62 protein-coding genes (2 of these 62 cut by a window edge) are annotated in these 57,238 nt (G+C 35.8%); 31 read left to right on the forward strand and 31 right to left on the reverse strand.

What is annotated here, in order from left to right; all coding sequences use genetic code 11:
- On the forward strand, positions 1-513 hold the 3' portion of the coding sequence (gene ggt / locus REB14_RS21830) for a gamma-glutamyltransferase (RefSeq protein ID WP_079241118.1). 1,176 nt of this gene lie to the left of the window's left edge; the window shows 513 of its 1,689 coding nt (coding positions 1,177-1,689); its start codon lies beyond the left edge, outside the window; its stop codon occupies positions 511-513.
- A 170-nt stretch (positions 514-683) separates the two neighbouring features.
- Positions 684-1,964, forward strand: a complete 1,281-nt coding sequence (locus tag REB14_RS21835) for a dicarboxylate/amino acid:cation symporter (RefSeq protein WP_309523285.1) — start codon at positions 684-686, stop codon at positions 1,962-1,964.
- 160 nt (positions 1,965-2,124) lie between these two features.
- Here REB14_RS21835 and REB14_RS21840 read toward each other — a convergent pair whose 3' ends face one another.
- The 6 genes from REB14_RS21840 to gyrB all read right to left on the reverse strand — a co-directional run bounded on the left by REB14_RS21840 (position 2,125) and on the right by gyrB (position 10,608).
- Positions 2,125-2,976, reverse strand: coding sequence for a diacylglycerol/lipid kinase family protein (locus REB14_RS21840; protein WP_079243883.1), 852 nt, complete (start codon positions 2,974-2,976; stop codon positions 2,125-2,127).
- 43 nt (positions 2,977-3,019) lie between these two features.
- The gene (locus tag REB14_RS21845) at positions 3,020-3,844 is read right to left on the reverse strand and encodes an RsiV family protein (protein WP_309523286.1); all 825 of its coding nucleotides are present in this window, start codon (positions 3,842-3,844) and stop codon (positions 3,020-3,022) included.
- 94 nt (positions 3,845-3,938) lie between these two features.
- Entirely contained in the window at positions 3,939-5,873 is a 1,935-nt protein-coding gene (locus REB14_RS21850; protein WP_309523287.1) for a transglutaminase-like domain-containing protein, read from the reverse strand.
- Positions 5,874-5,875: 2 nt separating this feature from the next.
- The gene (locus REB14_RS21855) at positions 5,876-7,768 is read right to left on the reverse strand and encodes a DUF3857 domain-containing protein (RefSeq protein ID WP_309523288.1); all 1,893 of its coding nucleotides are present in this window, start codon (positions 7,766-7,768) and stop codon (positions 5,876-5,878) included.
- Positions 7,769-8,169: 401 nt separating this feature from the next.
- On the reverse strand, positions 8,170-8,592 hold the full coding sequence (locus REB14_RS21860; RefSeq protein WP_034695994.1) for a DUF5684 domain-containing protein: 423 nt from the start codon (positions 8,590-8,592) through the stop codon (positions 8,170-8,172).
- Between the two features lie 81 nt (positions 8,593-8,673).
- Complete coding sequence (gene gyrB / locus REB14_RS21865; protein ID WP_079241114.1) at positions 8,674-10,608, reverse strand: DNA topoisomerase (ATP-hydrolyzing) subunit B; 1,935 nt, start codon at positions 10,606-10,608, stop codon at positions 8,674-8,676.
- Between the two features lie 234 nt (positions 10,609-10,842).
- On the opposite strand from gyrB, the gene REB14_RS21870 reads away from it, so the two are divergent.
- Genes REB14_RS21870 through REB14_RS21880 form a run of 3 tightly spaced genes read left to right on the forward strand, consistent with a single transcriptional unit; the run spans position 10,843 to position 13,710 of the window.
- A complete protein-coding gene (locus REB14_RS21870; protein WP_079241113.1) occupies positions 10,843-12,186 on the forward strand; it encodes a cytochrome ubiquinol oxidase subunit I in 1,344 nt (447 codons plus the stop codon).
- Complete coding sequence (locus REB14_RS21875; RefSeq protein ID WP_034695999.1) at positions 12,183-13,187, forward strand: cytochrome d ubiquinol oxidase subunit II; 1,005 nt, start codon at positions 12,183-12,185, stop codon at positions 13,185-13,187. Before REB14_RS21870 ends, REB14_RS21875 begins: the two co-directional genes overlap by 4 nt.
- 7 nt (positions 13,188-13,194) lie before the next feature.
- A complete protein-coding gene (locus REB14_RS21880) occupies positions 13,195-13,710 on the forward strand; it encodes a ClbS/DfsB family four-helix bundle protein (protein ID WP_309523289.1) in 516 nt (171 codons plus the stop codon).
- 20 nt (positions 13,711-13,730) lie between these two features.
- Here REB14_RS21880 and REB14_RS21885 read toward each other — a convergent pair whose 3' ends face one another.
- The 5 genes from REB14_RS21885 to REB14_RS21905 all read right to left on the reverse strand — a co-directional run bounded on the left by REB14_RS21885 (position 13,731) and on the right by REB14_RS21905 (position 18,116).
- Positions 13,731-14,474 (reverse strand): hypothetical protein, encoded by a 744-nt coding sequence (locus REB14_RS21885; protein WP_309523290.1) that lies wholly within the window; start codon positions 14,472-14,474, stop codon positions 13,731-13,733.
- Positions 14,475-14,601: 127 nt separating this feature from the next.
- Complete coding sequence (lysS, locus tag REB14_RS21890; RefSeq protein ID WP_079241110.1) at positions 14,602-16,299, reverse strand: lysine--tRNA ligase; 1,698 nt, start codon at positions 16,297-16,299, stop codon at positions 14,602-14,604.
- Between the two features lie 291 nt (positions 16,300-16,590).
- Positions 16,591-17,520 carry a 23S rRNA (adenine(1618)-N(6))-methyltransferase RlmF gene (gene rlmF, locus REB14_RS21895; RefSeq protein WP_309523291.1) on the reverse strand — a complete coding sequence of 310 codons (930 nt, stop codon included), beginning with the start codon at positions 17,518-17,520 and terminating at the stop codon, positions 16,591-16,593.
- 3 nt (positions 17,521-17,523) lie between these two features.
- The gene (locus REB14_RS21900; RefSeq protein WP_309523292.1) at positions 17,524-17,901 is read right to left on the reverse strand and encodes a c-type cytochrome; all 378 of its coding nucleotides are present in this window, start codon (positions 17,899-17,901) and stop codon (positions 17,524-17,526) included.
- Positions 17,901-18,116 carry a hypothetical protein gene (locus tag REB14_RS21905; protein WP_034696013.1) on the reverse strand — a complete coding sequence of 72 codons (216 nt, stop codon included), beginning with the start codon at positions 18,114-18,116 and terminating at the stop codon, positions 17,901-17,903. Before REB14_RS21905 ends, REB14_RS21900 begins: the two co-directional genes overlap by 1 nt.
- A 200-nt stretch (positions 18,117-18,316) precedes the next feature.
- On the opposite strand from REB14_RS21905, the gene REB14_RS21910 reads away from it, so the two are divergent.
- The 14 genes from REB14_RS21910 (at position 18,317) to REB14_RS21975 (ending at position 30,140) form a co-directional block, all read left to right on the forward strand.
- Positions 18,317-18,769 carry a cupin domain-containing protein gene (locus tag REB14_RS21910; protein ID WP_079243881.1) on the forward strand — a complete coding sequence of 151 codons (453 nt, stop codon included), beginning with the start codon at positions 18,317-18,319 and terminating at the stop codon, positions 18,767-18,769.
- Positions 18,770-18,952: 183 nt separating this feature from the next.
- The gene (locus REB14_RS21915) at positions 18,953-19,597 is read left to right on the forward strand and encodes a hypothetical protein (protein ID WP_079241107.1); all 645 of its coding nucleotides are present in this window, start codon (positions 18,953-18,955) and stop codon (positions 19,595-19,597) included.
- Positions 19,598-19,843: 246 nt separating this feature from the next.
- Entirely contained in the window at positions 19,844-21,268 is a 1,425-nt protein-coding gene (locus REB14_RS21920; RefSeq protein ID WP_079241106.1) for an anthranilate synthase component I family protein, read from the forward strand.
- A gap of 51 nt (positions 21,269-21,319) precedes the next feature.
- Positions 21,320-21,922: an anthranilate synthase component II gene (locus REB14_RS21925; RefSeq protein WP_079241105.1), complete on the forward strand. Its 603-nt coding sequence runs from the start codon at positions 21,320-21,322 to the stop codon at positions 21,920-21,922.
- A 41-nt stretch (positions 21,923-21,963) separates the two neighbouring features.
- Complete coding sequence (trpD, locus tag REB14_RS21930) at positions 21,964-22,950, forward strand: anthranilate phosphoribosyltransferase (RefSeq protein WP_309523338.1); 987 nt, start codon at positions 21,964-21,966, stop codon at positions 22,948-22,950.
- Positions 22,951-22,983: 33 nt separating this feature from the next.
- Entirely contained in the window at positions 22,984-23,757 is a 774-nt protein-coding gene (gene trpC, locus REB14_RS21935) for an indole-3-glycerol phosphate synthase TrpC (RefSeq protein ID WP_309523293.1), read from the forward strand.
- An 11-nt stretch (positions 23,758-23,768) separates the two neighbouring features.
- Positions 23,769-24,452 (forward strand): phosphoribosylanthranilate isomerase, encoded by a 684-nt coding sequence (locus REB14_RS21940; RefSeq protein ID WP_309523294.1) that lies wholly within the window; start codon positions 23,769-23,771, stop codon positions 24,450-24,452.
- Between the two features lie 19 nt (positions 24,453-24,471).
- Positions 24,472-24,981: a hypothetical protein gene (locus REB14_RS21945; protein WP_079241102.1), complete on the forward strand. Its 510-nt coding sequence runs from the start codon at positions 24,472-24,474 to the stop codon at positions 24,979-24,981.
- Positions 24,978-25,523, forward strand: coding sequence for a GNAT family N-acetyltransferase (locus REB14_RS21950; protein WP_079241101.1), 546 nt, complete (start codon positions 24,978-24,980; stop codon positions 25,521-25,523). Before REB14_RS21945 ends, REB14_RS21950 begins: the two co-directional genes overlap by 4 nt.
- A 4-nt stretch (positions 25,524-25,527) precedes the next feature.
- On the forward strand, positions 25,528-26,706 hold the full coding sequence (gene trpB, locus REB14_RS21955; RefSeq protein ID WP_309523295.1) for a tryptophan synthase subunit beta: 1,179 nt from the start codon (positions 25,528-25,530) through the stop codon (positions 26,704-26,706).
- A gap of 87 nt (positions 26,707-26,793) precedes the next feature.
- Positions 26,794-27,528: a tryptophan synthase subunit alpha gene (gene trpA / locus REB14_RS21960; RefSeq protein ID WP_309523296.1), complete on the forward strand. Its 735-nt coding sequence runs from the start codon at positions 26,794-26,796 to the stop codon at positions 27,526-27,528.
- 31 nt (positions 27,529-27,559) lie between these two features.
- Positions 27,560-28,288, forward strand: a complete 729-nt coding sequence (gene lipB, locus REB14_RS21965; protein WP_079241098.1) for a lipoyl(octanoyl) transferase LipB — start codon at positions 27,560-27,562, stop codon at positions 28,286-28,288.
- A gap of 511 nt (positions 28,289-28,799) precedes the next feature.
- Complete coding sequence (locus REB14_RS21970; protein ID WP_309523297.1) at positions 28,800-29,759, forward strand: protein-glutamine glutaminase; 960 nt, start codon at positions 28,800-28,802, stop codon at positions 29,757-29,759.
- A 69-nt stretch (positions 29,760-29,828) separates the two neighbouring features.
- Positions 29,829-30,140: a hypothetical protein gene (locus REB14_RS21975; RefSeq protein ID WP_145953223.1), complete on the forward strand. Its 312-nt coding sequence runs from the start codon at positions 29,829-29,831 to the stop codon at positions 30,138-30,140.
- 6 nt (positions 30,141-30,146) lie between these two features.
- Here the strand turns inward: REB14_RS21975 and REB14_RS21980 are convergent, their stop codons facing one another.
- The gene (locus REB14_RS21980; protein WP_309523298.1) at positions 30,147-30,899 is read right to left on the reverse strand and encodes an SDR family oxidoreductase; all 753 of its coding nucleotides are present in this window, start codon (positions 30,897-30,899) and stop codon (positions 30,147-30,149) included.
- A gap of 276 nt (positions 30,900-31,175) precedes the next feature.
- On the opposite strand from REB14_RS21980, the gene REB14_RS21985 reads away from it, so the two are divergent.
- The 4 genes from REB14_RS21985 to REB14_RS22000 all read left to right on the forward strand — a co-directional run bounded on the left by REB14_RS21985 (position 31,176) and on the right by REB14_RS22000 (position 33,289).
- The gene (locus REB14_RS21985) at positions 31,176-31,808 is read left to right on the forward strand and encodes an NAD(P)H-dependent oxidoreductase (protein ID WP_309523299.1); all 633 of its coding nucleotides are present in this window, start codon (positions 31,176-31,178) and stop codon (positions 31,806-31,808) included.
- Between the two features lie 32 nt (positions 31,809-31,840).
- Complete coding sequence (locus REB14_RS21990) at positions 31,841-32,275, forward strand: MarR family winged helix-turn-helix transcriptional regulator (protein WP_079241093.1); 435 nt, start codon at positions 31,841-31,843, stop codon at positions 32,273-32,275.
- Positions 32,276-32,701, forward strand: coding sequence for an organic hydroperoxide resistance protein (locus REB14_RS21995; protein ID WP_079241092.1), 426 nt, complete (start codon positions 32,276-32,278; stop codon positions 32,699-32,701). It begins immediately after the preceding gene.
- 153 nt (positions 32,702-32,854) lie between these two features.
- Positions 32,855-33,289, forward strand: a complete 435-nt coding sequence (locus REB14_RS22000; RefSeq protein ID WP_309523300.1) for a hypothetical protein — start codon at positions 32,855-32,857, stop codon at positions 33,287-33,289.
- Between the two features lie 61 nt (positions 33,290-33,350).
- On the opposite strand, the gene REB14_RS22005 is transcribed toward REB14_RS22000, so the two are convergent.
- The 9 genes from REB14_RS22005 to REB14_RS22045 all read right to left on the reverse strand — a co-directional run bounded on the left by REB14_RS22005 (position 33,351) and on the right by REB14_RS22045 (position 42,749).
- The gene (locus tag REB14_RS22005; protein ID WP_309523301.1) at positions 33,351-33,986 is read right to left on the reverse strand and encodes a peptide deformylase; all 636 of its coding nucleotides are present in this window, start codon (positions 33,984-33,986) and stop codon (positions 33,351-33,353) included.
- 150 nt (positions 33,987-34,136) lie between these two features.
- Positions 34,137-35,009, reverse strand: coding sequence for a ChaN family lipoprotein (locus REB14_RS22010; protein WP_309523302.1), 873 nt, complete (start codon positions 35,007-35,009; stop codon positions 34,137-34,139).
- A 118-nt stretch (positions 35,010-35,127) separates the two neighbouring features.
- On the reverse strand, positions 35,128-36,156 hold the full coding sequence (locus REB14_RS22015) for a hemin-degrading factor (RefSeq protein ID WP_079241088.1): 1,029 nt from the start codon (positions 36,154-36,156) through the stop codon (positions 35,128-35,130).
- A gap of 4 nt (positions 36,157-36,160) precedes the next feature.
- Positions 36,161-36,811 carry a class I SAM-dependent methyltransferase gene (locus tag REB14_RS22020; RefSeq protein ID WP_079241087.1) on the reverse strand — a complete coding sequence of 217 codons (651 nt, stop codon included), beginning with the start codon at positions 36,809-36,811 and terminating at the stop codon, positions 36,161-36,163.
- A gap of 2 nt (positions 36,812-36,813) precedes the next feature.
- Positions 36,814-37,587 (reverse strand): heme ABC transporter ATP-binding protein, encoded by a 774-nt coding sequence (locus REB14_RS22025; protein ID WP_309523303.1) that lies wholly within the window; start codon positions 37,585-37,587, stop codon positions 36,814-36,816.
- Positions 37,587-38,627 carry a FecCD family ABC transporter permease gene (locus tag REB14_RS22030; protein WP_079241085.1) on the reverse strand — a complete coding sequence of 347 codons (1,041 nt, stop codon included), beginning with the start codon at positions 38,625-38,627 and terminating at the stop codon, positions 37,587-37,589. Before REB14_RS22030 ends, REB14_RS22025 begins: the two co-directional genes overlap by 1 nt.
- The gene (locus REB14_RS22035; protein ID WP_079241084.1) at positions 38,611-39,489 is read right to left on the reverse strand and encodes a heme/hemin ABC transporter substrate-binding protein; all 879 of its coding nucleotides are present in this window, start codon (positions 39,487-39,489) and stop codon (positions 38,611-38,613) included. Before REB14_RS22035 ends, REB14_RS22030 begins: the two co-directional genes overlap by 17 nt.
- A 21-nt stretch (positions 39,490-39,510) precedes the next feature.
- A complete protein-coding gene (locus REB14_RS22040) occupies positions 39,511-40,626 on the reverse strand; it encodes an HmuY family protein (protein WP_238594385.1) in 1,116 nt (371 codons plus the stop codon).
- Positions 40,627-40,643: 17 nt separating this feature from the next.
- Positions 40,644-42,749, reverse strand: a complete 2,106-nt coding sequence (locus REB14_RS22045; RefSeq protein ID WP_079241082.1) for a TonB-dependent receptor plug domain-containing protein — start codon at positions 42,747-42,749, stop codon at positions 40,644-40,646.
- A 95-nt stretch (positions 42,750-42,844) separates the two neighbouring features.
- Here REB14_RS22045 and REB14_RS22050 point away from each other — a divergent pair, with 95 nt between their 5' ends.
- Entirely contained in the window at positions 42,845-43,651 is an 807-nt protein-coding gene (locus REB14_RS22050) for a T9SS-dependent choice-of-anchor J family protein (RefSeq protein WP_309523304.1), read from the forward strand.
- 195 nt (positions 43,652-43,846) lie between these two features.
- Positions 43,847-45,139, forward strand: coding sequence for a T9SS type A sorting domain-containing protein (locus tag REB14_RS22055; protein WP_079241080.1), 1,293 nt, complete (start codon positions 43,847-43,849; stop codon positions 45,137-45,139).
- A gap of 126 nt (positions 45,140-45,265) precedes the next feature.
- Here REB14_RS22055 and REB14_RS22060 read toward each other — a convergent pair whose 3' ends face one another.
- From REB14_RS22060 to REB14_RS22075, 4 genes are all read right to left on the reverse strand, one after another.
- Positions 45,266-45,556: a putative quinol monooxygenase gene (locus REB14_RS22060; RefSeq protein WP_047376912.1), complete on the reverse strand. Its 291-nt coding sequence runs from the start codon at positions 45,554-45,556 to the stop codon at positions 45,266-45,268.
- 88 nt (positions 45,557-45,644) lie between these two features.
- On the reverse strand, positions 45,645-46,532 hold the full coding sequence (locus REB14_RS22065; RefSeq protein WP_099049837.1) for a sulfite exporter TauE/SafE family protein: 888 nt from the start codon (positions 46,530-46,532) through the stop codon (positions 45,645-45,647).
- Complete coding sequence (locus REB14_RS22070; RefSeq protein WP_079241079.1) at positions 46,526-46,723, reverse strand: hypothetical protein; 198 nt, start codon at positions 46,721-46,723, stop codon at positions 46,526-46,528. Before REB14_RS22070 ends, REB14_RS22065 begins: the two co-directional genes overlap by 7 nt.
- Positions 46,724-46,811: 88 nt before the next feature.
- A complete protein-coding gene (locus REB14_RS22075) occupies positions 46,812-47,219 on the reverse strand; it encodes an RrF2 family transcriptional regulator (RefSeq protein WP_047432274.1) in 408 nt (135 codons plus the stop codon).
- Between the two features lie 152 nt (positions 47,220-47,371).
- Here REB14_RS22075 and REB14_RS22080 point away from each other — a divergent pair, with 152 nt between their 5' ends.
- The 5 genes from REB14_RS22080 to REB14_RS22100 all read left to right on the forward strand — a co-directional run bounded on the left by REB14_RS22080 (position 47,372) and on the right by REB14_RS22100 (position 50,698).
- Positions 47,372-47,800 carry a DUF4268 domain-containing protein gene (locus tag REB14_RS22080; protein ID WP_309523305.1) on the forward strand — a complete coding sequence of 143 codons (429 nt, stop codon included), beginning with the start codon at positions 47,372-47,374 and terminating at the stop codon, positions 47,798-47,800.
- A 111-nt stretch (positions 47,801-47,911) separates the two neighbouring features.
- Positions 47,912-48,550: a hypothetical protein gene (locus REB14_RS22085; RefSeq protein WP_309523306.1), complete on the forward strand. Its 639-nt coding sequence runs from the start codon at positions 47,912-47,914 to the stop codon at positions 48,548-48,550.
- A 36-nt stretch (positions 48,551-48,586) separates the two neighbouring features.
- Entirely contained in the window at positions 48,587-49,405 is an 819-nt protein-coding gene (locus REB14_RS22090; protein ID WP_309523307.1) for a DUF2314 domain-containing protein, read from the forward strand.
- Positions 49,406-49,655: 250 nt separating this feature from the next.
- On the forward strand, positions 49,656-50,024 hold the full coding sequence (locus REB14_RS22095) for a helix-turn-helix domain-containing protein (protein ID WP_309523308.1): 369 nt from the start codon (positions 49,656-49,658) through the stop codon (positions 50,022-50,024).
- 122 nt (positions 50,025-50,146) lie between these two features.
- The gene (locus tag REB14_RS22100) at positions 50,147-50,698 is read left to right on the forward strand and encodes a hypothetical protein (protein WP_309523309.1); all 552 of its coding nucleotides are present in this window, start codon (positions 50,147-50,149) and stop codon (positions 50,696-50,698) included.
- A gap of 97 nt (positions 50,699-50,795) precedes the next feature.
- Here REB14_RS22100 and gldG read toward each other — a convergent pair whose 3' ends face one another.
- The 5 genes from gldG to kbl form a co-directional block, all read right to left on the reverse strand.
- Positions 50,796-52,466, reverse strand: a complete 1,671-nt coding sequence (gene gldG / locus REB14_RS22105; protein ID WP_079241076.1) for a gliding motility-associated ABC transporter substrate-binding protein GldG — start codon at positions 52,464-52,466, stop codon at positions 50,796-50,798.
- A 4-nt stretch (positions 52,467-52,470) separates the two neighbouring features.
- On the reverse strand, positions 52,471-53,199 hold the full coding sequence (locus REB14_RS22110) for an ABC transporter permease (protein WP_309523310.1): 729 nt from the start codon (positions 53,197-53,199) through the stop codon (positions 52,471-52,473).
- Between the two features lie 59 nt (positions 53,200-53,258).
- Positions 53,259-53,810 (reverse strand): CopD family protein, encoded by a 552-nt coding sequence (locus tag REB14_RS22115; RefSeq protein WP_079241075.1) that lies wholly within the window; start codon positions 53,808-53,810, stop codon positions 53,259-53,261.
- Positions 53,811-54,025: 215 nt separating this feature from the next.
- Positions 54,026-54,553 carry a hypothetical protein gene (locus REB14_RS22120; RefSeq protein WP_309523311.1) on the reverse strand — a complete coding sequence of 176 codons (528 nt, stop codon included), beginning with the start codon at positions 54,551-54,553 and terminating at the stop codon, positions 54,026-54,028.
- Positions 54,554-54,797: 244 nt separating this feature from the next.
- Entirely contained in the window at positions 54,798-55,994 is a 1,197-nt protein-coding gene (gene kbl, locus REB14_RS22125; RefSeq protein ID WP_079241073.1) for a glycine C-acetyltransferase, read from the reverse strand.
- Between the two features lie 158 nt (positions 55,995-56,152).
- On the opposite strand from kbl, the gene REB14_RS22130 reads away from it, so the two are divergent.
- Positions 56,153-57,031 carry a cupin-like domain-containing protein gene (locus tag REB14_RS22130; RefSeq protein WP_309523312.1) on the forward strand — a complete coding sequence of 293 codons (879 nt, stop codon included), beginning with the start codon at positions 56,153-56,155 and terminating at the stop codon, positions 57,029-57,031.
- Between the two features lie 68 nt (positions 57,032-57,099).
- On the opposite strand, the gene REB14_RS22135 is transcribed toward REB14_RS22130, so the two are convergent.
- Positions 57,100-57,238, reverse strand: partial view of a M1 family metallopeptidase gene (locus tag REB14_RS22135; RefSeq protein WP_309523313.1) — the 3' portion only. It continues 1,793 nt past the right edge of the window; the window shows 139 of its 1,932 coding nt (coding positions 1,794-1,932); its start codon lies off the right edge, out of view; its stop codon occupies positions 57,100-57,102.

The raw sequence follows: 57,238 nt of genomic DNA on the forward strand, positions 1-57,238 counted from the left end.
CTTAATGGATACTATGGAAGTAAAGTCCTTGTTTCAGGTGCAGGATTCTTTTTAAATAATGAAATGGATGATTTCTCTATCAAACCAGGTGTACCGAATATGTTTGGAGCTGTAGGCGGAGAAGCTAATTCAATACAACCTAACAAGAGAATGCTCTCTTCTATGACCCCAACTATTATTCTTAAAAATGGAAAGCCTTATATGGTCGTGGGAACACCGGGAGGAACTACAATTCCGACTTCAGTGTATCAGTCTATCGTGAATGTGGTAGATTTTAAACTGAATGCCAATATTGCGGTGAATGCACCCAAATTCCACCATCAGTGGCTTCCGGAAACCATTACTGTTGAAAATAATTTTCCGGAAAGTACTATTTCTGAACTGAAAAGCAAGAATTACGTCATTGAAAAGACAAAATATATTGGTAAAACCGAAATGATTGTTCTTGATGAGAACGGAAATATTCACGCAGTAGCAGACGGTCGTGGAGATGATTCTGTTGCAGTGGAATAATATTTATATAACAAATCAAAAATACATCCTGGGCTTCATTCTTCGAATGAAGCCCAGGCTTTTTTTCATCTTCCTATATACCAAACGCCAGATCTTTTCAATGACTTTTGTCATGTTTTCAGATAAATTTTCTTAATTTTCGCCCTTAAAAAAACAAAAACGACTGTTCTTTGAAAGCAAAAAAAATACACAATCAGCTTTATTTCCAGGTGATTATCGCCATCATTGCAGGTATTCTTCTAGGAAAATTTTATCCTGAATTAGGAGAAAAGATGAAACCTTTGGGAGATGGATTCATCAAATTGGTAAAAATGATTATCGCTCCGGTAATCTTTATTACACTTACGTTAGGAATCGCCCACATGACCGATTTGAAAAAAGTAGGCAGAATTGCAATCAAAGCAATGATCTACTTTTTCACCTTTTCAACTCTGGCTCTCATCATCGGATTATTAGTGGGAAATATTCTACAGCCGGGACATGGTTTAAATATTGATCCTTCTACTCTTTCAGGGGATGTTTCACAATATCAGGCAAAAGCTCATGAATCAACGCTCACAGGGTTTATTATGAATATTATTCCGGAGACTTTATTCAGTCCGTTGGTGGGTGAAAATATTCTTCAGGTACTTTTGGTAGCAATTTTAATGGGAGTTGCTTTGGTTTTAACAAAAGAAAAGAGCCAGAAAGTAACTGATTTCCTACAAGATTTATCAACTCCGGTATTTAAAATTGTTCATATGCTGATGAAGCTGGCCCCAATAGGTGCTTTCGGAGCAATGGCTTTTACGATCGGTAAATATGGGCTTCACTCGGTCATAAATCTTATTTTTTTGGTGGGCACATTTTACATCACTTCTGCTCTTTTTGTGGTGTTGGTATTGGGAGCGGTAGCATGGTATAACGGATTCAATATTTTCAAACTTCTTTTCTATCTTAAAGAAGAGCTTCTTCTTGTTTTGGGTACAAGCTCATCAGAGTCTGCCCTGCCGGGAATTATGGAAAAACTTGAAAAAGCAGGCTGTTCACGCGCTATTGTAGGTCTTGTGGTTCCTACCGGATATTCTTTCAATCTTGACGGAACGAATATTTATATGACCCTGGCCTCTCTCTTTATTGCGCAGGCATTAAATATTCATCTTCCCATCGAAAAGCAACTGATGCTTCTTTTGGTGGCTATGCTAAGTTCAAAAGGTGCTGCAGGCGTTACCGGTGCCGGTTTTGTTACCCTTGCAGCAACACTGGCCGTAGTTCCTGAAATTCCAATTGCAGGAATGACTTTAATTCTTGGAATTGATAAGTTCATGAGCGAATGCAGAGCGCTTACCAATGTAATAGGAAATTCTGTTGCTACCGTAGTGGTTGCCAACTGGGAAAAACAACTTGATAAGAAGCAACTTCAATACTGCCTGGATCATCCGGCTGAAGTAGAAAAGAAACTGGAAGTGTAAATAGGTGGCAGGTTTTAGGTTGCCGGGATTAGGGAGAGAATCAAGGTTCAAGGTTCAAAGTTCAAGGTTTTAGGTTGTGTGTAAAACATAACTAGAAACCAAACAACCAGCAACTAGTAAACCCGAAACAAAATTAACCCGCACCTCGTACCCAAAAACTTTAAATCAAAATACTCAAACTTGCAGGTTGAACTTTAACATGAATCGGTGATTTGATCTTATTGAATTCACCATCCAGATGCCAGTTTTTGGTATTGACCTTAAATGATATTTCAGAGACCGGAAGATAAGTTACATATTCATCATCTTTCAGTCTTTTGGTAAACATTCGGAAAGCAAAGAGTGCAGAATACGTTAATGGAAACTTTTTTACCAAAACCATGTCAACCAGTCCATCACTTTTACTGGCTTTCGGAGCAATATAAGCATTGTTACCAAACTGGCGCGTATTGGCGATGTTCATCATCAGATACCTTCCATTGTATTGTTGATATTCTTCATCAAAAAATTTCACCTTGATGGGCTTGTAATTGAAAAAGGTTTTTAGGGAAACTTTGATATAGTTTTTGAATCCACGGCTTGTTTTTTCAAATTCTTTAACGACTTTACCGTCAAATCCCGTTCCCGAAACATTGATGGAAAGCCTGTCGTTTACCGTGAAAGTATCAATCTTTCTGGAGTTTTTGATTTTTATTTTTTCTAAAAGTTCATCAAGGTTTTTACTGAATTGTGTTTCATTGGAAAACCCATTTCCTGAACCTGCCGGAAAAATTGCCAGAATTTTTTCTGTATTAATAAGGCTTTTGGCCACTGTAGAAATAGTTCCATCACCTCCTATTGCCACGAAAACATCTACCTCTTCAAAATGGGACTGAATAAACTCTTCTGTTCCGGGAATAGATTCTGACACATAATACAATGGGTTATTAACCTTTGTTTTAAGTTCGTTTAAAAACGGCTGATAGTTTTTTTTGGCCGAAAAAGGATTGATAATAAAAGCTACTTTGTCCATTAGCACAAAATTAAAAAATGCTTCCAAAACTGGAAGCATTAATTTACTTAATTTTCATTCTTTCTTTAAATTCTGTATTTAATGTGCCTTTGAGGTCGTCCCACGAAACCGGAATTGTAATATCTCCGGCAGCAAAAGCAGCAATTTCATAGGGACTGTAGTGAAAATACAGGTTTTTATCATCAAAATAAAAGTTATCAGATGCCGGAATTTTATCCACTAAAAGCATTTCTGAGTTTTTCACTTCTCCGTCCCCATCCATCGTACCACTATTCATTTTATCAATATTTTTCATCAGAATGGCTTCAATTTTATTTTTAGGCATTGAAGTAATGTCTTTCAATTCTAATTTTTTGCTGTTTTTAAGATCAAAAACCCTTTCAGAAAACCCGTAGTTATCGTGCGCTCCGCCTTCATATCCGCTTCCCAAATATTGAATATGCATATAACCGTTGGTATTAGAAATAAGATTCATATGCGAGCTTGAATACCAGTTTTGAGCATAAGTGACATCTGAAACCCAGTCTTTATTATCATTTTTTACAGAATTGAAATAACTATTTTTTTCATTATCCAGATAAGCCTGAAGACCGGCTTTGGAAAAATCTTTAATCTTTTCATTCTGGAAATAGATGCTGTCTAACAGTTTTTTATCTTTTAAAGTAGGGAAAACCAAGAGCTTTGAAGTAAAGCTCACTTTTAAAGAATCAGTAATTTTTGTAGAGTCATTGACTTTCACAGAGTCTACTACAAATTCTTCAGCGGCTTTGTTTTCTGTTTTTTCTACTGATCCCGCCGTTTCATTTTTTTTACAGGCAGTCACTGCTAAGAAAGAAGATAATGCTATAACAGCAATCGTATTTTTCATAATTCTATTTTTTTTGGTATCAAATACAAAAACCATTCAAAAGATGAATGGTTTTTGAAAAAAAAATATTTTTTTATTTAAATCCTATTAACTATTACTTTTTTACAAGGCTGATTACCTGATTTTCAAATTTCGAAGCAACGCCCCAGATTTGTTTGAATGCAGGGTAATATTCTTTCGGATAATCTGAACTACCAATTTTTGTAGTCGTAGTCACCACCAATAAATTTCCTTTTTGTTCTACAGAATAGGTATAAGCTATCTCTTTATCTTCGGTAACAATTCTTTTTTCTTTAGGCATTTCCTCAATCACATATCCTTCCGGGATTTCAAGAGTGACCTTTTTGGTTCTGGTTATAGGCGATCCAAAATCGATAGGATATTTTCTGACTTCGGTTTGATCAAATTCATTAGAGTTTTTACTCAAAAACAACATCGGATTAATAATCATTTTCTTCCCTACTCTGTCAATAAGGTTGGATGAAGAAAATTTCATGCTGCTTTCAAAGTCTCCATTTTCCAGCACTTTTGAATTGATATCCGTGAAGTCCATTGAAAAGTTCTCCTTATACTGTTTTTTGTATTTTTCTGCATTATCATCGTAGTTGTCTTTAACATACATTGCGTATGCACCTGTATCTTTATCTGAATAGGTACCGGAAATACTTCCGTCATCATTTATCTTGGCATTTGCGGTAAGATAAGTATTACTGGATTTCAAATTGGTCATTTGAATCTGCAGAGCTTTATCTTTGGTCACCAGGATTCCTAGCTGATTCCAGTTTTTAAGAGGAATTTCATCCAGCGAAGACTGTTTAGAAGTAGCATCATAAATATGCAGCTGATTATCTATATTGATTGCACTCAACACGAAGTTCATATTGGATATATTGGGAGATACCATATTGATCAGCCCGTTTTCTACTGTAGAAATAACCAACGGATCGGCTTTAAGACCAGCTTCACGAAGCATCATAACCAGAAAAAGATTAATTTCTGCAGCATTTCCGGTTTTAGTTTCCAAAAGCTTTTTAATTCCATCTTCGGTGTAAACCCCTTTGTCTTTATTCCAGGTAAAGGTTTTCTGAACATATGAAAAAATGGCATTTGCTTTTTCAAGGTCAGTTTTCATTTCCGAAACTCCTGCCGGCATATTTTCTTTTGCCAGTTTTGTTCTTTTCAGCTCACCTCCAAAATCTTCACTTTCATAAAGTCTCTTAGAAATCTGATCCCATGAAGATGAATACAACTTAAGCTCACCGAAATTTGTAGAGTTTAGTTCCGCGCTGATTTTTGTTCTGAAATTTCTATCATTTCGCACAAATTTCTCAGTTTTAAAGCCATTCAAATTTTCATAAGCAAACCTAAAGGTTTTATATTGAGCACCATACAGATATCTTTCTTCCATTTCTCTATACTTAGGGCTGATTCCTCCCGTATAGTTTACATTATAAGACATATTGATGGGCGTATCAAAAACATATTCCGTATTCAGTGAAGGAGTATCGGATTCTATCAATACCTCAGGAATCATAAATCGGAACGGAGATATAATTTCATATTGATATTCTATAACTGATCCGTTTTTAACACTTGGAAAAGCAAATTTCGTTAAAGTAACATATTTATTCTCTTTACTTTTATATTGAGAACTTTTTTCCACTTTTACGGGAACCGTAGTTCCATTTTCAAGATTATAGGTAAAAGCTTTGAATTTCCCCAGCGATTCTCTGTTGGTTCCAACATTATAAATAGGAATTTCAAGATTCAACCAGTCTTCAGCTTTATCTTTATTATAAATCTTAACTCTGTAAAAATATCTTTTGTGCAGATTCCCTGTATTGGCATCTACCATAAAATAAGCAGATTTATACAAAATTTCGGCAGGAGCATTTTCATCTAATAATGATTTTACTTTAGATAAATCTGCATCATTAAATTTAGGAGGATTCAGAAATTCATATTTCTTCTGAGCATTGACCCATATTGTATTGGCAGAGCAAAGAAGCAATATTATAATTTTTTTCATGGTTATAGTTTTGTTATTAAAATTTTTGAGTTGTCCATATTCAGAATCTTTTTTCTGAAATTGATGTAATCATTGTATTTTTCTTTTGGATATAATCCTTTATTAATCTGCATTTTTCTGATCACCTTTACCTCGCCATCGGTTTTAACATAGCTTAGCTTATAAGATCCAAATTCTGAAGTGATGCTTGAATTATCTGGAGTTTCATCCACTTTATACCCCATAGGAAGAACAAAATCAATTTCATATTCATCTTCGTAAGACATATTTACTTCAAAAGGAAGTTCACGATTTTCATCCGTTTTAAAGATCAAATCTGAAAAAATAGGAACCGATCTGAAGAGAAGGCTGTTTCCTGCTTTTTTAGAGAAATTATTGGTTTTGAAATCCACGTCATAAGTAATAACAGCATTATCTCTGTCATTATTAAAGTTTTTCATTTCAACTTTTTCAAAGTTTAAAACATCAAAAGTTCCCTTCAGTGCATCATTTTTTTCCTTAGGATTAAGATTAGCAAATCTTAAATTATAATCATACTGATTTCCTGTATAGGAAAAGTTTCCTGTTCCGATAATACTATTATCTTCATTAAGGTTAACTCTCAATATTTGTTTTTCTTTGTTCTGTTCAGCTTTATAGACCGGTGTATTAATGAGTTCTATTCCTTTTGGGGTTACGGAAAGTACATTTCTGTCCGTAGTACTGTAACTTAAGTGGTTAAAAGCTATTTGCTGAGAAGTATTTTCAAGCCAGATATTTCCCTTTTCCGTTGGGACCATCAGAATAATATGATTCCCACCCATAGAAGGAAATTCCGGATCAAAGGAAACCTCTGAACGACCGGAATTGATAATACAATAATTGGAAGGGATTCCAGCTTCATTCAAAAGAATCTTCATATAATTGGTGAGCCCTTTACAGTCTCCATATCCTTTTTTCTGAACCTCATCCGGCAACATGGGCTGCCAGCCTCCTATTCCTAATGAAACAGCAATATATCGGGTTTTGTTCTGCATGTACTGATAAATTTTCTTTACTTTATCTTCTACTGATCCTTGTAATTGTAAAGAAGCTACTTCAGCTTTAATAGCAGGAGTAGATGCAGAAACAGGTACCAAAAGATCATTGTAAATCCAGGTTCCAAAGTCCGTCCAGGTATTTAAAGTTCCCTGCTTTCCTGCCAGATTAAATTTCGTAAGTGCGAAGTTGACTGCAGGTAAAATTTTAACAGGTTGTGGAACCATAAAAGCATCGTCAATGGCTGCTACATTTTTATATGAATATGTTTTATCATTTCCACTACCGCTTTCTATCACTGAGGTATAATTGTATTTTGAAGGGTAAATTTTAGATCTAAGTTCAATTCCCGAAGTGTTAATGATTTTAAACTGTGCTTCTTCCAAAGAGATTTTAGGAGAAATAAACGGTACAAAATCCGGGATAAAAACGGTATCTTCATCTTCCGCTTCATAAGAAAAGTCAATAGTGTAGGGATATTGAACTGGGGTATATGAATAAACCAATATCCTGCTATCAGAATAAAAAACTCCCTGAGGATTGTTGGCTACATCTTTAAAATCAGATTTTGAAACACTTTTAATTTTTTTCCCGACTTCATCATAAATCGTCACTTTGATGTTCGAAATACTTTTTGATTTATCATAAGAAATATAAGCTACTGCTTCATTATCCCCGTCTTTATTTAAAACTGTAGTGACCTTATTTTTCTGATATTTTATTTCATCAATTTTATTGATCTGAATTGTTGTAAAATCCTTTCGAATCACAACATCTGCATTTTTTTTTAAATTCTCCGGAATGGCAGAGGCAGGATAGCTCTGTGCGAAATATAAGGAGGCAACAGAGAGCGCCCCCAGAACTAGTATTTTCATCATAGTTATTAAAATTACACAAAAATAATAAAATCTTAATAACTGTTAAAAAAAATATAAAAGGCTTCAACATGTGAAGCCTTAACCTATTACTTAAAAAAGTACTGTATTAAATGTACCTATAAGAAAATGAACACATTATCAACTTTTCATCATTCAATTTTGAAAAGTTAAAAACAGAATATTTATACTCATTCTATATTGGGCGAAGGATGTATCTATTCTGTGGTATGAAGGGATAAACTTCATATTATCTGCATTTCAAATTTAAAATAAATTACAATTCAGGTAATTTTAATAATGTAGAATTAATAATAAGAAGAAGTACAATAAATTCTACAGCTGAAAAATTATTTATAAAAAAAGACCTCAAAGATGAAGTCTTTTAATTTTTTCTGTTTTTTTTAATCATTTGGGACCAGTTTACTATCAAACTGATCACTTCCAAGTCCCAATACAGGAATAAAAATAAATCCGAAAAGGAGAATCAGAATTGTGTAGAGAGGAGTTTCTTTGGCAAAACCTTTGGCTAATCTGTCATATACAACCCAGCATGCATAGATATTCACCAATGGAATAAAGAACAAAATGATCCACCAAATTGGTTTTTTCACAATTTCCAGCAATACGATAGTATTATAAATAGGAATAAAGGCAGCCCAGGCATCTTGTCTTCCTGCTTTTTGGAAGATTTTGTACATGCAATATCCATAGAAAATATAGCAAAGTAAGCCGAAGAACATTGTTCCGATCCCTAATCCTGCAGCTACTGCTCCGGAAGCTGCATCTGCCCCGTTATAAGGGTCTGTTTGTAAAAGAGTTAACATATTATTGTTTTTTTGGTTTATCCAAATATAAAAAAAGCTTCTAAATAATTAGAAGCTTTTTTATTATATTTTTAAAAACGTTTATGCATCAATTTTTGCATATTTCGCATTTTTCTCGATAAATTCTCTTCTTGGCGGAACTTCATCTCCCATCAACATTGAGAAAACACTATCAGCCTCTACAGCATTATCGATAGTTACCTGCTTCAGAATTCTGTGTTCAGGATTAAGGGTAGTTTCCCAAAGCTGCTCAGGGTTCATTTCTCCAAGACCTTTGTAACGTTGTACTTCTACTCCTTTTCCGTCCGGAGCCATTTCTAAAGTAAACTCTTCACGTTCTTTTTCGTTATAAGCATATACTTTTTTGTTCCCTTTCTTTAATAGATATAAAGGAGGTTGAGCAATATAGATATATCCGTTTTCAATAAGCTCCTTCATATATCTGAAGAAGAAAGTAAGGATCAGTGTCGAAATGTGAGATCCATCAATATCGGCATCGGTCATGATAACAATCTTGTGGTATCTTAGCTTAGCCATGTTCAACGCTTTGCTGTCTTCTTCAGTACCTACAGAAACCCCAAGAGCTGTATAGATATTTCTGATTTCCTCATTATCGTAAACTTTATGAAGCATAGATTTTTCTACGTTCAAGATTTTACCTCTTAAAGGAAGGATAGCCTGGAAGTGCCTGTCTCTTCCCTGCTTAGCTGTTCCACCTGCGGAATCTCCCTCTACAAGGAAGATTTCAGATTCTGCAGGATCTTTTGAAGAACAGTCAGATAGTTTTCCCGGAAGACCAGAACCTCCCATCGGAGATTTTCTCTGAACCATTTCACGGGCTTTTTTAGCAGCCTGTCTTGCTTTTGCAGCTAAAACAACCTTTTGAACGATCAGCTTAGCTTCATTAGGATTTTCTTCCAAGAAGTTAGTAAGCATTTCCCCTACAATTTTATCTACAGCCCCTGAAACTTCAGAGTTTCCTAATTTTGTTTTAGTCTGTCCTTCAAACTGAGGCTCCATTACTTTTACAGAAACTACAGCTGTTAACCCCTCACGGAAGTCATCTCCTGTAACTTCTACTTTCTCTTTCTGAGGAATACCAAGATCATCTGCATATTTCTTAAGGGTTCTCGTCAAAGCACGTCTGAAACCTGCCAGGTGAGTTCCTCCTTCATGTGTGTTGATATTGTTTACGTAAGAGTGAAGATTTTCGTTGAAAGAAGTATTGTAACGCATTGCTACTTCTACAGGAATATCATCTCTTTCCCCTTCCATGAAAATTACGTGTTCCATGATGGACTCACGGTTTCCGTCAATGTAAGCAACGAATTCTTTTAATCCACCTTCTGAATGAAAAATTTCTGAACGGAAAGATCCGTCTTCTAATTTCTCTCTTTCATCCGTTAATGTAATGGTAATTCCTTTATTAAGATAAGAAAGTTCTCTTAAACGGCTTGCTAATGTATCGTAATTATAAATTAATTCTGTAAAGATGGTATCATCCGGTTGGAAAAACTGTTTGGTACCTCTTCTTTCACTGTGACCAATTTCCTCTACACCTGTTTGTGCTTTTCCTCTTGAATAGATCTGCTGGTAAACGTTTCCGTCTCTGTAAACAGTAGTGATCATCTCGTTGGAAAGTGCATTCACACACGAAACCCCAACCCCGTGAAGACCTCCAGAAACCTTATAAGAGTCTTTGTCAAACTTACCTCCGGCTCCAATTTTCGTCATTACAACTTCAAGGGCAGATTTCTGTTCTTTTTCGTGGAAATCAACCGGGATACCTCTACCGTTATCACTTACCTCAATTCCGTTTCCTTCCTTGATGCTAACGAAGATCGTGTCGCAGTATCCTGCCAATGCCTCGTCAATAGAGTTATCTACTACTTCATAAACCAAGTGGTGAAGTCCTCTGACTCCTACATCACCAATGTACATTGAAGGACGCATACGAACGTGCTCCATTCCTTCCAATGCCTGAATACTACTAGCTGTATATTGTTTTTGACTCATATTAAATATTAAAAATCCTGCTATATGCAAAGACTTACAAATATCGTGATTTTTTTCGAGGTATGAAAGTTAAAAAGTGTCAAAAAAATGTAGAGTTTTCTTAGTAAAAACATAAGAAATAGAATGCCAATAAAAGATTCAAAATTAAAAGGTATTCGTGAAATACCAACTGTTGTAAATCATATTCAACATCAATAATTTATGCGTAAATTTATTTACTGAAAAGTTGATATTATGGATGATTTTATAGCAGCACGCGCTCAGATGGCACTCTCTCTGGGCTTTCATATCATATTCTCCTGTGTGGGTATGGTGATGCCTTTTCTGATGGCTTTTGCCCATTGGAAATACTTAAAAACCAATAACGAAGTATACAAAGGACTGACAAAAGCATGGAGCAAAGGGGTAGCCATCCTTTTTGCGACAGGTGCGGTTTCAGGAACAATGCTTTCCTTTGAACTTGGGCTTCTATGGCCTGGATTTATGAAGCATGCAGGTCCTATTTTCGGAATGCCGTTTTCATTGGAAGGAACAGCCTTTTTCATTGAGGCTATTGCTATCGGGTTCTTTTTATATGGATGGGAAAGGTTCAATAAATGGTTTCACTGGTTCTGCGGATTTCTTGTAGGAGTAAGCGGGCTTGCTTCCGGAATTCTGGTAGTAGCAGCCAACTCATGGATGAACTCTCCAACCGGTTTCGATTATATCAATGGACAGTATCTTAATATAGATCCTATCAAAGCGATGTTTAATGATGCATGGTTCCCTCAGGCTCTCCACATGACGGTTGCTGCATTTTGTGCAACAGGATTTGCTGTAGCTGGAGTACATGCTTTTATGATCATGCGAAAAAGAAATATTGAATTTCATACCAAAGCTTTCAGAATTGCTGTAGGTTTTGCATTGATCGGAGCATTTGGTGCACCGTTAAGTGGTGATGTTGCCGCTAAATCGGTAGCGGAAAGACAACCTATTAAGCTGGCAGCTATGGAAGCGCATTTTGAAACTGAAAAAGGGGCTTCATTTGTGATTGGAGGAATTCCTGATGAGGAAAAAGAAGAAGTGAAATATGCGGTGAAAATTCCGAAAGTTTTAAGTTTTCTAGTGAGCAATGATTTCAATTCTGAAGTTAAAGGTCTTAAGGATTTCCCTAGAGATGAATGGCCTCCGATTGCTGTGGTTCATTATGCTTTCCAAATCATGATTTTCTTCGGAGTGGTGATGATTGTTATTGGAGCTATTTATTTATATGCTTTCTTCTTCAAAAAAGAATGGCTGAATAAACACTGGTTACTGAAAACATTTTTAATAGCAACACCTTTTGGATATATTGCGCTGGAAGCCGGATGGACAGTAACTGAAGTCGGAAGGCAGCCTTGGATTATTTATGGAATCATGAGGACGGTTGACGCTGTAACTCCTATGCCGGGAATACAGTATTCATTCTATTTCTTTACAGCTATTTTCGTATCATTATCATTGATCCTTGTTTTCCTTTTAAAGAGACAGATTCAAATGGTACCGAAGCTTTATGATCCTACCGATGCTCAGTTTAACGATAAAAACAAAAAATCATGATTTACATTGTAATAGGTTTTCTCTGGCTCTCCATCTGTCTTTATATTATTTTAGGCGGAGCTGATTTCGGGGCTGGCATTGTGGAACTTTTCACACATAAAAAAGCCAGAAATAAAACCCAGGAAATCATGTATGAATCCATAGCTCCTGTATGGGAAGCCAATCATATGTGGCTCATCATCGCCATTGTAATTCTCTTTGTAGGGTTTCCCGAGATTTATACCACCATGTCTACCTACCTTCATATTCCTTTAGTACTGATGCTTTTGGGAATTATTGCAAGAGGAACAGCCTTTACCTTCAGACATTATGATGCGGTAAAGGATAACTGGCAGGTTTTATATACTCAGATCTTTTACTATGCCAGTCTTTTAACTCCTTTCTTTTTGGGATTAATTGCTGCTGCTACCGTTTCACATTCTATCAATCCTGATGCTGTAGGTTTTCTGGATTTGTATGTGTTTAGCTGGCTGAACTGGTTTGGAGTTTCTGTAGGTTTATTTACGGTGGCGCTTTGTGCCTATCTTGCTTCCATCTTTTCATTAAGAGAAACCCGTGATAAAGCTGATCTTTTATTAATGATCAGAAAATCCAAACAGACCATGATCTTCGTTGTGATTACAGGAATTCTGGTATTTGTGACCGCTTATATTTCAGATATTCCTCTTTTGATGTGGGTATTTTCCAAACCTTTGGGGATTATGGCAATTGCCTTTGCTACGATTGCTTTATTGCTTATTTTAAGAGCGATGAACCGTCAAAAACTACTTCCTGTACGTGCTTTGGCTGGATTCCAGATGGTGATGATTTTAGTAGCGGCAACCTATCAGCATAATCCGGATATTATTTTATTAGGAAACGGACAGCATCTTTCATTGCTTGAGCATATGGCTCCTCCGAAAACTATTGCTGCATTAGGATGGGCATTGATGCTGGGATCATTATTTATTCTTCCTTTCTTATTTTATCTGATGGCTTCTTTCAGTAAGCTGAGAAAATAGGTAAAATATGCAGACTTATAAAGACAAAACAGAATTCATTGAAGAGCTAAAGAAAAGATATCTGCTCTATGATCAGGAATTTAACGATGTAAAAGAAGAGGAAAAAGATCTTCTGCAACCGGGAGTTGACAAAACTCCATCCCAAAATATTTCCTATCAATTGGGCTGGACTCACCTGCTTTTACAATGGGAATCTGATGAAAGCAAAGGAATTGAAGTGAAAACTCCCACTCCTGAATATAAATGGAATAATCTTGGAGGATTATATCAGTCTTTTTATCATGAATATGGTTCTTATAGTTTACAACAGCAAAGAGAGCTGCTACGAAGTCAGGTTAATGAAATTATCACTTGGATAGAAAATCTTGACGATGAAACATTATTCACTCCCGGACAGAGGAAATGGGCAACTACTCCCGCCCAGTGGCCGGTTTGGAAATGGATTCATATCAATACCGTGGCTCCGTTTAAAAACTTCAGGGCACAGCTTCGGAAATGGAAAAAAGAAAAAGGTACAGCATAGTTCTGTACCTTTTTTATTGTTTAAAAACGCTTTCTGATCCTTTGAAAAAGGAAATTGAGTATTCCTAGTGTTATTTTGACGACAAGCATAATGACAAATGCCAATATAGCACCTGGAATCAAAAGAATTGGCCCTATAACGATCCATCCGGTTTTAAAAATTACTGCAAACGCAAGGATTGCTACAGCAATCATGATGATATACATAAGAGGTTTCATCCACCAGTCTTTACTTTCAGAATAATCTACATTAGAAAGAATATACCCCGTTTTTTTACCATATAAAATTTCAAGAAAAATTTTGTTTTCAGAAGTAATGTCAAATTTATCTTTTTTAACAAGTGTTTTAATATTCACGTCTGCATTGTTTTTATCATAGAAAAGTTCCAGATACTTTTCCTTTTTCCCTGAATCATAAGTCCTGCTTAGTTTTACAGCCGTATTATTTTCTTCATTTTCTATTCTTGAACCACTGAATACTTCAGAAAAAGACCGTTTTCTACCATCATTTTCTTCAATAAATACAACGGTGCAGGAATCATCGGAAAGACTGGCATCTCTTACAATATACATTTTAGAAAAATCTTTCTTAATATATAAGATCTTTCCGGCAACATAAATTTCCATCCAGTTAATTCCATTTCGCCTTTTTTCACGGTTAAATTCTACAATTTCTCCTTCGTGTAAAAAGTCAGAAGTTTTGGAATTTTCTTCATGAGCCGAATATAGCGCAACAGGTTGAAGAATTTTAATTCTTTTTGACATGTTTAATAGGTTTTCAGTTAGTTTTTCAGGAGATGAATATACAAATAAAACCTTCTTTTACAATGCCCTACAAAAAAAGACTGCCCAAAAGCAGTCTTTTTATTTATACTATTTATTGTCTTAAATCTTAAGCCAGTTTCATCAAAAGATTTTCGTCAATCTTTTCTACTTTCACAATATTATTTTTTGTCAAAGTTTTAGAAGCTTTATCCCATTTTTTACCGGATAACTGGCTTCTTTCTTTTACTTCAGCCAGAGACATTGCTTCTTCCTGAGAGTTAAGGATTTCAAGGATTACTTTTTCATCCTCTCCCAATTCAATTTGTGGAACCGCTTTTTCAGGTCTCATCTGAGGGAAGAATAACACTTCCTGGATAGATGGATTATTCGTTAAGAACATGATTAATCTGTCCATACCGATTCCTAGCCCTGAAGTTGGTGGCATACCATATTCCAATGCTCTTAAGAAGTCCTGATCAATGAACATTGCTTCATCATCTCCTCTTTCAGATAAAGCCATCTGTGCTTCAAAACGTTCTCTCTGATCGATAGGATCATTAAGCTCTGAATAAGCGTTAGCGATTTCTTTACCGCATACCATTAATTCAAAACGCTCTGTTAAGCCTTCTTTACTTCTGTGTTTCTTTGTCAGTGGAGACATTTCGATCGGATAATCTGTAATGAAAGTCGGCTGGATGAAGTTTCCTTCACATTTCTCACCAAAGATCTCATCGATTAATTTTCCTTTCCCCATCGTCTCATTCACTTCAATACCGATAGACTTGGCAAAATCATATAATTCCTTCTCAGTTTTTCCTGTGATATCAAAACCTGTAAATTTCAGGATTGCTTCTGTCATGGAAACTCTTGGATAAGGAGCTTTGAAGTCTACATTGTGTTCTCCAAATGTAGCCGTTGTAGTTCCGTTTACCTGAATAGCACAGAATTCCAATAATTTCTCAGTGAAATCCATCATCCAGTTGTAATCTTTGTACGCTACGTAGATTTCCATAGCGGTAAACTCGGGGTTATGTGTTCTGTCCATCCCTTCATTTCTGAAGTTTTTAGAGAACTCGTATACTCCGTCAAAACCACCTACGATCAATCTTTTCAGATATAATTCGTTGGCAATTCTTAAATATAATGGAATATCTAATGCATTGTGATGCGTGATAAACGGTTTTGCTGCAGCTCCGCCAGGAATTGACTGTAGAATTGGTGTTTCCACTTCAAAATATCCTGCATCATTAAAGAATGTTCTCATGGCATTGAACAATTTTGTTCTTTTCACGAAAATTTCTTTTACCTGTGGGTTTACCGTTAAATCTACGTAACGCTGTCTGTATCTTAATTCCGGATCGGTGAACCCGTCGTGTACAACACCGTTATCGTCAGTTTTTGCCTGTGGAAGAGGACGTAAAGCCTTTGTAAGAAGCGTAAAGTTTTTCACTAAAACCGTCTTCTCTCCTACCTGAGTAGTAAACAATTCTCCTTCGATACCGATAATATCACCGATATCTAAAAGGTGCTTGTAAACTTCATTATATAGTTCTTTATCTTCACCCGGACAGATCTCATCTCTGTTGAAATAAACCTGGATTTTTCCTTTAGAATCCTGCAATTCTGCAAAAGAAGCCTTTCCTTGAATTCTGCGGGACATCAATCTACCAGCGATCTTCACCTGTTTACTTTCAGAAAAGTCCTGTTTTATAGATTCTGTAGTATCTGTAATTATATACTCATCCGCAGGGAACGCATTAATCCCCATTTCAGTAAGCTTATTCAGCTTTTCTCTTCTAATGATTTCTTGTTCTGATAATTGCATTTCTTATTTTTCTAAAAGCGTACAAATTTAGGCATTTTTGACATGACCATCAATGGGTTTTTGCAGAAATTTTAAAAAGTGAACAAGGAATGGAGTTGAGATAAGAGATATAAGGTATTGCAACCAATAATTGAAGTATTTAAACGCTGCGGTCGCAAAGATTATTATTAATATAATGGTAAAAAAACGATCGCAAAGCCGTTTCACTTAGCAAGGCACCCTATTATAAGTTAATTTAGTTTCGTAATTTGATCTATCGTGTCAGAAGCTTTAAACCCTAAACATTGAACCTTAAACAAACCAGAATCCCCTGTTTTTATTAGGAATAAACGTCCATGCCAGCATTCTGCTTACTTTTTGTCCCTGAGCCATATCAATGGTTTTCACTTCTACAGCTTTGATGTTTTTTAAAAGATTAGTCAGCTTATTGATATTATCTTTTTTTGAAACCAGACATGTGAACCAAAGAACATGTGATGAAAATAAAGCACTTTCATTAATCATTTTTGTAATAAATGCAAGTTCGCCTCCTTCACACCACAACTCAGACTGTTGACCACTAAAGTTAAGAAGAGGTTTGCTTTTCTTTGATTTACTAAGGTTTTTGGTTTTCCTGATATTCCCTTTCATGGCAGATTCTTCAGAATCATGAAAAGGAGGATTGCACATCGTAAAAGTGAATCTGTCGTCAGGACTAATGATATTGGTAAAGATATGATCAGCATCAGGCTGACTTTTCAAGTGAATGGCAGTGGATAAATCTTCATTCTGATCCAGAATATTCTGAGCATTTTTCAATGAATCCTGATTAATATCTGTTCCCAGCATTGTCCAGCCATAAGATCTGTGGCTGATTAAAGGATACACAAGATTGGCTCCTGTTCCTATATCCAGGCCTTTTACAGAATTTCCTGTCGGAATTTTATCAAGCTGTTCAGCTAAAAGATCCGCAATATAATGTACATAATCTGCCCTTCCCGGAATGGGTGGACAAAGATTGGTATCGGGAATATCCCAGCCTTTAATGTTGTAAAAATGTAAGAGTAAGGCTTTATTGAGCAGTTTCACTGCTTTTGGAATGCTGAAATTAATTGTTACCGTCTGATAAGCATTCAAGAAAACATAGTGTTTCAGTTCCGGCACACAAGAAATAAGCTGATCAAAATCATAGGGATTGCGATGCAGATTTCTTGTGTGCAGACTGGATTTTTCAGCGGACATATTCTATTTCTTCTGACTTAAAATATATTCCACCATTTTTTTGGCATCTTCTTTAGATACCTGTGGATGGGCGGCCATAGGCACACTTCCCCATACTCCACTTCCGCCTTCTATAATTTTGGAAGCTAGTAGTTCTGTATCCTTTTCAGTATACTTTCCTGCAATTTCCTTATAAGAAGGTCCTATCATTCTCTCATTAACAGAGTGACATCCTGAACAGTCCAATGTTTCGATGATCTGATCACCTGAAAGATTAGATTGAGCAGGTTCTGAAACAGCACTTGTTTCAGAAGAAGAAGACGCTACTTCTGCTGTATTTTCTTTTTTAGAACAGGAAATGATCATAAGACCCAAAGTTCCTGCTAAAAGTATTTTTTTCATTATTTCTTCGCTGTAGAATCTGTTTTAGCAGCTTCAGGTGCAGGAGCAGCCGGAGTTGCAGCAGCTGGAGCAGCAGTTTTAGCCGTAGAATCAACAGTAGCTACTTCTGGCTCTGGAAGCATCGTGTTGGTGTCCTGTAAAGAGTGATCTACTTTTTTAGAACAGCTTGCTAATAATAAACCTCCGATAAATGCGATTGCTAATACTTTTTTCATTTTTTTCTAATTTGGAAGCAAAAATATAAAAAATAACCTTTTAAACTTATGACAAATGTTTTCTTTGAGAAATATTTTTGGGATCAGAGTTTTAATTTAACAATAAAAAATTAATTCCACCAATAGGGAAATTTAAAATAGGTTATTATTTTTGTATATCGGATGATCCGAACCAAAACCGAAATATAAATATGAAGCTTATGACTAAAAAAAATTTGTTGGCTACAACTTTCTTTGTTGTATCCTCTTCCCTCTTTCTTTCGTGTGACAATTCATCTAACGAACCACAATCAGAATATTCTGATAAAATTGAATCAGTGACATTATTAAAGACCACCAAATCATGGGATGGAACGGTATATCCGGCCTATCCTACTACACAACCGGAAATCACGGTTCTTAAAATTGCTGTACCTCCTAATTCAGCACTGAATTGGCATAAACATCCTGTGATCAATGCAGCATATGTAGAAAAAGGTGAAATTCAGGTGGAAAGAAAAGAAGACGGTAAAACACAATGGATACGTAAAGGCCAGGTGCTACCGGAAATGGTGAATGTGGGTCACCGAGGAAAAACGGGTGACAAAGGAGTCACCTTAATTGTTTTCTACAGCGGAACTCCTGATATTCCTTTGTCTGAACCGGTACAATAAATGGTTTAAACGCTGGGTTCGCAAGGTAATTATAATAAAACTCAATTTTTTGTTCGCCATGGCACTTTGTTTAGCTAATGACAGCGTCTTTTGCTGAATGAAAAGCCTTTGCGATCATTTTAATAATCATTTAATAACATCTTTGCGATCTCAGCGTTTAAATAAAATAATTATATTTAATCCATGGTTTTAATTTCAAAAATTCTGTTTTTCACCAGCCATCATGGTTTTTATACTGTGGTTCTGTTGTTTGCGTTCTTTGGATTGCTCTCCTATCTGACCAAAAAAGCGTGGTTTTTGATCCCAATCATTCCACTGGCTATAATAAATGGATTTGGAGGACAGTTTTTAAATGCATGGTTTTTAAATAAATATGGTGTTGAAAGCACAGCTATTATCACTTCGGATGTAGAAACCAATTCTACCCTGAACGACATGTATATCCACGATTATGAGGCTATTGTCAAAAAACAGGATGGAAAATATATTTCAACATTTTTCTCTACGACCAGCGCAGCGATTTATCCGATTGAAAACGCTATCAGGATTCCGCAGACAGAAGTTTCTTTTCCTGTAAAATACATTCCGGGCTATGAAAAAAACATGGTCATTCTCTATTATCAGTCTGATGAAGGGCAGGCCAATATTAAGTATTCAAAACTGGCTCCTGTTAACTCTGCCAGAATCAAATATGAAGCTGATACAACAAATAAGGAATTCATAAAAGAATACATTTCTGCACTGGAAAATTACGTTGAATATGATAATGATAAAATATACAGAGAAAAAATCAAAGAATTGAAACAGGAGCTCAGGCAGCTTAAATAAAGGATTTCTATATTAAGTTTTAGTATTTTCTGATATTTTTTAGTTTTTTTATTAAAAAAATTTCTACATTTGTCCCATGTTAAAAATGAACAACAATATTTGGTGGTGGCTTTCAAACTCTTCGTCGGGTCTGGAGGTATTGTCATGTTGTTAACTACAGCAGAAATAATCAAAAAACAATATATAGGCTTTGACGGATACCGTTAAAGCCTTTTTTTATTCCTTAATCTCACAAAAAACAATAAGATGCTGACCAACACAATTACAATAAAAACTGTTTCGAAAAAAACACTGGGAGACCTTCATACTCCTATGAATATTTATCTTAAAATCAGGGATAAATTCCGGGACACCATTCTTCTGGAAAGTTCAGATTCAAAGAGTATTGATAATAATTTTTCCTTTATTGCGGTGAACGCTATTGCCGGAATTGAAGTGAAAAACCTCAACGAATATGAAATCAAACTTCCTGCTTCTGCTCCTGTAAAGCAATTTATTATGGAGCGAAATATCACAGATATATTTGAAGAGTTCCGAAAAATTTTTAAATGTGAAGAAACCCATGACCCGATTGAACAGACAGCTCAGAGTCTTTTTGGATATACAAGCTTTGAAGCGGTACAATTCTTTGAAAACATTAATCTTAAAGCACAGAGCAAGGAAGTAGAAATTCCTGTGATGAGATACAGATTATACCAATATGTGATTGCTATCAATCATTTCAATGATGAAATGCATATTATTGAAAACTTTATTGATGGGGTAAAATCTGAACTTCATCTGTTGGAAAACCTTATTAAAAATCAGAATACTCCAGTTTATCCTTTTGAAAAAACCAGTGAGGAAACCTCTAATATTACCGATGAAGATTATCTTGAACTGGTAAAAACAGCACAGAAACATTGTATGCGCGGTGATGTCTTCCAGTTGGTGCTGAGCAGAAGATTTGAACAGAAGTTTAAGGGAGATGAGTTCAATGTGTACCGTGCTTTGAGAAATATCAACCCTTCCCCTTACCTGTTCTATTTTGATTACGGAAATTATAAATTATTCGGATCAAGTCCTGAAAGCCAGTTAATCATTAAAAATAATAAAGCAATTATTCATCCGATTGCCGGAACTTCAAAAAGAACAGGAAACTTTGAAGCTGATCTTGAAGCTATTGAAGTTTTAAAAGCTGATCCTAAAGAAAATGCAGAACACACCATGCTGGTAGATCTGGCTAGAAATGATCTTGGAAAGCTTGGAAAAAATGTAACCGTTACTAAACTTAAAGAGATCCAGCTTTTCTCTCACGTGATTCATATGGTAAGTGAAGTGACTGCAGATGTTGCTAACGATATCAATCCTCTTGAAATGGTTTCCGCAACTTTCCCTCAAGGAACATTGAGCGGTGCACCTAAGCATAAAGCACTTCAGCTGATCAACCAATACGAAAAAGATTCCCGTGGATACTATGGAGGTTGTATAGGAATTATCGGATTGAACGGAACCTGTAATCAGGCCATCATGATCAGAACATTCTTAAGCAAAAATAACACGTTATTTTATCAGGCTGGTGCCGGCCTTGTGGCAAAATCTGTTCCTGAAAGTGAGCTGCAGGAAGTCAACAACAAACTGAATGCTCTTAAAAAAGCTGTAGAAAAAGCCGAAAAAATAGTTGAAAAATAAGTCCGTCAATTAGCAACAAAAATCACCAGCAACTATCTAACAAAAAAAGCAATGAACAACAATATAAACACCCAACAGCCACAGCTTAAAGTTCTCGTTTTCGACAACTATGATAGCTTCACCTATAACCTTGTCCAGATTATCGAAAGAGTTCTGAATCAAAGAGTGGATGTGGTAAGAAATGATAAAATTACTCTTGAAGAGATTGGAAAATATGACAAAATCATCCTTTCTCCAGGGCCTGGAATTCCTGAAGAAGCCGGTATTTTATTAGACCTTATTAAAGAATATGCCCCTACAAAAAGTATCCTTGGAGTATGTCTCGGGCAGCAGGCTATAGCCGAAGCTTTTGGAGGAAGCCTGATTAACCTCTCTGAAATCTTCCACGGAGTAGCCACCACTACTGAAATTGTAAAAGAAAACACCAAAGTTTTCAAAGATTTACATTCAGGATTGGAAGTAGGAAGATATCACAGCTGGGCAGTAAATCCGGAAGAATTCCCGGAAGAACTGGAAATTACAGCTGTAGATAAAGACGGAATGATCATGGCTTTGCAGCACAAAACATATGATGTACACGGAGTACAGTTTCACCCTGAAAGTATTTTAACGCCGGAAGGAGAAGTAATTATTAAAAACTTTCTGTTGTCATGAAAACCTTAGAAATCTCTTCAACAACCATAAAAACACCACAAATGAAAGAAATACTGCAATATCTGTTCAATCATAACACACTCTCAAAATCTGAAGCAAAAGCAATGATGATTGAGATTGCACAGAATAAATTCAACACTGCAGAAGTTACTGCTTTTATGAGTGTTTTCCTGATGCGGAATATCACATTGAAAGAACTGGAAGGCTTCAGAGAAGCTTTATTACAAATGGCTGTTCCTGTAAATATCAATGCCAGTGATGCAATTGACATTGTTGGAACCGGAGGTGACGGAAAGGACACCATTAATATATCTACTCTGGCCAGTTTTGTAGTTGCCGGAGCCGGACAAAAAGTAACAAAACATGGAAACTACGGAGCTTCTACTACTACAGGTTCATCGAATGTACTGGAAGAACTGGGGTATCAGTTTAAAAACAGTTCAGAACAATTGAATGAAGATCTTGAAAGAGCCAATATCTGTTTCTTACATGCCCCTTATTTTCATCCTGCACTGCAATCAGTCGGATTATTGAGAAAATCTTTGGGATTGAGGACATTCTTTAACCTTTTGGGTCCATTGGTAAATCCGGCAAAACCAAAATATTCAATGATTGGAGTTTATAATCTGGAAATTGCAAGAATTTATCAGTATCTCCTTCAGAAAGAGGAACGTGATTTTACTCTGGTCCACGGTCTTGACGGATATGATGAAATAAGCCTTACCGACGACAGCAAGATTATTACAAAAAACGGTGAAGAAATCTATTCTGCAGAAGATTTAGGTTTCAATCCGGTTACACTGGAAGATATTAAAGCCGGAAGTTCCATTCAGGAAACCGCAAAAATATTTATGAATATTCTGGAAGGAAATGGTACAGTACAACAAAACTCTGTAATCCTTGCCAATGCATCAGTAGCGCTACACAACACTGGTAAATTCGGGACGTATGATGACTGTCTTTTAATGGCTCAGGAAAGCCTTCAAAGCGGAAAAGCATTGAATAGTTTTAATCTTTTGATTAATTAATAGTCACCATTCACTTAACTCTGGACACAAAAAATGACGATACTCGATACAATTATTGAACGAAAAAAAGAGGAAGTTGCTTCTGTAAAATTGCGCATTTCCCCTGACCGATTAAAAGATACAGCCTCTTTTGGAAGACCAACATATTCACTAAAAGAATCCATTAAAAATAAGAGCGGTATTATCGCTGAATTTAAAAGACAATCTCCTTCAAAAGGAATCATAAACAACAGTGTACAGCCTTTGGAAGTAGTTTATGCTTACGAAAATTTTGGAGCCAGCGGAATTTCTATCCTGACTGACCATGATTTTTTCGGAGGAAATTTAAATGATGTTATAGATGTAAGAAATAATATTAACATTCCGATTCTGCGAAAAGATTTCATGATTGATGAATACCAGTTTTATGAAGCTAAAAGCATTGGGGCTGATGTTGTTTTACTGATTGCTTCATGCCTTTCACCTTCTCAGGTACAAGAATTCACAGAATTGGCTCATGAACTGAAAATGGAGGTTCTACTGGAAATTCATACAGAGGATGAACTGAAGCACTTTAATTCAAAAATCGACTTAGTTGGTATTAATAACAGGAATCTTAAAGATTTCAAGGTGGATCTGCAGCATTCGGTTCAGTTGAAAAACCAGCTTCCAAAAGAAGTTTTATCTGTTGCAGAAAGTGGTATTTACAGCCTTGAAGATTTCCAATTTTTAAAAGAAAAAGGATTTGACAGTTTCCTGATGGGAGAATATTTCATGAAAAATACAGATCCGGCCAAAGCTTTTGAAGAATTCGCGTCTCAAATTTAAAATAATCAACGATGAACCTCAAACCTACAACCTCAAACCTGCCACCTCAACTTAAAGTATGCGGTCTTACAAAACCGGATCAGATTCAGGAATTGATTTCTATGAAAGTAGATTTTCTTGGTTTCATCTTGTACAAAAAATCACCGAGATATGTTTTGAATCATCTGAGGCTGGAAGAGATATCAACCATTGATCATCAGGGAAAAGTGGGCGTTTTTGTCAATGAAGAAGTAGATATCATTGTAAAGATCGTTCAGCACGCAGATTTAAATTTTGTACAGCTTCATGGTGATGAAAATAATGATTTTATTGCTGAACTAAGACAAAAACTGAATCCTAAGGTTGGAATCATTAAAGCAATTAGAATAGGAAATATTGATTCTGACAACAAAGATAAAATAGCACAAACTCTTTCCTCCAACCTGCAACCTGTTACCTACTACCTATTCGATACTGACAGCAAAGCCTTTGGTGGAACGGGAAAACAATTCGACTGGAATATTCTGAATGAATTTGAAATTCCACTGCCCTACTTTTTAAGCGGCGGTATTTCTGAGGAAAATATAGGGAATATTAATACATTGAAACAACAGCCTTTTGCTTTGGATATCAATTCTAAATTTGAAACAGAGCCCGGAAATAAAAATATTAACAGCATAAAAAAGTTTAAAACTTTATATCAGCAAAATAAATAACACATAAAAACACACAAGGATGAATATACATTTGCTAAAGAAGACATTTTATAAAACATTATTTCCACCCAAATTTGGGAATGAAAAAATACAGGATCTATACCACTTTGTTGCCCAGAACGACAGTACTACAGAACATTGGGAAGTGGGTGGATTATTGTCCGATTTCATTTGTATTATAAAAGATTTTGAAGAAAGTGATATTCAGTATTTTTTTGAAAGAATCAGCTTATGGAACAGCTATTATCTGGTCATTATTTCAGATAAATTTTTGGAAACCCATGTCAGATCAAGTATAAAATATGACTTGGGACTGATTTATGCTAAAATATTTCTGCTTTACGAAGATTCCGATCCTTATTATCTGATTGACAATCTGGAAATTGCCATTACCATGTATCAGTCGAAAATAGATAAAGCAACCTTAATTGATTTAATGCACAAAATAGAACTATTATATTATAAAAAACTGATTACTAAACAACAGCACGATTATCACCTCACATTTATTAATAGTTTAAACCCATGAAATATCAGATAAAAGAAACAAAAGATCTAACGGAAACCGAGATAAAACATATTCTTGAACTTTGGGACATTTCTGCATGGAACACCATGAAATCTCCCTATTTCCGGATGTTTTTCAAAGATTCGGAATTTCATTTTCTGATGGATAAAGATGAAAATATATTGGCAGTTTTGAGGGTAAATTTTGATTTTACCTTACAAATAGCAGACACAGCATATACTTTTGCAGAAGCTGTAGGACTTGTAGCCACTCATAAAAAGAAAGGATATGGTGCAGCTTTGGTAAAGAATTTCAAGGAAAACGTCATTCGGAGAAATTTGGAAACGATTGGTTTCTGTCATTCAGATCTCCGTTCCTTTTATGAAAAATGTGATATAGAAATTCTCCACGACAAAGCCAAAATGATCAAAGAAAGTATCGGTTCGGAGTGGGTAAATTCTGAAGATGATGATATTTTGATTTTTCATACTTCACAGGAAAGAAAAAAACTACTGAACCAGCTGAGTGCACAAAACAATGCTTATTTAACTATTAAAGAATAAAAAAATGAATTATAAAAACCCCGATGAAAACGGATATTATGGAGAGTTTGGAGGTGCTTTCATCCCCGAAATGCTCTATCCTAATGTAGAAGAACTGCAAAAAAACTATCTTGAAATCATAGAATCTGAAGATTTTCAGGCTGAATATCAGGATTTGCTGAAAAATTATGTAGGAAGAGCTACTCCACTCTATTTTGCTAAAAACTTAAGTCAAAAATACCAGACACAGATCTATTTGAAGCGGGAAGATCTCAACCATACCGGAGCTCACAAGATCAATAATGCTCTGGGACAGGTTTTACTGGCAAAACGTCTTGGAAAAACAAGGATTATTGCTGAAACCGGAGCAGGACAACATGGTGTTGCTACCGCTACAGCATGTGCTTTACTGGGGCTGGAGTGTATCGTCTATATGGGAGAAATTGATATTCAGAGACAGGCCCCAAACGTTGCAAGAATGAAAATGCTGGGTGCCGAAGTTGTAGCAGCTACTTCAGGTTCAAAAACGCTGAAAGATGCGGTGAATGAAGCATTACGAGACTGGATCAACAATCCTGTGACCACTCATTATGTGATTGGAAGCGTTGTGGGACCTCATCCTTTTCCGGATCTGGTGGCAAGATTTCAAAGTATTATTTCAAAAGAAATTAAAGAACAGCTTCAAGAGAAAATTGGAAGAGAAAACCCAGATTATGTGATTGCCTGTGTAGGTGGAGGAAGTAATGCTGCGGGAACTTTTTATCATTTTGTAGAAGAAAAAGAGGTAAAAATCATTGCTGCTGAAGCCGGAGGATTGGGTGTAGATTCTGGAAAATCTGCTGCAACTACCTTTTTAGGAACGCTTGGAGTTCTTCATGGAAGCAAAAGCCTTGTGATGCAGACGGAAGACGGACAGGTGATAGAGCCCCACTCTATTTCCGCAGGACTGGATTACCCTGGAATCGGACCTTTCCATGCCCATTTATTTAAAGAGAAAAGAGCCGAATTCTTTAGTATTAATGATGATGAAGCCTTACAATGTGCTTTTGAGCTGACCCGACTGGAAGGAATTATTCCGGCACTGGAAAGTTCTCATGCGCTGGCTGTTCTGGACAAGAAAAAATTTAATGAAAATGATGTTGTCGTTATTTGTCTGAGCGGCCGTGGAGATAAGGATATGGAAACGTATTTGAAAAATCTGTAAAATGTCGGATGTAAAATGTACAATGTATTTCCTATCTTAACTTTCAATACATTATACTTTGTACATTATACTTTAATACAATAAAAAATGAAAAAACTAAATATATACTTCACAGCAGGAATTCCTCATCTGGAAGATACCGCTGATATTATAAAACTGATTCAGGATTCCGGAGCAGATATGATCGAAATCGGAATGCCTTATTCTGATCCTGTGGCAGACGGACCCGTGATCCAGAAAGCGCACGAGCTTGCTTTACAAAACGGAATGACTATCGAAAAGCTTTTATCTCAACTGAAAGCCATCAAAGATGAAATCAAAATTCCGATTATCCTGATGGGATACATCAATCCTGTTTTAAGTTTCGGATTTGAGAAATTCTGTGCAGCATGTTCGGAAAGTGGTGTTTCAGGATTGATCCTTCCAGACCTTCCTCCTATTGAGTTTGAGAAAAATTATCAACATATTTTAAAGCGGTATAATCTTAATTTCACTTTTCTGATAACTCCGGAAACGTCCGATGAAAGGATGATTTATCTGGATTCTTTAAGTTCAGGTTTTCTGTATGCAGTAAGCTCTTCTTCTACAACAGGTAATGAAAATGCCGTTGTAAAAAATGAGGACTACCTTTCCAGGGTAGCTTCTCTTCCACTCAAAAATCCGGTGATGATTGGGTTTGGGATCAAATCGAAAAAAGATTTTGAAAATGTTACAGAAAAAGCAGACGGTGGTATTATCGGAACAGCCTTTGTAAATATCCTGCTTCAGGATAGAGACTGGAAGAAAAGTGCTATAGATTTTATCCATTCCATAAAAGGGTAAAAATCACTAAATTTGTATATCAAAAATTGAAATGAATACAAATCTAAATAAAGCAGTAGAATTTGAAGATTTAGGAGTCAAAGAATATCAGCCAGCCTGGGATTATCAGGAACAGCTGATGAAAAATATCATTGACACCAAAATAAAAAACAGGGATCTTCCTGCAGAGGAGCATAGTACTACGCCCAATCACCTTCTTTTTGTAGAGCACCCTCACGTGTATACTTTGGGAAAAAGCGGGCACGAAGAAAATATGTTGGCCGGTATTGATAAGCTGAAAGAAATTGATGCTACTTTCGTAAAAGTAAACCGTGGCGGAGATATTACGTATCATGGGTACGGACAGGTTGTAGGCTACCCTATTCTGGATCTTGAAAACTTTTTCACTGATATTCATTTATATATGAGGAATCTGGAAGAAGTAATCATCAGAACCATTGCCGAATATGGGATTAAAGGAGAACGCTCACCTGGAGAAACAGGAGTATGGCTGGATGTAGGAAAACCCTATGCAAGAAAGATGTGTGCTATGGGAGTGAAAGCTTCCCGTTGGGTTACCCTGCACGGTTTTGCACTGAATGTAAATACGGATATGCGTTATTTTGAATACATCATTCCGTGTGGAATCAAAGACAAGCAGGTTACTTCTTTAAAAAGAGAACTTGAAAGAGAATTAACTCCTGAAGAAATGGAGGAACTCAAGGCTAAGATCAGAAAACATTTTGCAGAGGTATTTCAGGCAGAACTGATTTACAAATAGTCAAGTTTACTTACAATATAATAAACCCGGTTTCAATAGTTGAAACCGGGTTTATTATATGATAATGTTATTTTATTCGCTTAGACTATCCACAACGTTTGTCATTCCGCAGGAATCCAGACACAGAAAGCTTGTGATAATGAATGAAGATAAAATAGGAGTTCAGATTCCTACAGAATGACAAAGCGAGTAAAGAAAAGATACGTACTAAAAACATCCGCATTTTAGTGATAAATTATCCATCCAACTTGTCTATTCCGTAGGAATTCAGACTGCAAGAATCAAAAAAATATTATTTTAATAATTTTCTATTTTCCCTGAACATCTCTATAAAAATTATCATTTTTATGCCTTTTCAATATCATAAAATCAATAAAACAACAGAATTATTTATTTTTTTCAAAAAAAACTCTTGCATGTATTTTAATTTTTATTACTTTTAATCTCACAAAATAGTGAACTATTACAGTTAAAAAGTTCACTGAAAATTAACCACCAAAATATAAAAACTATGAAAAAATTTCTGTTATCCATGATGGTATTCGTGACGATGCTGTCATTCAATGCCTGTTCGGATTCAGGTGCCAATCAGGATCCCAATCTTGTTGCTAAAGAGTCTAATGAAATCGCAATGAAAGACTTTGGTAAAACTGTTCCGGTAGGGATTGAAAAAGAAGATGGAAAATTTAGAGTTTCCTTTATGGTTTCCGCTCAACCTTATCAAATTAAGGATACCAAAGAAAATGCGGGATTTATCTCCATGATCAAAGAAGCTGTAGAAAATGAAACGCCTGTTCAGATTTTTCTGAAAGCTAATTCTAATGAAATTGCAAAGGTTGAAAAAGCAACAGCTGATGACATCCGTTATTTCAAATCTGTTTTCAATAAAGAAGAGAGAGGAGACAGCAAAAAAGTAATGAGTGTTATTCCTAATCTGGCAACACTGAACAGCTTATTTACGCAGATTAAAAACCAGTCTTGTGGAACTTCTACGGCATCTTCACCATGTATCACATTCAGATATCCTGTGGATGGCTGCTATGCAAGAGCACACAAAATGAGACAAATCCTTTTGAATGCAGGTTATGACTGTGAAAAACAATTCGTGTATGGTAACCTTAGAGCATCTACAGGAACATGCTGCGTTTCGTGGGTATATCACGTAGCCATTTTGGTAAGCTTCAAAAATGCTTCAGGAATTGTTGAAAAAAGAATCATTGACCCATCATTATTCTCCAGCGGACCTGTAACTGACGCTGCATGGAGAGCTGCATGTACCAATACAAGCTGTGGATCTGCTTCTGTTTCTTCTTATGCCAATACAGCAGGAAACGTATACTACAGAAGTCCATCAGGATCTTTATTATATGATAACAATTATGTAAATACCAACTGTGTATTAAACATATTCTCATCCCTGTCAGGATGTTCTCCTTCCCCAGCACCTAGTGTAGCAAGCTGTGGATTTTAACTAATTTATATAGAGCTCCTGCATGTATTTTGATATATTGCAGGAGCTTTTTACTTAATCTCTTTTATTATGAAAGCCTGGTCCTATCTACTATTACTATTTATTATGATTACATCCTGTTCCGGTAATTCCAGTTCACAGAACTTGACATGGTACAATAATGCCACAATTTCCAACATCATGGAAGATCCCGATAAACCGAATGAAGTGGTGCGTGTCGCTATTGGAATTAGTGCACAGGTTTTTTATCTTTCAAAAAAATCACCGGAATACAAAAGCCTAATGGAAAAAGCAACCCAAAGCTTAAAAAAAGGTAAGACCTATAATATCGGTATTGAAAATAAAACTAATATCATCAAAGAAATTAAAGAGGTCAAATAATCCGGATTATCTGATCACAGAAATCCCGGCATCCACTTTCACTTCTGCTCCGTGAATATATGAAGCTTCTTCTGAAGCGAGAAACAGAACTACATTGGCTATTTCTGACGGTTCACCCTGCCTTTTAAAAGGGATAGTAGGAATAATATCATCAATGGCACTTTCAATCTGCTCTCCCGTTAAGCCTGTATTATTAAAAATATTGGTTTTAATATGCCCTGGGCTCACTCCGTTGACGCGGATGCCACGTTCTGTAAGTTCCACTGCAAAAGTTTTTATGAACGATTGTACTGCTGATTTGGCTGCAGAATAGACTGAAAAATTAGGCATGGCAATTTCCGTAGCTACTGAAGTATTGAAAATAACGGAACTTCCTCTTTTCATCAATGGTAATACCTGCTGTACTGTAAAAAAAGGGCCTTTTACCAGCATATTAAAAAGCTCATCAAACTGGTTTTCATCTACATATTCCACCGGAGCAAATCTTCCGTATCCCGCATTGGCAAAGACCATATCAATATGCTCTGAATATTTTCTGACTTCCTGCTGAAGATTCATCAGATCTTTTATATTTCCTGCATTGGATACAATCCCGAAAGCATCTTCTCCAAGCTTTTCCAAAGCATTATTCACTGTTTCTTCACTTCTCCCTGTAATAATCACTCTTCCTCCATCTTCTATAAATTTCTGAGCGGTAGCCAAACCCATTCCATTGGTTCCTCCCGTAATTAAGGCCGTTTTGTTTTTAAATCTTTGCATTGTTTTTAGTTTAAAATTCTATGGCAAAGATTGGAATTCAAAGGCTTTGAAAAAATCCGAATCATGCTGAAATGATTAAAACTGAAACTAAAAAATTTCTCATTATCATCTTCATTTATTACCTTTTTAAGTTTATCAATAATTGCCATCAATAAAATCTTTCAAAATTAAATTGCGCACAATTAAATTGAACGTACATTTGTACTGTTAATTTACTTCAACATTAAAATAGAGGTGATAAAACACAAAGTAGTTTAATTTAAAAACAAAATAAAAATGTCATTAATAGAAAATTTAAACTGGAGACACGCTGTAAAAGCTTATGATCCTACCAAAAAAGTTTCACAGGAAGACCTTAATACTATTTTAGAATCAGCAAGACTAGCTCCTACTTCATCCGGATTGCAGCCTTTCCGAATCATTGTAGTGGAAAACCAGGAACTGAAAGAAAAAATGGTAGCAGGTGCTTTAAACCCTGAAGTAATGAGAGATTCTTCTCACGTTTTGGTCTTTGCAGCATGGAACAGTTATTCTAATGAAAAAATTGACAAAGTTTACGATTATCATACCGATGTAAGAGACCTTCCGAGAGGACGTTTCGGCAGCTATACTGACACCATCAAAAAAATGTACGGAGCACAGACTGCTGAAGAGCATTTTGCCCATACTGCCCGTCAGACTTATATTGCCTTAGGAATTGCTCTTGCACAGGCTGCAGAACTTAAAATTGACAGTACTCCTGCAGAAGGTTTCAACAATGCTGTGGTGGATGAAGTATTGGGATTGAAAGAACTAGGATTAAAAAGTGTAACTCTTTTATATCTTGGATACCGTGACGAAGCTAATGACTGGCTTTCTTCTATGAAAAAAGTCAGAATTCCAATGGATGAATTTATCATAAAAAAGTAATACCTTCATCGAATCTTTCGTACTCAAAAATTATGGAAAATCCGAAAACACCCAAACTAGAAAACCAGATTTGCTTCCCGTTATATGTAATTGCCAAAGAGATTACAGGGCTTTACCGTCCTTTTCTTGATGAACTGGGCATTACGTATCCGCAGTATCTTGTGATGATGATATTATGGGATGGTGACGGACTTACGGTAACCCATATCGGAGAAAAACTGTATCTGGACAGTGGTACGTTAACCCCTCTTCTTAAAAGGCTGGAATCTAAAGGATTTATTAACAGAAAAAGAAAAAAAGAGGACGAAAGAGTGGTTGAAGTATTTTTAGACGAAGCAGGAAAACAGCTTCAGCAGAAGGCTTGTGAAATTCCGGGAAAAATTCAGGAAAAACTGGGGATACAACCGGAGGAGCTGCTGCACCTTAAAGACACAGTACTAAAAATATTAAACAAAATAGAAAAATAAATGAAAACATTATATACCACTCAGGTTACTGCAAAAGGAGGCAGAAACGGACATGTGAAAAGTGAAAACGGAGTTTTGGAACTTGATGTAAGATTGCCAAAAGGTCTGGGAGGAGCAAATGATGATTTTGCCAATCCTGAAATGCTTTTTGCAGCAGGATATTCTGCATGTTTCGACAGTGCTCTGAACAGGGTCATCAGTCTTTCTAAAGTGAAAACCGGAGAAACAACAGTTACTGCTCAGGTAAGCATAGGCCAACTTGAGAATGGAGGTTTCGGACTGGCTGCAGAATTAGATGTTAACATTCCCGGAGTTTCTCTTGAAGAAGCACAGGCTTTGACAGAAAAGGCACACCAGATCTGCCCTTACTCTAATGCTACCCGAAATAATATGGAGGTGAAGCTTGCAGTAACCAACAACGATTAATCCAATTTTTTTTAAGCATAGTTATAACGAAAGGAGCTGTTTCCATGGAAACAGCTCCTTTTTATTTTATTTTCCCACAGATTTCTCAGATGATTATTATTGTAATTGATTATTCAGCTAATAATTTTGTATAAAATAGAGTAATTTTGCCTGATGGAAATCATTATAGATATTGTTTGTCAGGTATATGCAGGACAAAAATCAAAAAAGACAATAGATCTCGTTCTGAACACCTTCCTTCCCGGTTATGAAAAATTAAATCTTAATTATACCTACCCAAGGCATGATAAAAAATATATTTTTAAAACAGAAGACGAAATGGTTGGTTATTTCATCGAAAACCCTGCCCTTGACCAAACTTTTTACTGGAATAAATATCATGATAATCCGGACAAAATAATGGTGGGCGCTAATATTACAGATGATGACAGGCTTATCATGAGCTTAACAGTGGATACGACGGTAGAGAAAAGGGATATGTACTTCAATAAGCTAAAAGAAGTTTTACAATCAGATATCGGGGTAATTACTTATGTGTATCCCGCAGATTATGAAGATGGAGAAGATTTTATTATAAAATATGGTTAGAAAACAGAAATGTACTTAACCTTATAACAACTTATCATCATTCATCACTTGTAATTCATCATTACCTTCTGTCTTTCATTACATCATTTTTCTGATAGGCATCTACTTTTTTATAGGAATCATTTTTCTCTTTTTCTTTTTTATCGGAAATCAGAATTCCGAAAAGATGGTCGATTTCATGTTGAAAAATAACTGCTGTAAAACCTTCTACAATTTCTGAATATTTCTGTCCTTTGAGATCAACATATTCCAGCTGAATGACTTTGCTTCTGTAAAACTGATCTCTGAAATCGGGAATAGACAAATCACCTTCAGGACCAAGATTCTGCAAGTCAGAACGCCATACAATTACCGGATTGATAAAATATTCCAGCGGAGTTCCTTCCTTATCAAAACGCTGTACCCAGATGATCTTTCTGTTAATTCCAACCTGAGGAGCCGCAATTCCTACTCCACCATCTGTTGAAAGAAGGGATTCTTTCATTCTTTTTACCAGAACAGCTGTATTGGGATCAAGAGGATCTGCTTCTGAAGAAGTATTCAGCAATGTTTGATGCTGATTATTGTCCGTAGTCTGATAGATGGGTAATGCAGCATTTACATCTCCCTGATTGATGATGGAAAGCTCATGGGAAGTTAGTTTTTGTGCAGTGAACAGTCCGGTAAAAAAGATCAGCAGGATAGGTAATTTCTTCATATTTTTTGAATATAGAACAAAGGTAAATATTGTAGAATAAAAATGATTATTAATCCATGAATTTAAGTTTTGGCTAAAGCCAATAGAAGTTGATAAAAAAATAAACGGGCTTTAGCCCGTTTCTATTGAATATTTTTGTCTTTTAATAGTTTAAAAAGTCTTCGTCATGTCACCCGGAATAATCAGATTGAAATCTGTCGGGATATAGTCTTTGGCTGGAACTTTCAGTTCAGGATCGTCTGATTCAAAAACAGAAATTACCGCCATTTTCAGGTTAGGATTTTTCTGTTTGATGTACCAATAGATTCCCCCAAATTCTTTACTGTGATAGTTTCCGTTGTAATGGATGAATGTTTTTCCGGCCTGGAAGTTTTTCAGGATAGATTCAGCCATTGTAGCATCTTTTGTAGCCTGCGCTGAAATGAAATTCATCACTCTTGTTCCTTCGGCATGGTCTCCCATCATCTTTTTCATCTCTGGATATCCAGGAGTATCTAACGTTACTTTGATAGGCAGCTGAGCAATGTAAGTTTTCTCTTTTTCGCTTAATTTATTTAAGGATTCAAGGCCTTCTTTTGCCGTTTGAGAGGCATATCTTCTTGGGATATTGGTAGCAATAAAATTCAACTTTTTATCCTTAGCAAAATCTACCAGAGGCTTGTAATCTGTTGCATAATTGTTCCATAAACGGGCAGAATCTTTCAAAGTTTTAGCATCAAATTTCCCATTTAAATATTGATCCAGTTGACTCTGATTATCTCTTTCAAACATTTCTGCTCCTAAGATCAGCTGACCGTTCTTTTTGGCAAACAATGCTTCTGTAATTTTAAGCTGAAGCCAGTGATTGACAGAACTATTATGATTCTCACCAAAAAAGACGACATCATAATCTGAAAGTTCTTTTACCAGCTTTTCCGTCTTTACTTCTTTTCCTTTTTTATCATAAAATTGATACGCTTTTAAGTCCTGTGCCTTTAATGAACAGAAACCGGCAAAAAGTATCGCTATGAAAATATTCTTCATTATATTTTATATTTAATCCCAAATTACACAAATATTCTGGTAGCTGCAGATTACTTGTCATAAAAAAGACCGCTTTGAATTTTACAAACAAAACGGTCCCATTCAAATCATCTAATTATTATTTCTCTAATGCAGCTACAAGGTCCTTCCACTCCTGAAGCTCAGGAATTCCAGGCTTTCTTTTTCCGAAGAACTGAACGATGAAGTCTCCTTCATTGTTAAATACTTCGATAGCGGTTACTTCTCCGTCTTCAGTTGGTTTTTTCACGATCCATGCTTCAGCAATTTTTGTTACATCAAGGTGTAAGTTGAAATCAGGATCCATCACGTTGAACCATTGTTGATGCCAAAGTGTTTTCTTCACATTTCCTGTATGGATCTGAATGATTCCTCTGTTTCCAACGAAAACCATAATCGGTGTATTTTTTTCAGAAGCATCTTCAAGGATGTTCACTACTTTAGCGTTATCAATTTTCTTTGCAAACCCTTCCGGAGCCAATCTTAATGCCTGCGTTCTGCTTACTCCATATTTTCTGGTCATCATGAAGAAATCATGAGTATCTTTCAATTCTGTCCATGCTTTTTTGAAACCTTCCACATCAATGTCTGAATCAGCTTTTTCAGCCTGTTTTGGAGCTACTGCTTCAAAAGTCAGCGTCTGATTCTGATCTTCTGCTCTGAATTTTTCTACGATCGCATCGAAAGCAGCTTCATTACTGTCTTTCGTCAGATAAATCTTGTGAAGTGCCAGACCATCTTTTCCGAAAAACTGAAGGCTTTTCTTCTCTCCTTCCAATACTGCAAAAGCAAATTTCCAGTGGTTAAGGAAAATTCTAAGATCGATATCTTCACCCACAAAAAGCTGTGCATGAGGGCTGCTGAAATCTCCGTTCAGATAAGTTCCTTTTCTTTCATGAACACACTCATCATTACGGGTAAGAGCCATTACTTTTCCTAATTGCTCAGCTTCTGTAAGGATTCCCTGGAAATCCGGGTTCAGGACCGTAACGCCTTCTCCAATGCTTGTTGCCAATAATTCTGCCTCACTTACTTCTAACTGTGCTGCTGCATTTCTTATTCTGATATGTGGATTTTCTGCTTTCAGAGCTTCCCATTTTTCCTTTAAATCATTAACTAATGTGCTCATTACTTTACTTTTTTATGGTTAAAATTGTATAAATTCTTCGTATTGTTTCGTTTCCTGTTTTACTTTTTATTTCTTCTTCTCTTTCAGAAGTTTTCATTCTTTTAAATTGGCTTTTGGAGACCAGTTCTTCCATTTCGTTATTGCTGTACAAGGTAAAATCATATTCCGTAAACGGCAGCTTTTCCATGAACACTCTTTGTCCAAACGTAAGAACGAATGTTCCGTCATCTTTTAAAACTCTGTAGATCTCATTTAGAAATTCTACCGGATTTTCCCAGAAATATACCGTGTTTACAGTGAATATTTTATCAAAAGATTTATCCCGAAAAGGAAGCCTTTTGCCTTCATACAGAACAAAATCTGCTTCGCTTTCAAATTCTTTATTGAGCCTTTTAGCTTCATTGTGCATGGTCTCAGAAATATCAATTCCTGTATATCTGAGGTTTTTAGCAAGACTCATTAAGCTTTTCAGATGGGCAGCATTTCCGTGTCCTATTTCAAGAATCTGTTGCTCATCGTCTATCACAAGTGTTTTGATGCTTTCTAACGTCATGCTAATGTTGGTAGCATTCATCATTTCACCAATCTCGATGCCTTTTTCACCCTGAGGATTAGCAAGATTCTGTGCGAGAATTTTGAGTTCGTCTTTTTCCATGGTTATCCAAAAATGATCATTGGGTTATTGGTAATAGGATGTCCGCAGATGGTACAGGGAAAGTTATAAGCATTGCTGATATTTTCTTCAGTAAAAACTTCCTCTGGTGTTCCATAGGCGGAAACCTGTCCTGATTTCATTAATAAAATCTTATCTGCAAACTGTGCAGCAAGGTTCAGATCATGTAAAACAACAATAGCACTGTTGGCTTTTTTGGTGAAATTTTTGATAATTTCCAATGCTTTGTACTGATGTTTTATATCCAAATTATTCAAAGGCTCGTCCAGAAAAACCAGCTTATGCGCAATTTCATTTTCAAGCTGTGCCATTACTCTTGATAGGTGTACACGTTGTTTTTCTCCTCCTGAAAGTGTATTGTATTCTCTTTCTTTAAGATGAAAAATATCAGTTTCGTACATCATATTGTTCATGGCTTCAAGGTCTTCTTTTCCGGGTTGGGCATCAAAATACGGATATCTTCCCATCATGATTACATCCTTCACCTCAAGCGGAATATCGTTGCTGTTATGTTGTGAAAACTTTGCTTTGTGTTTGGAAAGCTCTCTGATATTCCATTCTCTGATTGGTTTATCTTTAAATAAAACTTTGTTATTGCCGGATTTCACTTCATCTGCCAATACGCTCAGAAGGCTTGACTTCCCTGCTCCGTTGGGTCCTACAATAGCCAGAAATTCACCGTATTCCAGAGAGACATCTACCCCGTCCAGGATACGAAATTCTTTATGTTTATAATTAATCTGGTGTGCCTTGATCATTACAGTGATTTTTTAAATTTAACCAAAATAGCGATAAAAATAGGTCCTCCCATTAAGGCAGTTAAAATCCCGATCGGTAGTTCTGACGGTGCTACAATACTTCTGCTGAAGGTATCTGCCGTCAATAACAAAATACTTCCACACATAGCTGACAATGGCAAAATAAAAGCATAATTGGATTTGAATAACAATCTTAAAATATAAGGTACAATAAGACCTACAAAACCAATTGTTCCTGAGAATGCCACACAGCTACCAACCATCAATGCCACGATGATAATAATCTGCTTTTTCAGTTTTTCCACATTGATTCCCAAATGTTGTGCATCTTTCTCTCCCAGCATCATTGCGTTCAATGCTTTTCCTTTTGGAAGTAAAATAATGTAAGCAATAATTGCAACAATGGCCAGAATGATATTCTTCGTCCATGTAGCGGCTGCCAGACTTCCTAAATTCCAAAAAGTAAGATCTCTAAGCTGTTCATCTTTTGAGATATAGATTAAAAAGCCTGTTATCGAAAAGCCGATCGCTGTTATCGCAACTCCGGTAAGCAACATCATCACCACATTGGTTTTTCCTCCGCTTGTTGAAATTCTGTACACCAACATCATTGATAAAAAAGAACCTATAAAAGCTGCTATTCCTACCAGTGAAAATTGTACAGCTTCAGGAAGATATTCTTTGAAATGACCTCCTAAAACAATCGCAATAGCTGCCAGCAACGTTGCTCCTGATGTAAGTCCTATTAAATCTCCTGTTGCCAGAGGATTCTTGAAAAGTCCCTGAAGACTCGTCCCTGAAACCGACAACATACTTCCTACTAAAATAGCCATGATAATTCTGGCTGCTCTTACGTCCCAAATCACATATTTATCACTCAATGATAAATGGGGATCTCCTTTTATAAATTGCCAGAGTGCCCTGAACGGAGAGTTATCTCCAAAATCATAAACCCCTGTATTAAGTGACAGTACTGCTATAATGATAAGCAGTACCGCACTTATAATAAGATAAAAGTATAGTTTACTTTGTGCTTTCAATTAAAAGTTTGTTTAATCCTACTGCTGCTTCTCCTACTCTTGGTCCGAAACCTGATACTAAACCTCCGTCCATAGCAATGATTTTCTTGTTTTTCCCTGCATTGGTCTGAGATACTCCCGGCATTTTTAGCGCACCTTCATTTCCTCCTGCGCCCTGTAAACCAGTTTCAAAGAAGAACAATACATCAGGATTAGCTTTTACAACGGCTTCCGGTGTTAATGGTTTGAAATCTTCAAAATCAGTGACTGCATTTTCTCCTCCTGCAAGGGTAATTAATGAAGCCATTGGGGTATTTTTACCGCTTACCATCAGCATATTTCCTCTGGCATAGATGAACAATACTTTTGGTTTTTTAGCAATAGGCTGTACCTGTTTAAGATCAGCATCAATTTTATCGTTTAATTTCTGATAATCTGTATTTCCGATCGCTTTTGCTACTTGTTCAATCAGTTTCTTAGTTCCGTCAACGGTGTATTCCTGTTTGAAAACTTCTGTTTTAATACCTGAAGATTTGATTTTCCCCATTAGTTCCGGGTTGATATCTTTATCAGAAGCCAGAATCAAAGTAGGGTTTACAGCCATGATCGGCTCAATCGTCATTGATCTCATGTGTCCTAAATCTTTAGCTGTTGCTTTTAAAGAGGCAGGATAAGTACTGGTAACATCTGTTGCAACGATTTCTTTTTCGTGGCCTAAAGCAGCTACGATTTCAGTAATTCCTCCGTTCAGTGTTACTATTTTATTGTTGGTTTTTGGTGCTTCAGAAGTAGTTTCTGTAGTATTTTCTTTTGCTCCTGCTTCTGCTTTTTTGCAAGAATATACTGCTACAAGTACAGAAGCTGCAAGGATGAATTTTTTCATGATATACTATTATTTGATTATTTATAAAGGTTCGAATTCAAAATTGGTGTATCCTCTTTCTCCTTTTGTATTTTTCATGGTATTGAATCTCAGCTTGAAATAAAAACCTTCAGCATCTTTCAAAACAAAGAAACGGTCTGCGTACACAAAAGGAACAGGATTGGATGCTGTACCGGTAGTGGTTCTCCATTTATCACCAATCGCTCTCTGGTCATTGAAAACAAATTTTGCAGCCTCTACATCTTTCAGTTTAAATGCATTGTAAGCAGCATCAAGACTTCCTGTAACCGTTACCTGATAAGCTCCCACACCATTCAGGGTATTCGTTGCTACAAAGTCAGCATAAAAATAACTTCCGGCACTGGTAGTAGGTCCCATGAATACTTCATTGGTAAATGTTGTGAAGACCAGATCCCATTTTTTCTTCTTAGGCTGAATTTTTACAGGAGTTCCTGTTTTCAGGTTGAAGAATGAGAAGTTGTATTCTGTATCTTTCGTAATAAGATATTCTTTGATATCTGTTCCTGTTGCATTCACATCGGCATAACGGATTTTATATCCATTCTGAGCTCTCAGGATCTGAATTTTTTTCCATCCTCTCGGATCACCGGACAATGAAACAGAACCAGCTCCGATATTGGCAGCAGAAGGTATTTCTCTTCCCAGATTGATCAAATAGACAGGATTATCAACATCATTTTCTTTGATTGGATCAATTCCTGAAGTTTGATTTAAGAAGTCTCCGTTCGGATTGTCAACGTATTTCATGTTGGCAGCATCAAATGTTCCTACCTGGGCAATATCTTTTAAACTTGAAATATCAGTTTCCTTTACTTTACTGATGTCTGAAGCATTGGGTATTTTGATCACTGTCATCGCAAGAGACCCATTCATAATCACTCTGTAAGCATCGCCAGTGTAAAAACCAAGGTCCCAGTCTGTTCTGCTATTGACCGCAGGATTGGTATAATCACTTAAATCGATCCAAACCTGATTAGGTTCTGTAGGACCGCCAACTTGCACACTTACTTCTGATCCTGTCATAGGAGGAACCGAAACCGGATCTTCGTCTGCAGATAAACAAGACTGTGTGGCAGCCATGATAGAAAGAACAGACAATATTTTTAGATACTTCATAATAGTAACTTTATTATTTAAAATTGAAACATTAATCGGGCAAAATAGCTTCTGCCATAGAATAAATTAACAAACCCATTCGCTGCAGTATGGGCTGAGCCTGCCACTGCTGTAGAGTTTAATCTTGTTACATCGAATATATTTTTCACCCCTGCGGAAATTTCAAAATGCTTGTTCCAGAAAGGCTGACTCACAATGAAATCCATCATATGAAAGCTATCTACTTTTCCAAGACGGAAGTCGTTGGCTCCATCAGATACATAAAGTCTGTCCGGACCTGTGAATTTGTAGTAAAGGGCAAAATTGGTATCGGTACTTTTCAGTTTGTAGGTTGCTGAAGCGCCTGCCTGTACCAGATACTGGAAGTCTGTAGGGGAAGAAGATTTCAAATCAATCATCGATACTGATGTTCCGCTTACAGATCCTCTTAAAGACAAAGCAAACTGATCTTTTCTGAAATCTACATTAGCTGAAACCAATAGATTTTTAAATTTATTAATGTTCATGTATTTGTAGGTGGAAGGCTCCTTTATCATCACCAATTCAATCCTGTCACGTACATCCAGATATAATGCATCTACTCCATAAGCGATTTTCCACCCATTGTCTACTGCAAAATTCTGGTTCCAGAAAAGGCCTGCTGAGAATCCTTTTTCTGGGTTCAAATCAGGATTTCCTTGCACATCATGATTGATATTTACAAAATAGGTGTACAGTTCTTCATATTTAGGGTAGCGGTTGGCCGATCCTACCACTGCTCTAAGGTTTGAATTCTCAGAAGTTTTATATCTTGAGGATAAAGAGTAATTGTATTGATTGCTGAAGTTCTCACTAAGAGATAATCTTACTCCCGGTCTCAAAGAGAATTTGTCTGAAACATTCCATTCCGCAGAAAGGAAATTGGAATAGGTAAAGATTTTTCTTTTTACGGCTTCACCAAAGAAATCTCCGGCCATTTGAGAAGCGTAACCATTGGTATAATCTAGCTCATACCCTAACTGAAAATCAAAAACTTTACTATCCAGGAAGTTACTGAACATCCCTCTGGAGTAGATAACATCTGTTTTATAATAAGACTTTTCGTCCTGACGGCTTTTTATGGTTCTGTTGGGAATATCGTAAACATAGTCATAATATTTTCTGTCCTGGTTCTGATAGGAGAAGTCTCCCATATATCGGATATGCCCCAGGTTGGTTTGAATATTGAATTGGTGAACCCAACGGTCTGTATTGTATCTTTTGTCTCTGCTTTCATAAGCAACTCCACCCAATCCGTCATTAAGAGGATTTCTGTTGACCTCAGGATTGTAGAAGTTGAATTTTTCATTCAGATAAGACAGTTTGTAGAAGAATGTAGTTTTGTTTTTGGTATATCTTAACAAAGCAGAAGCATCGTACTGATCTTTCGGGTTCCATTCATATCCTCTTTTGTTATCCTGTCCGAAATACTTGTAGCCTTTACTTTCTCCTTCATATCCCATAAACTGGTTATGATTGAAATTGATGCTTGCAAACCATTCATTATTGATATTATAATCTACATTCAGATTCTGAATATGTCTGCCGTTTCCTCTTTTCTTAAGATCATAATTGTCTCTCACTGTTTCTTCCTGCAATGAGCCCCTTACACTGATCTTTTTGGTACTGGATTTCTTGGTAATAATGTTGATGACTCCGGCAACAGCACCGTTTCCGTACTCAACTCCCATACTTCCTTTTACAATTTCGATTCTTTCGATATTGCTTAAAGCAATTTTAGTAAGGTCAATATTACTCCCGAGCCCTGTATCCCCTACTACCGGAATATTGTCTATAAGGATTTTTACATAATCACCATTAAGTCCCATAATCTTGGCTGTAGAATTTCCTGAACGGGAATCCGGGGTAATCTGTATATTAAGACTTTGATTTAAAACCTCGGCAACATTTGTAGCCGCCATATTTTTAATCTGTTCTGCATCAATTACCTCAACCTTATATATTGATTTGTTTACAGACTGTTGCATGTACTGTCCTGTAATAACAACTTCTTCAATTTTCTTTTGATTAAGAGAATCCTTTTCTTGTGCATTTACCCATAAGGCCACGGATAATGATAGAACGGAAAGCACTTTCTTCTTCATAAGGGTACAAATTTTCGACAAATATAAAACTTTATTTAGACTCATTAAAAATAATTACATATTTTTGTGGAATAATTCTAAATAAAAATAATCTCATGAAATTAAAATTACTTTTAGGAGCTCTGATGTTTACAGCCTTAACGGCGAATGCTCAGGTATCTAACATCAATGAAAATTTCAACAACTTTACCGCTGGGAACACAACTTTCCCACAATTTGGATGGTCTGCCATCGTTGCACCGATAACAGGTGAGTTTCCTCCTGTACCTCCAAGAATGATTGTAGCAGGAGATTCTAATAGATTCGTTCAGTCGTATGCAGGAAACAATGCAACAGGTTCTTCTTATCTGATCACTCCACAAATTGAAACTCCAACAGGAAATAAAACTTTGACTTTTGATACTACATTGGTATCTCCATCTCCTGGTCCGGGAAGCATTCAGATAGGAGTAGCATCCAACCCTGCAGATATGTCAACTTTCGTTCCTGTAGGAAGCCCTATTAATGTATCGGTTATTGGTACAGTACAGAATATCAGTGTTAATATTCCGGCATCCACAGGTTCATACATTGTATTTAAGTTCACTCCTACTGCTACTCACGTAGCAATCCAGGTAGATAATGTAGTGTATAACACGACTGCTTCTTTAGGCGTATCAGACAACAATAAATCAACAGAAAATTTCAGGTTTGCCTTAAATTCTGATCAGTCTGCAATAGAATTCATTGTAAAAAAAGATCCTAAAAACATTCAGATCTATTCTGCAGCAGGACAAAAAGCAGCGGAAGGGAAACTGAACGGACAAAGATTTGATATCAGCGCTCTTCAATCAGGAGTATATTTTATGAATATTGAAACTGCAGAAGGAAAAACAATTCAATCAAAATTCATCAAAAAATAAGGTTTATTAGACTATTATTTGCCTTTTTTAAAGCCGGCAGGATCGCTCCTTCCGGCTTTTTCATGACCATTTTTTTCTCTTCCTGATGCCGATTAAAATAAAAACACGATAAAAATCATGTTTTTATTTAGACTGATTAAAAATAATTATATATTTTTGTGGAATCATTCTAAATAAGGATTTAAAAAATAAATTATGAAAACAAAACTATTATTGGCTTCAGTACTGGCATTGTCTGTTCAGCAGACCGTTTTAGCGCAGACTGACGCGTTGGGATACTCACAGGTAAATATGACAATGGGGAGCGGATACCAAAACCGTGTGTTTGTAGATCTTGCAGATGGTAATATGGTTTCTCAGCCAGCCAATACTTGGGATATTGCTTTTTATAGAAACTCAAACTACGCGTTTGGATCAAGAGTCAATGATGCTAAAGATATTGAAGTATTCACTGCTTCTACCAATTTAGCCGATTGGGATAATATCAATATCAGCAATGAATCTTCATGGGGAGCGCCTCTTTACAATCCGGATCAGACCACTGACTGGAGCCAGGGAGCTTTTGAACAAGGACCAGTAACCTCTCCAAACCCCAATATCCCTTCAACAGGATGGGGAGTTTACAACCCGGTGAATCACCATATTCAGGGGAAAGCTATTTTTGTTTTAAAATATGCTTCTGGAACTTATATCAAGTTTGCTATTGAAGATGCTTTTGCAGGGTATACTTTCAGATATTCAAAATGGAACGGTACATCATGGGGAGCTACGGAAACAAGAACTCTGGCTAACGGTACGGATGATTCTTATTTCAACTATTTCTCTTTTGATACCGGAGCAAAAGTTCCAAGTCTGGAACCATCCAGAACAGCATGGGATTTTGTATTTACAAAATATTATACATTCTATATGGGAGTACAGATGTACCCACTTTCCGGAGCGATCCAGAGTCCAAACGTAAAAGTAGCAATGGTACAGCCGGAAACACAGCAAACAGCAGCTAATTCTATTCCTGCCAGTACAAGTTTCTCATCAGCTATTACTACTGTAGGACATTCATGGAAAGGAATCGGGACTGTAAAAAGTGATGTTGTATACTACGTTAAAAAAGGAAACGATTACTACAGAATGTATTTCACTACCAATGGTGGAGCTAGTACAGGAAATATGTATTTCAAATACAAAAAGATCACGGAAACGTTGGGAATTACTGAAGTAGGAAAAAAAGCATCTTTTGGTATTTATCCTAACCCTACAACAGCAGATAAAAAAGTAACTGTTCTTTTTGATGTTAAAGAAAAAGCAGGTAACAAGGGAAATGTAGAAGTTTATGATCTTACCGGGAAAAAGGTATATTCAGATGAACTTACGAACCAGGCAGGTTTCTACAAGCAGGACCTGAATCTTTCTACACTTCCATCAGGAAATTATCTTGTAAAAATTACTTACGGTGGCCATTCTGAGACGAAAAAGCTTATCGTAAAATAAAATATTTTATTTTAATACTTTCTATTTTTTCTAATAAAAAGGGCGGTTTCAGAATATTGAAACCGCCTTTTATTCTTTAAGGAAACTAAAAATATTTAAATTCTTAAATCTTTAAATATTAAAAGATTAATATATCTTAAATCCTTTATAAACCTCTGCTGAGCTTTCCATAATTTTGGAAGCATCTTTACGGAAATCTAAAAGGTGATCCTGACCGTTATGTCTGTTGTGGTGTTCTACACTTTCCCAAAGTTCGATCAGGAAGAAAGTTCCTTTATTATCTTTATCTTCGATAAGATCGTACTGCAGACAGCCTTCTTCTTTTCTTGTTTCTTTCACAAGGTTCTGAAACAGCTCTACAGCATCCATCAGATAATTTTCATTAAACTTAAAAAGTGCAATGATATGTAAATTCATGTTCTAATATTTAGTGATGTAAAAGTAAAATATTTTCAAAACCGAATATCCTTTTAAGCCCTTTATTTTTCAACACAATGCAAAGTTTTTAATTAAAAACTGATTTATAAATAGTTATAGAACTCATCACAATTACCAATGTTCCGATAATCACAAACATTTTCTTTACAGGAAGCTTAGCAGTGAGCATCGCTGAAAAAGGAGCGGTAATAATTCCTCCGATTAAAAGCCCGAGAATAATGTTCCAGTGCTGGATTCCCAGAGTAAAGAAAAAAGTAATGGCAGCGGTTAGCGTAAGAATAAACTTGGCTACGGTAGAGCTTCCTACGGCAAATCTTGGGGTGAATGCATTTTTAATCAATGTTCCGGTCACCAAAGGTCCCCAGCCTCCTCCTGCAAATGAATCTATAAAGCCTCCTATCACACCAAGTCTGGTTAGATTGGTTTTCCTTTTCAGCGCTTTACTTTGTTTTTCTTTAAATGCATTTGATAAAATCTGGAATCCAAGGTATAAAGTGTAAAAAGCAATGAGTGTTTTCGTGATTTTCGCATAATACTCTCCCAGATAAGTAAGACTGACTGCTCCGATAACTGCTCCGATCACAGCCGGAATAGCGAGCTTTTTCACCAGACTTTTGCTTACATTTTTCAATTTAATATGGCTGAGACTTCCCGCAGCAGTGGTGAAACTTTCCGCAGAATGAATACTTGCACTTACAATATGCGGTGGAATATTGAGCAGCATAAGGGTTGTGGTACAAATAACTCCATATCCCATTCCCATGGAACCTGCAACAATTTCTGCAAAAACACCTACCAGAAGCATCCAGTAAAAAATATAATTATCTTTTGCCAGAATGGTCTGCAGTTCTTCCAGATATCCCAGTTCATACATGGAAAAAACAGCAATGGATATAATAGCAGCAGTCATCAAAAGGACATTAATCCTTACCTGAATTTTTCTTGAAATCACCATGTCACAACCGTTTTAGTCCATACTCTTTCATTATCAGCATCATTGCCAATTGAGACATTTAAAGTAGAACTGTTTTCTGTAGTTCTGTGCGAGGAAATCTTTCCGGAAATAATACATGCAGCCACGGAATGTACTGCGGTAATAGAGGGTGTAAGCTTTTGTAATTGGTTTACCTCTTCTTTTGAAATCATAGTTTATTCATTTGAAGTAGTGCAAATATCTGATAAAATATTTATCCTACAAAACAAGTAGACTATTAATTCAAAAAAAAGGATCAGGTTAATCTACCAGATCCATTAAAGTTTTACTTTCCAGAATATTCAGTGAAGCATCCCGAACCTCTATCAGTACATCATGAAGCCCGCAGTGATCTTCATTGCAGTCATCACATTTTTCATAAAAATTGAGACTTACACAGGGAAGCATGGCAATAGGCCCATTGACAAGACGAATGATTTTCGCCAGTTTCACATTCTCAGGATTTTCTTTTAAGAAATAGCCGCCACCCTTTCCTTTTTTACTGTCGAGGATTTCCGCTTTTTTCAGTTCAAGAAGGATGTTTTCCAAAAACTTTAAAGGAATCTTTTTATGTTCCGCAATTTCAGAAATAAGAATCGGGCCTTCATTTCTTTTTTCTACAAGATATGAAAGCGCCTTAAACGCATATTGAGATTTTTTTGAAAGCATTAGAGCAAAAATACGAAAATTGTTTAATATTTGAAAAAGACCTGAAAACAGGAATAATAAAGGAATAAAAAGGAAAGCTTGGCTATCCGTAATTTTACGGTTTTAGGTACCACACTTTTGCCTTTCTCCTATTAAATCATTATGTTTGCGCTATGTTCAGTAAACAAGAGGCACAGCAATTAAAAAAGGAATTTTGGACAGCTTTTGGAAGATCATTTCCCAGAAAATGGATTCTTTATGATACCAAAATCAAGGATATGGCATTTAAATTTTCTGCCGACAACAAAAAAGCAGAAGTTTCTCTGGATATCGAAATGAAAGATGAAATCTTCCGGAATGCTTACTACGAGAAGATCTGGTCTTTGGAAGATATTTTAAAAGATTTTATTGGAGATTTTCAGAAAGAAGAATATTTCACCCTTGAAAACGGTAAGATAATCAGCAGGATATGGGTTGAAAAACATAATGTTTCTATTTTTAACAAAAACACCTGGCAAGAAATTTTTGAATTTTTTGTGAACAAAATGGACGGTTTCGAACGGTTTTACTACGAATATGAGGATTTTATAAAGGATATATAGAATACTTACGAAATAAATACTACTTTACACTTCAGGTTAAGATAAAAAAAGAAAACTTATCTTTGCCCTACCACTTAAACTAATAGATGAAACAAACTAACATGATTAAAAATGAGAAAAGTGTACAAAAACATTTTTGGAGAGATTATTTCCAAAAGTAATGCTGTGAAGCTGAGCGAATATCATCTGTATTATTATGAGGAAGGTTCCGATTTCCTGAAAGAAATTGAATTTATTAACGAAGACAGTGTTTATAACATCAATTATTTTTTAAGTGACGAAGAAGACGAAACTCAGGTAGTCAATTATCTTAAAGAAAAGTCTGACTTTTTTGATATTGAAAAAAAAGAGACCACCGACGGCTATATTATTTCTACCAATAAATTGTATTCCTTATCCGTAGACGAACTGCCTTTAATTTCTAAAACTGTTTTCAAAACAGAAGATCCTGAAAATTTTATCTGTTCACAGGTTATCGATAACGAAACCCATCAACCCCAGCTTGAAAGAACCATAAAATGCTGGTATACCAACGACGAAAGCGGTGAAAAATATGCAGCCATAGAATGCAGCTACCAGGAGGACGGAAAATTGGAACTGGCTGTAGACAAAACTCCGGATCCGGATCATGAAGAAAACTGGATACATTATGATTATGATACTTTCCAGGATCTTCAGGAACAGATTTCCACTGACATCAGTTATTACAAAACTGCAGCCTTGCTTCCGAAAGAAGCCTACCAGCAGTAATCTATATTTTATAACACACCACAACCCGATTATTAAATGGAAGAGAACCCAATTTTTTTTGCAGACGGAAATGATCCGGAAATGATTGAAGCTTACAGAAAAGCTCAGGAAACCTTTAAATATTTCTGGCGTGAACAATCATGGGAATACAGAAGAATTATTCCCGGACTTAATGTATCATGCGTTAAAACGGCTTTTGAAGAACAGGATGAAGAAACCGGAGAAAACCTGGTAGAACATATGTGGATTAATGAAATATTCTTTGACGGAGATCATGTGAGAGGATATTTGATTAATGAACCCAACAGTCTTAAGAATGTTCAGGTGGGTGATTATGTTGAAATTCCTTTACAAAATATCAGCGACTGGCTTTTTGCCATCACTCCGAGTGTACAGAAACCAAAGGGACTTTCCAAACTATTTTCATCCTCATCTTCTCCACTCCCAAAAGCTTACGGAGGATTTACCATCCAGAAAATGCGTGCTGATATGTCTGATGCAGAAAGAAAGGAACACGATAACGCCTGGCAATTAGATTTTGGAGATTTTAATGATATCCTCGTTGTGAATAACCAGAAGGAAAATCCCGAAAATCTTATTGAACATCCAATGAGTAAAAATATGAAGGAGGAATTTGTAAAATTTTTACAACAATATCCCGATGAACTTACCCAAACCGATGAAGAAGGACTGACTCTTCTTCATAAAGAAACCATTGCTGGGAATTTAACCACAGTAAAAGTTGTTTTAGAAGCCGGAGCGGATAGAAACATCCTGTCTAAAAAAGGAAAAACTGCTTTAGATTATGCGAAACAGCTGAACTGGGAACACCTTATTCCTGTATTGGAAGGATAAAATAATAGAGAGAAGTGCATGCTTCTCTCTATTATTTTACGTAAGTTATAAAATGTTTTAGTCTCACGCAAATTTCCCAGATAACGCAGATTTTAAGATAGAAATATCTTTAACAGATAAGAAGAAAAATGATGTTTTTTACGGGATTTGGAATGTGCCGGAGAAGGAGCAGAGCTTTTTCAATAAGCAGGTTTAAAATTTCACTCCTTTTTAATTATATTTGTACAAAGACACAAATATAAAAGTCGTTATGGAAAAGCTAAGAAATCTAAGAAAGCAAAGAGGCTACACACAGGAATACATGTCTAAAATAATATCCACAGATGTCTCCAATTATTCCCGAAAAGAGAATGATGAAGTAAGAATCTTTGATGATGAATGGGAAAAGCTTGCTAAAGCACTTGATGTTCCTGTAGAAGAGATCAAAGAAGAAAGAAAAACAGCTATTGTCCATAATAATCATGACAATACTACTTTTAATGATAATGCAGGTAGCTATTTCAACAATTTCCACAGTATTCCGGATTCTATTGTAGAAAATTTGCAGAGTTATATCAAAGTTTTGGAAGGGCAAGTGGAAACCTTAAAGGAAGAGAATAGAAAATTGAAAGATAAATAAAATTCCATAAGAGAAGCATTATGCTTCTCTTCTTATTTAGATTCAAATTTCAGTAAACTAAAATTTCATTTAAATTAGATAAATTAATCTAACATAATGTTCTATCAAAAAATTCAATAAATATGTCAATTAAAAGTACTTTTAGAAAAATCACTCCCTCAATTTTAAATTTAGTACTTCCACTTTTTATGTATTTGGTTTATAAAACACTTCAAAAGCCGGATGATTTTACCTTCTACTCGTTTTTATTTTTTTTCTATTTCTTTTTAATAATGGCTATTATGAATATTATTATAGACTTTGTTACTAAAATTCATAATATTAATCAATCAAAACCTAAATATTATATTATTTTAGAAGTAATAAAATTTATTGTATTATCATCTTTTTTGTTTTCAACTTATTATTGGATAATTCACGATTATAATAATAAAAATTTCCTAAATGTAATAACCGGAAATAATTTTGAAATATTTCTTGATTTTTATTTTTATTCAATTACAAGTTTCATTATGAATAATAGCAGTGAAATAAAACCTAACACCCTTCTTGCAAAAGGCTTTGTACTAACACAAATCATAGCATCATTTAGTACTATTGTTTTATTTTTAGCTCAGTATAAAGAATTTGGAAATATATTTAAACAAATTGAAGATAAAATAAATAATAAATAAATCTCTAATAATATTAAACTAAAATATAGGTATATTTCATCAATAAAAAGTCAAAATAAAAATTCCGGAAGAAAATCTTCCGGAATTTTTTTATAGTTTATCCAAATTTCTTTTTCCTTAACCAGAAGAACAATCCTCCGATAAGGCCGATAATAGCCAATGGAAGCAGTAAATTAATCCACTGCCAGGTGGATTTCTCTTCGGTGATTCTTTGTCTGTCAAGAAGTCTTTCTTCAATGTTTCGGTTTCTCAGTTCCATCAGATTGCTGTCATCTAACAGATAATCCAGCGCATTTCTAAGGAATTGTTCGTTTCCAAACTGTTCATTCGTCAACAGATCAACTCCTAGCGGAAGTGGTTTTCCTTTGATCACTTTATTTCTCCCTACATCTCCGTCTGCAATCACAATCATTTTGTTTTGCGGACTGGATGCTTTGAATCCAGGGTATGATTTTCTTTCAATTCTCGATGCATAAGCAGAATTAAACTTTCCTTCCAACGCAACAGCGAAGATCTTTGGTGTACTTGGTTTTTCCATTTGTCCAAGACTGTCTACACTTGCAATTTCTTTCAGGTCAACATAGTTCGGAACCTGTTTCAGTAATGTTCTTTCACTGGATTCGAAAAGAACTTTTGTTTTGATATTCTTTCTCCCTCCTAGTGTATCGATAGAAGTTGGGAATTCAAATTTTACAGGATTGATATTTTTTGTGATTGGATTATTATTTTCAGCAATTCCAAGCGGATAATAAGGCCAAGGTAAGCTTGTGTACTGAGGATTTCCACTCACTTCTCCTGTAACCAGTCTTAAAAGAGCAAACTTTTTCACATCTTTTACCAAAGCAGGATTGATTCTTATCCCGTAATTGAAAAAGAAATCTGTCATGTTGATATCTACCGGGAAAGGCATTACTTTCTTGGATCTTGTTAACGTATCCATTTCAGCATTTACCGCATCTATCATCCAAAGGGTTTTCCCTCCGTTCATGATGTACTGGTCCAGAATTACTTTTTCATTATCTGTAAAAGCTTTTCTCGGTTTTGCAATCACCAAAGCACTCATCTGTTTCAATAGCGGAATATCTTCCACTGAAAGCTCTGTCTGATTTTTAGGAATAATAGGTCCTGCATCATAGTTTTCCATGGCAAGCTGTACAAATCCCTGGAACTCGTCCGGATTCAATTCATCGTGGTTGACCAGAATTCCGATTTTCTTTCTCTTGGCTGCTGCAATATTTTTAATATTGGAAACAAGATTATACTCCAGTCCTTCAATAGATCTTGTTAACTGCTGATCGGCATCAATGCCGGCCTGTTGTACCACTAAAGGAATAGAAACGCCATCATTTCCGTGTTTAATCACCGCATAAGGGAAAAGGGTGATTTGTGAGATTTTCCCGTCTTTTACATCCGGAAGAATAGACGGCTGCATTCCCATTGCCATCAGAGTGTCCTGAGACATTTTTGTTTTAATGGGATCGATGAATTTAAAATCAATCTTCGGATTAATTTTTCTGAATTCTTCCAGCATGAATTTCGTTTCGCTTTGCAGCTGTTTGAAACTTGCAGGAAAGTCTCCTTCTAGGTACACTTCAACCGTCAGAGGCTTTTTAACAGACTCTAATACTTTGATGGTGTTATCAGAAAGGGTATATCTTTTTTCTTTTGTTAAGTCTAATCTGATTCCCGAATAGGTCAGGATAATCACTAAAGGAACAATTACAATTAAGAAAATTCCCAGTGGAGATTTAGCATTGAACTTCTTCATAATTCTACTTCTTTTTGTTAATAAAATGATTAGACAATACTAATGAAGCTCCGATAACAAGTACAAAATAAGCTACATCTTTAAAATCAACAAGCCCTCTTGTAAAGCCTAAGAAATGCTGATAGAAACCTATATTCTGAAGGATAAAGTCCGCCCCTCCCAATAGTTTATAGCTCGCCAGCTGCTCAATTCCAAAATACATAATGAAGCACATGAAAACACCCAGCAGATAAGCCATAATCTGATTCTGTGATAATGATGAAGCCAGAATTCCTACTGCTGAAAAAGCAGCAATTAAGATCATCAGTCCAATATAACTTCCGAAAGTCATCCCCAAGTCAATATTTCCTGCAGGAACTCCCAAAACATAAACTGTATAAAGATAAATTAATGATGGAATAAGGCATAAAATCCCAACAATCCATACGGAAAGAAATTTTCCCGCTACCAGTTCTGAAACCTTTAACGGTTGTGAGAAAAGCCAGTTTAATGTTCCGGTTTGCTGTTCTTCCGCAAAAGTTTTCATGGAAAGTGCCGGAATGATAAACATCAACAGCCATGGAACCAATACGAAATAGCTCTGAAGCGAGGCCATTCCGATCTCAAAAATATTAGAATCGTTGTCGAAAAAGAACAGGAAAAGGGTTGCTATCAAACTGAAAGCGGCAATGATCACCCATGCACTCCAGTTTCCAAAGTAACTCCAAAGTTCTTTCTTTAAAATTGCAATCATAGTTTTTTTGTAAGATGTAAAAAGGATGCATGTTTTAAGACATACGCCCTACTCTACAATTATTTGTTTTTTTTATTTTTATTAACCAGTTTCACTGTCATCATGATCAGCAATACAAGAACGAAAAATCCTGCAATTAATTGCCACCAGTATTCGATCACCATTGATTTTAATATAACGGTAAATACCACCAGAAACAGAATGAATGTTGCAATTTCATTCGCCTGTCTCAGTTTGATATTGGCAATCGGCAGTGTATCTCCATGTAATTCTTTTAAATGAAGGACTTTTTTCCAGCACCAGTAATGGTAAACGGCAAGCCCGATCAGGAAGGTCAGTTTCAAATGAAACCACGGCATTTTCATCAGCCCGGTATTTAAAAAGATCATGACTAATCCGCAAACTGCCATGATTATCCCCGCAGGAACGGTGATAATATTCCACAGCCTTCTGGCCATAAAAGTGTACTGCTCTCTCAGAATTTTCTTTTTTTCTTCCGGAAATTCATCGGTATCTTTATAATAAACGAAAATCCTCACGAGATAAAAAATTCCCGCAAAGTAGCTTACCATGAAGATAATATGTAAAGCTTTGATGACGGTATACAGCATCCTAAAAATTTGTTTGCAAAGATAGTTTATTTCGGAAAAAAAGAGAATTTAATCTAAAATCTTTAGCTTAAAATAATAAAGATTCAATATTTTTTAGAATTTGAAAATAATTTTCATATCAACATTAAAATTAAAACCCAAATTAGAACCTTGCCGATTGGAATGATAATCAAAAGGAACACCATCTACAGGAGCATATTCTTCTTCTTTTCCTGTTATATTAGTATAAGAAACATTTTTTGTCTGATACCAAAGCCAATTTTAGGCATAAAGCCAAACCATGAAGACTCTTTATGAAGCAAAATGCTGTAGTTAATATTTACTCCATATTTGGTTCTTTTATAATCTGCTGAACTAAAAGAATAATAAACATCATTTTCGTCATAATATTTTCCTGAAATATTTTTTCCTGTTTGATTTAAATAGAAAACTTCTGCTGATACAAAGTGTTTTAATCTTGATTGAGGCGCCAAGCTGTAAAAAACTTCCGGTCTTATCTCAAAAATCCTGTTTTCCCCTTCAAAATTACCATTATTTACGGGAATTATTTTGTCGGTTCCATAGGCCAATTCGCTTCCAATCCACCATCTTTCATTTATTTTCCGCATATACCCTACATTATAGCGTTGGTCGCGAAAAGGAGCAAAAGCACTTACGGTAAATATTGATTTATAATCATCAGATTGAGCATAAAATGTATTGAAAAAGCTAAAAAAAACAAAAAGAAGTAAATATTTTTTCACAAAATGGTTATTAGAATTAGTGTTTCAAATATATTATATTATCATTTATTCAGCAATAGTATTTTTTTAACTACAATTATTTAATTATTAAAAGAAATAGGATCAATCATTTTAAAATTGGTGTGTTTTTAATGTATTTCAATTTTTTTATTGTCAATACTTCCAATCCCCCTGAATAAAAAAACAGGATTTCTCTGAATATAAGAAATCCTGTTTTTTATTCTACAAAAGTAGATTTTTTATCTTAAGAGATCACTCCTAATTCTTTTCCAACTTTTTCAAAAGCAGCAATGGCTTTATCCAAATGTTCTTTAGTGTGAGCAGCTGATAATTGTACTCTGATTCTTGCTTTTCCTTTCGGTACTACAGGATAGAAGAATCCGATTACATAAATCCCTTCATCCATAAGCTTTTCAGCCATTTTCTGTGAAAGTGGTGCATCATAAAGCATTACCGGAACAATGGCAGCATCTCCATCAGGAATATCGAAACCTTTTGCTTTCATTTCCGTTCTGAAATATTCTGCATTCTCCATTACTTTATCACGAAGAGAAGTATCATCAGAAATCATATCCAATACTTTCAAAGCAGCTCCTACGATACCAGGAGCCAGAGAGTTGGAGAATAAATAAGGTCTTGAACGCTGTCTCAGCATATCAATGATCTCTTTTTTACCGGAAGTAAATCCTCCTAAAGCTCCTCCTAAAGCTTTTCCTAAAGTAGAAGTGATGATATCTACTCTACCCATTACTTCATTAGCTTCGTGAGTTCCACGGCCAGTTTTCCCAATGAAACCTGTAGCGTGAGAATCATCTACCATTACCAAAGCATCATATTTGTCTGCAAGGTCACAAACACCTTTTAAATCTGCAACAATACCGTCCATTGAGAATACTCCGTCTGTTACAATAATTTTGAAACGGTGATTCTTTTCAGAAGCTGCAATCAGTTGCGCTTCCAGATCAGCCATATTATTGTTTTTATATCTGTATCTCGCAGCTTTACAAAGACGAACACCATCAATGATTGATGCATGGTTCAGTTCATCTGAAATAATAGCATCTTCTTCTGTAAATAATGGTTCGAAAACTCCTCCGTTTGCATCAAATGCAGCAGCATAAAGGATAGTATCTTCAAGACCTAAGAAATCAGCAATTTTTTTCTCCAAATCTTTGTGAATATCCTGTGTTCCACAGATGAAACGTACAGAAGACATTCCGTATCCGTGAGACTGAATCATCTCCTGAGAAGCTTTCATCACTTCCGGATGGTTGGATAATCCCAGATAATTATTAGCACAGAAGTTCAAAAGTTTTTTTCCGTTCGCTTCTATTTCTGCACTCTGCTGAGACGTGATGATTCTTTCTCTTTTGTAAAGTCCGTCATTCTCAATATTCTGAAGTTCGTTCTGTAAATGTTGAAGGTATTTTTCAGAGATCATTTTTAGTAATTTTTTAGATGTGCTAATTTACTAAAAAGGCAGTAAAATAAAACCTTTTATAAGCTTAATTCTAAAAAATCAATTCAGGAATCAGTTTTAACACTATTAGTCTATAAATTTAGTAGGATAATATTTATATTTGTTTAAATTTTTAATGCATGAGATTAAAGCCGGTACAAAAAATAAAGACAATCAGTTCAGAAACCTTTATCAACAACCACATGAAGCCGAGAGTTCCGATTATTATTGAAGACTTTGTGCATCCGGAAAGTCCCGCTTTCAAAAAGTGGAATTATGAGTATTTCAAAGAAATCGCAGGAGATCATAGGGTAAATATCTACGGCAGCGAGCTTGATTCTCTGGACAGAGTGGCCAGTGATCCTATTGCACAATCTACATTTGCAGAATATCTTGATCTGATTCAATCCACCCCAACAGAACACAGGCTCTTCTTATTTAATTTATTAAAAATAAAACCTGAGCTTAAAAACGACATTATCTACAATGATGTTACAAATGGTAAAATACTGAAATGGCTGCCCTTTATGTTTTTTGGTGGTAAAGGTTCTGTCACCAGAAACCATATTGATATCGACATGTCGCACGTCTTCATTACACAGTTCCAGGGAATCAAAAGGATTTGGCTCTTCCCGTGGGAACAGTCTGATTTTATGTATAAACTGCCCTATAATTTCCACAGCCTGGCTCAAATTAAAAATCCCGATTATAGAAAATATCCGGCTCTACTTTACTTAAATGGTTATGAAGCCATTATCTACCCCGGAGAAACCCTCTATATTCCTTCCGGCTGGTGGCATTATATTCAATATGACACGGAAGGTTATTCCATATCGGTAAGGGCACTTCCCTCAAGTCCTCTTGAAAAATGGCGTGGATTTAAAAACCTGGTCATTACCAGACATTTTGATAATCTCATGCGAAAGGTATTCAAAGAAAAATGGTTTGAGTATAAAGTGAAAACGGCAAGAAAAAGAGGAGCCAGAGCAGCAAGAAAACAAAGAAGCTTTCAAATCTGAAAGCTTCTTTGTTATATGATGATTGATTTTGGTAAAAGTACTCATTCATACTTTACTGTTTGTCATTTTTAATGTTTGATAAATTTAATATTCTTTTCATCAATCGTAATGAAATAAGCTCCGGGAACCAATTCTGCTATTCCAATCGCTTTCCCTGGCTGATACGTTCCTTTTCCAACCAGTTTTCCGTCTATTGCATGAATCGTA

It is taken from the genome of Chryseobacterium metallicongregator (assembly GCF_031324065.1).
Classification (GTDB): domain Bacteria; phylum Bacteroidota; class Bacteroidia; order Flavobacteriales; family Weeksellaceae; genus Chryseobacterium; species Chryseobacterium metallicongregator.

What these genes read in the sequence shown, in the direction of transcription:
- REB14_RS21840 (WP_079243883.1), bottom strand. Translation starts at nt 2,976, where the DNA reads ATGGACAAAGTAGCTTTTATTATCAATCCTTTTTCGGCCAAAAAAAAC.
- REB14_RS21845 (WP_309523286.1), bottom strand. Translation starts at nt 3,844, where the DNA reads ATGAAAAATACGATTGCTGTTATAGCATTATCTTCTTTCTTAGCAGTG.
- REB14_RS21850 (WP_309523287.1), bottom strand. Translation starts at nt 5,873, where the DNA reads ATGAAAAAAATTATAATATTGCTTCTTTGCTCTGCCAATACAATATGG.
- REB14_RS21855 (WP_309523288.1), bottom strand. Translation starts at nt 7,768, where the DNA reads ATGATGAAAATACTAGTTCTGGGGGCGCTCTCTGTTGCCTCCTTATAT.
- REB14_RS21860 (WP_034695994.1), bottom strand. Translation starts at nt 8,592, where the DNA reads ATGTTAACTCTTTTACAAACAGACCCTTATAACGGGGCAGATGCAGCT.
- gyrB (WP_079241114.1), bottom strand. Translation starts at nt 10,608, where the DNA reads ATGAGTCAAAAACAATATACAGCTAGTAGTATTCAGGCATTGGAAGGA.
- REB14_RS21870 (WP_079241113.1), top strand. Translation starts at nt 10,843, where the DNA reads ATGGATGATTTTATAGCAGCACGCGCTCAGATGGCACTCTCTCTGGGC.
- REB14_RS21875 (WP_034695999.1), top strand. Translation starts at nt 12,183, where the DNA reads ATGATTTACATTGTAATAGGTTTTCTCTGGCTCTCCATCTGTCTTTAT.
- REB14_RS21880 (WP_309523289.1), top strand. Translation starts at nt 13,195, where the DNA reads ATGCAGACTTATAAAGACAAAACAGAATTCATTGAAGAGCTAAAGAAA.
- REB14_RS21885 (WP_309523290.1), bottom strand. Translation starts at nt 14,474, where the DNA reads ATGTCAAAAAGAATTAAAATTCTTCAACCTGTTGCGCTATATTCGGCT.
- lysS (WP_079241110.1), bottom strand. Translation starts at nt 16,299, where the DNA reads ATGCAATTATCAGAACAAGAAATCATTAGAAGAGAAAAGCTGAATAAG.
- rlmF (WP_309523291.1), bottom strand. Translation starts at nt 17,520, where the DNA reads ATGTCCGCTGAAAAATCCAGTCTGCACACAAGAAATCTGCATCGCAAT.
- REB14_RS21900 (WP_309523292.1), bottom strand. Translation starts at nt 17,901, where the DNA reads ATGAAAAAAATACTTTTAGCAGGAACTTTGGGTCTTATGATCATTTCC.
- REB14_RS21905 (WP_034696013.1), bottom strand. Translation starts at nt 18,116, where the DNA reads ATGAAAAAAGTATTAGCAATCGCATTTATCGGAGGTTTATTATTAGCA.
- REB14_RS21910 (WP_079243881.1), top strand. Translation starts at nt 18,317, where the DNA reads ATGACTAAAAAAAATTTGTTGGCTACAACTTTCTTTGTTGTATCCTCT.
- REB14_RS21915 (WP_079241107.1), top strand. Translation starts at nt 18,953, where the DNA reads ATGGTTTTAATTTCAAAAATTCTGTTTTTCACCAGCCATCATGGTTTT.
- REB14_RS21920 (WP_079241106.1), top strand. Translation starts at nt 19,844, where the DNA reads ATGCTGACCAACACAATTACAATAAAAACTGTTTCGAAAAAAACACTG.
- REB14_RS21925 (WP_079241105.1), top strand. Translation starts at nt 21,320, where the DNA reads ATGAACAACAATATAAACACCCAACAGCCACAGCTTAAAGTTCTCGTT.
- trpD (WP_309523338.1), top strand. Translation starts at nt 21,964, where the DNA reads ATGAAAGAAATACTGCAATATCTGTTCAATCATAACACACTCTCAAAA.
- trpC (WP_309523293.1), top strand. Translation starts at nt 22,984, where the DNA reads ATGACGATACTCGATACAATTATTGAACGAAAAAAAGAGGAAGTTGCT.
- REB14_RS21940 (WP_309523294.1), top strand. Translation starts at nt 23,769, where the DNA reads ATGAACCTCAAACCTACAACCTCAAACCTGCCACCTCAACTTAAAGTA.
- REB14_RS21945 (WP_079241102.1), top strand. Translation starts at nt 24,472, where the DNA reads ATGAATATACATTTGCTAAAGAAGACATTTTATAAAACATTATTTCCA.
- REB14_RS21950 (WP_079241101.1), top strand. Translation starts at nt 24,978, where the DNA reads ATGAAATATCAGATAAAAGAAACAAAAGATCTAACGGAAACCGAGATA.
- trpB (WP_309523295.1), top strand. Translation starts at nt 25,528, where the DNA reads ATGAATTATAAAAACCCCGATGAAAACGGATATTATGGAGAGTTTGGA.
- trpA (WP_309523296.1), top strand. Translation starts at nt 26,794, where the DNA reads ATGAAAAAACTAAATATATACTTCACAGCAGGAATTCCTCATCTGGAA.
- lipB (WP_079241098.1), top strand. Translation starts at nt 27,560, where the DNA reads ATGAATACAAATCTAAATAAAGCAGTAGAATTTGAAGATTTAGGAGTC.
- REB14_RS21970 (WP_309523297.1), top strand. Translation starts at nt 28,800, where the DNA reads ATGAAAAAATTTCTGTTATCCATGATGGTATTCGTGACGATGCTGTCA.
- REB14_RS21975 (WP_145953223.1), top strand. Translation starts at nt 29,829, where the DNA reads ATGAAAGCCTGGTCCTATCTACTATTACTATTTATTATGATTACATCC.
- REB14_RS21980 (WP_309523298.1), bottom strand. Translation starts at nt 30,899, where the DNA reads ATGCAAAGATTTAAAAACAAAACGGCCTTAATTACGGGAGGAACCAAT.
- REB14_RS21985 (WP_309523299.1), top strand. Translation starts at nt 31,176, where the DNA reads ATGTCATTAATAGAAAATTTAAACTGGAGACACGCTGTAAAAGCTTAT.
- REB14_RS21990 (WP_079241093.1), top strand. Translation starts at nt 31,841, where the DNA reads ATGGAAAATCCGAAAACACCCAAACTAGAAAACCAGATTTGCTTCCCG.
- REB14_RS21995 (WP_079241092.1), top strand. Translation starts at nt 32,276, where the DNA reads ATGAAAACATTATATACCACTCAGGTTACTGCAAAAGGAGGCAGAAAC.
- REB14_RS22000 (WP_309523300.1), top strand. Translation starts at nt 32,855, where the DNA reads ATGGAAATCATTATAGATATTGTTTGTCAGGTATATGCAGGACAAAAA.
- REB14_RS22005 (WP_309523301.1), bottom strand. Translation starts at nt 33,986, where the DNA reads ATGAAGAAATTACCTATCCTGCTGATCTTTTTTACCGGACTGTTCACT.
- REB14_RS22010 (WP_309523302.1), bottom strand. Translation starts at nt 35,009, where the DNA reads ATGAAGAATATTTTCATAGCGATACTTTTTGCCGGTTTCTGTTCATTA.
- REB14_RS22015 (WP_079241088.1), bottom strand. Translation starts at nt 36,156, where the DNA reads ATGAGCACATTAGTTAATGATTTAAAGGAAAAATGGGAAGCTCTGAAA.
- REB14_RS22020 (WP_079241087.1), bottom strand. Translation starts at nt 36,811, where the DNA reads ATGGAAAAAGACGAACTCAAAATTCTCGCACAGAATCTTGCTAATCCT.
- REB14_RS22025 (WP_309523303.1), bottom strand. Translation starts at nt 37,587, where the DNA reads ATGATCAAGGCACACCAGATTAATTATAAACATAAAGAATTTCGTATC.
- REB14_RS22035 (WP_079241084.1), bottom strand. Translation starts at nt 39,489, where the DNA reads ATGAAAAAATTCATCCTTGCAGCTTCTGTACTTGTAGCAGTATATTCT.
- REB14_RS22040 (WP_238594385.1), bottom strand. Translation starts at nt 40,626, where the DNA reads ATGAAGTATCTAAAAATATTGTCTGTTCTTTCTATCATGGCTGCCACA.
- REB14_RS22045 (WP_079241082.1), bottom strand. Translation starts at nt 42,749, where the DNA reads ATGAAGAAGAAAGTGCTTTCCGTTCTATCATTATCCGTGGCCTTATGG.
- REB14_RS22050 (WP_309523304.1), top strand. Translation starts at nt 42,845, where the DNA reads ATGAAATTAAAATTACTTTTAGGAGCTCTGATGTTTACAGCCTTAACG.
- REB14_RS22055 (WP_079241080.1), top strand. Translation starts at nt 43,847, where the DNA reads ATGAAAACAAAACTATTATTGGCTTCAGTACTGGCATTGTCTGTTCAG.
- REB14_RS22060 (WP_047376912.1), bottom strand. Translation starts at nt 45,556, where the DNA reads ATGAATTTACATATCATTGCACTTTTTAAGTTTAATGAAAATTATCTG.
- REB14_RS22065 (WP_099049837.1), bottom strand. Translation starts at nt 46,532, where the DNA reads ATGGTGATTTCAAGAAAAATTCAGGTAAGGATTAATGTCCTTTTGATG.
- REB14_RS22070 (WP_079241079.1), bottom strand. Translation starts at nt 46,723, where the DNA reads ATGATTTCAAAAGAAGAGGTAAACCAATTACAAAAGCTTACACCCTCT.
- REB14_RS22075 (WP_047432274.1), bottom strand. Translation starts at nt 47,219, where the DNA reads ATGCTTTCAAAAAAATCTCAATATGCGTTTAAGGCGCTTTCATATCTT.
- REB14_RS22080 (WP_309523305.1), top strand. Translation starts at nt 47,372, where the DNA reads ATGTTCAGTAAACAAGAGGCACAGCAATTAAAAAAGGAATTTTGGACA.
- REB14_RS22085 (WP_309523306.1), top strand. Translation starts at nt 47,912, where the DNA reads ATGAGAAAAGTGTACAAAAACATTTTTGGAGAGATTATTTCCAAAAGT.
- REB14_RS22090 (WP_309523307.1), top strand. Translation starts at nt 48,587, where the DNA reads ATGGAAGAGAACCCAATTTTTTTTGCAGACGGAAATGATCCGGAAATG.
- REB14_RS22095 (WP_309523308.1), top strand. Translation starts at nt 49,656, where the DNA reads ATGGAAAAGCTAAGAAATCTAAGAAAGCAAAGAGGCTACACACAGGAA.
- REB14_RS22100 (WP_309523309.1), top strand. Translation starts at nt 50,147, where the DNA reads ATGTCAATTAAAAGTACTTTTAGAAAAATCACTCCCTCAATTTTAAAT.
- gldG (WP_079241076.1), bottom strand. Translation starts at nt 52,466, where the DNA reads ATGAAGAAGTTCAATGCTAAATCTCCACTGGGAATTTTCTTAATTGTA.
- REB14_RS22110 (WP_309523310.1), bottom strand. Translation starts at nt 53,199, where the DNA reads ATGATTGCAATTTTAAAGAAAGAACTTTGGAGTTACTTTGGAAACTGG.
- REB14_RS22115 (WP_079241075.1), bottom strand. Translation starts at nt 53,810, where the DNA reads ATGCTGTATACCGTCATCAAAGCTTTACATATTATCTTCATGGTAAGC.
- kbl (WP_079241073.1), bottom strand. Translation starts at nt 55,994, where the DNA reads ATGATCTCTGAAAAATACCTTCAACATTTACAGAACGAACTTCAGAAT.
- REB14_RS22130 (WP_309523312.1), top strand. Translation starts at nt 56,153, where the DNA reads ATGAGATTAAAGCCGGTACAAAAAATAAAGACAATCAGTTCAGAAACC.